At 71.5% G+C, this 57671-nt stretch carries 54 protein-coding genes (1 of these 54 running past the window's edge); 44 read left to right on the forward strand and 10 right to left on the reverse strand.

All coding sequences use genetic code 11. From position 1 onward, the window contains the following. Positions 1-46 precede the first annotated feature (46 nt). From coaD to smc, 9 genes are all read left to right on the forward strand, one after another. Positions 47-529 carry a pantetheine-phosphate adenylyltransferase gene (gene coaD, locus SOM13_RS05140; RefSeq protein ID WP_192058352.1) on the forward strand — a complete coding sequence of 161 codons (483 nt, stop codon included), beginning with the start codon at positions 47-49 and terminating at the stop codon, positions 527-529. A gap of 107 nt (positions 530-636) precedes the next feature. Then, on the forward strand, positions 637-1650 hold the full coding sequence (locus tag SOM13_RS05145; protein WP_374231426.1) for an AAA family ATPase: 1014 nt from the start codon (positions 637-639) through the stop codon (positions 1648-1650). Positions 1651-1652: 2 nt separating this feature from the next. Further along, positions 1653-2996, forward strand: a complete 1344-nt coding sequence (locus SOM13_RS05150; RefSeq protein WP_320479042.1) for a DUF58 domain-containing protein — start codon at positions 1653-1655, stop codon at positions 2994-2996. Further along, on the forward strand, positions 2989-5244 hold the full coding sequence (locus SOM13_RS05155; protein ID WP_320479043.1) for a transglutaminaseTgpA domain-containing protein: 2256 nt from the start codon (positions 2989-2991) through the stop codon (positions 5242-5244). The genes SOM13_RS05150 and SOM13_RS05155 overlap by 8 nt, the downstream gene beginning before the upstream one ends. An 11-nt stretch (positions 5245-5255) precedes the next feature. Further along, complete coding sequence (locus tag SOM13_RS05160) at positions 5256-5816, forward strand: DUF177 domain-containing protein (protein WP_308196261.1); 561 nt, start codon at positions 5256-5258, stop codon at positions 5814-5816. A gap of 99 nt (positions 5817-5915) precedes the next feature. Continuing rightward, a complete protein-coding gene (rpmF, locus tag SOM13_RS05165) occupies positions 5916-6119 on the forward strand; it encodes a 50S ribosomal protein L32 (RefSeq protein WP_043593937.1) in 204 nt (67 codons plus the stop codon). Positions 6120-6159: 40 nt separating this feature from the next. Continuing rightward, on the forward strand, positions 6160-6888 hold the full coding sequence (rnc, locus tag SOM13_RS05170) for a ribonuclease III (protein ID WP_192058346.1): 729 nt from the start codon (positions 6160-6162) through the stop codon (positions 6886-6888). A 3-nt stretch (positions 6889-6891) separates the two neighbouring features. Then, the gene (locus SOM13_RS05175; RefSeq protein WP_320479044.1) at positions 6892-7881 is read left to right on the forward strand and encodes an Fpg/Nei family DNA glycosylase; all 990 of its coding nucleotides are present in this window, start codon (positions 6892-6894) and stop codon (positions 7879-7881) included. Positions 7882-7944: 63 nt separating this feature from the next. Continuing rightward, positions 7945-11505, forward strand: a complete 3561-nt coding sequence (smc, locus tag SOM13_RS05180; RefSeq protein WP_320479045.1) for a chromosome segregation protein SMC — start codon at positions 7945-7947, stop codon at positions 11503-11505. Positions 11506-11610: 105 nt separating this feature from the next. On the opposite strand, the gene SOM13_RS05185 is transcribed toward smc, so the two are convergent. Both SOM13_RS05185 and SOM13_RS05190 read right to left on the reverse strand, forming a co-directional pair. Then, on the reverse strand, positions 11611-12843 hold the full coding sequence (locus SOM13_RS05185; protein ID WP_320479046.1) for an acyl-CoA dehydrogenase family protein: 1233 nt from the start codon (positions 12841-12843) through the stop codon (positions 11611-11613). Continuing rightward, positions 12840-14174: an acyl-CoA dehydrogenase family protein gene (locus SOM13_RS05190; RefSeq protein WP_243214631.1), complete on the reverse strand. Its 1335-nt coding sequence runs from the start codon at positions 14172-14174 to the stop codon at positions 12840-12842. The genes SOM13_RS05185 and SOM13_RS05190 overlap by 4 nt, the downstream gene beginning before the upstream one ends. A 222-nt stretch (positions 14175-14396) precedes the next feature. Between SOM13_RS05190 and SOM13_RS05195 the strand changes: the two genes are divergently transcribed. From SOM13_RS05195 to SOM13_RS05210, 4 genes are read left to right on the forward strand one after another with little or no spacing between them, the layout of a single operon-like run. Beyond that, on the forward strand, positions 14397-15431 hold the full coding sequence (locus SOM13_RS05195; RefSeq protein WP_320479047.1) for a substrate-binding domain-containing protein: 1035 nt from the start codon (positions 14397-14399) through the stop codon (positions 15429-15431). Next, positions 15428-17062 (forward strand): sugar ABC transporter ATP-binding protein, encoded by a 1635-nt coding sequence (locus SOM13_RS05200; RefSeq protein ID WP_320479048.1) that lies wholly within the window; start codon positions 15428-15430, stop codon positions 17060-17062. The genes SOM13_RS05195 and SOM13_RS05200 overlap by 4 nt, the downstream gene beginning before the upstream one ends. After that, positions 17059-18057, forward strand: a complete 999-nt coding sequence (locus SOM13_RS05205) for an ABC transporter permease (RefSeq protein WP_320479049.1) — start codon at positions 17059-17061, stop codon at positions 18055-18057. Before SOM13_RS05200 ends, SOM13_RS05205 begins: the two co-directional genes overlap by 4 nt. Beyond that, complete coding sequence (locus tag SOM13_RS05210; RefSeq protein WP_320479050.1) at positions 18054-19163, forward strand: ABC transporter permease; 1110 nt, start codon at positions 18054-18056, stop codon at positions 19161-19163. The genes SOM13_RS05205 and SOM13_RS05210 overlap by 4 nt, the downstream gene beginning before the upstream one ends. 114 nt (positions 19164-19277) lie before the next feature. Here SOM13_RS05210 and SOM13_RS05215 read toward each other — a convergent pair whose 3' ends face one another. Together SOM13_RS05215 and SOM13_RS05220 are read right to left on the reverse strand one after the other, a co-directional pair. Continuing rightward, complete coding sequence (locus tag SOM13_RS05215) at positions 19278-19859, reverse strand: histidine phosphatase family protein (protein ID WP_192058340.1); 582 nt, start codon at positions 19857-19859, stop codon at positions 19278-19280. A 66-nt stretch (positions 19860-19925) separates the two neighbouring features. After that, positions 19926-20954, reverse strand: a complete 1029-nt coding sequence (locus tag SOM13_RS05220) for a TerC family protein (RefSeq protein ID WP_320479051.1) — start codon at positions 20952-20954, stop codon at positions 19926-19928. A 208-nt stretch (positions 20955-21162) separates the two neighbouring features. Here SOM13_RS05220 and ftsY point away from each other — a divergent pair, with 208 nt between their 5' ends. Together ftsY and ffh are read left to right on the forward strand one after the other, a co-directional pair. Further along, entirely contained in the window at positions 21163-22032 is an 870-nt protein-coding gene (gene ftsY, locus SOM13_RS05225; protein ID WP_055796393.1) for a signal recognition particle-docking protein FtsY, read from the forward strand. A 71-nt stretch (positions 22033-22103) separates the two neighbouring features. Beyond that, complete coding sequence (gene ffh / locus SOM13_RS05230; protein WP_192058336.1) at positions 22104-23666, forward strand: signal recognition particle protein; 1563 nt, start codon at positions 22104-22106, stop codon at positions 23664-23666. A gap of 157 nt (positions 23667-23823) precedes the next feature. On the opposite strand, the gene SOM13_RS05235 is transcribed toward ffh, so the two are convergent. After that, on the reverse strand, positions 23824-24969 hold the full coding sequence (locus SOM13_RS05235; RefSeq protein ID WP_243214622.1) for a glutamate--cysteine ligase: 1146 nt from the start codon (positions 24967-24969) through the stop codon (positions 23824-23826). Positions 24970-25270: 301 nt separating this feature from the next. Here SOM13_RS05235 and rpsP point away from each other — a divergent pair, with 301 nt between their 5' ends. The 13 genes from rpsP (at position 25271) to SOM13_RS05300 (ending at position 34485) form a co-directional block, all read left to right on the forward strand. Further along, entirely contained in the window at positions 25271-25687 is a 417-nt protein-coding gene (rpsP, locus tag SOM13_RS05240) for a 30S ribosomal protein S16 (RefSeq protein WP_192058332.1), read from the forward strand. A gap of 3 nt (positions 25688-25690) precedes the next feature. Continuing rightward, positions 25691-25927: an RNA-binding protein gene (locus SOM13_RS05245; protein ID WP_192058329.1), complete on the forward strand. Its 237-nt coding sequence runs from the start codon at positions 25691-25693 to the stop codon at positions 25925-25927. A gap of 3 nt (positions 25928-25930) precedes the next feature. After that, positions 25931-26509: a ribosome maturation factor RimM gene (gene rimM, locus SOM13_RS05250; RefSeq protein ID WP_192058327.1), complete on the forward strand. Its 579-nt coding sequence runs from the start codon at positions 25931-25933 to the stop codon at positions 26507-26509. A gap of 2 nt (positions 26510-26511) precedes the next feature. Then, the gene (gene trmD, locus SOM13_RS05255) at positions 26512-27204 is read left to right on the forward strand and encodes a tRNA (guanosine(37)-N1)-methyltransferase TrmD (protein WP_320479052.1); all 693 of its coding nucleotides are present in this window, start codon (positions 26512-26514) and stop codon (positions 27202-27204) included. An 80-nt stretch (positions 27205-27284) separates the two neighbouring features. Then, complete coding sequence (locus tag SOM13_RS05260; protein WP_320479053.1) at positions 27285-27908, forward strand: hypothetical protein; 624 nt, start codon at positions 27285-27287, stop codon at positions 27906-27908. A gap of 171 nt (positions 27909-28079) precedes the next feature. Continuing rightward, positions 28080-28427 carry a 50S ribosomal protein L19 gene (rplS, locus tag SOM13_RS05265; RefSeq protein ID WP_192058321.1) on the forward strand — a complete coding sequence of 116 codons (348 nt, stop codon included), beginning with the start codon at positions 28080-28082 and terminating at the stop codon, positions 28425-28427. A 63-nt stretch (positions 28428-28490) separates the two neighbouring features. Continuing rightward, entirely contained in the window at positions 28491-29252 is a 762-nt protein-coding gene (gene lepB, locus SOM13_RS05270; protein WP_192058318.1) for a signal peptidase I, read from the forward strand. Beyond that, complete coding sequence (locus SOM13_RS05275; protein ID WP_320478154.1) at positions 29252-29887, forward strand: ribonuclease HII; 636 nt, start codon at positions 29252-29254, stop codon at positions 29885-29887. Before lepB ends, SOM13_RS05275 begins: the two co-directional genes overlap by 1 nt. Positions 29888-29945: 58 nt before the next feature. Further along, positions 29946-30269, forward strand: a complete 324-nt coding sequence (locus tag SOM13_RS05280) for a DUF2469 family protein (RefSeq protein WP_055796429.1) — start codon at positions 29946-29948, stop codon at positions 30267-30269. Positions 30270-30384: 115 nt separating this feature from the next. Continuing rightward, the gene (locus SOM13_RS05285; RefSeq protein ID WP_192058314.1) at positions 30385-30747 is read left to right on the forward strand and encodes a YraN family protein; all 363 of its coding nucleotides are present in this window, start codon (positions 30385-30387) and stop codon (positions 30745-30747) included. Continuing rightward, positions 30744-32285, forward strand: coding sequence for a YifB family Mg chelatase-like AAA ATPase (locus SOM13_RS05290; protein ID WP_320479054.1), 1542 nt, complete (start codon positions 30744-30746; stop codon positions 32283-32285). The genes SOM13_RS05285 and SOM13_RS05290 overlap by 4 nt, the downstream gene beginning before the upstream one ends. Further along, positions 32282-33520, forward strand: a complete 1239-nt coding sequence (gene dprA / locus SOM13_RS05295) for a DNA-processing protein DprA (RefSeq protein WP_320479055.1) — start codon at positions 32282-32284, stop codon at positions 33518-33520. Before SOM13_RS05290 ends, dprA begins: the two co-directional genes overlap by 4 nt. A gap of 53 nt (positions 33521-33573) precedes the next feature. Beyond that, the gene (locus tag SOM13_RS05300; protein WP_243214614.1) at positions 33574-34485 is read left to right on the forward strand and encodes a tyrosine recombinase XerC; all 912 of its coding nucleotides are present in this window, start codon (positions 33574-33576) and stop codon (positions 34483-34485) included. A gap of 14 nt (positions 34486-34499) precedes the next feature. Here the strand turns inward: SOM13_RS05300 and SOM13_RS05305 are convergent, their stop codons facing one another. Beyond that, positions 34500-35126, reverse strand: coding sequence for a M23 family metallopeptidase (locus SOM13_RS05305; RefSeq protein ID WP_320478157.1), 627 nt, complete (start codon positions 35124-35126; stop codon positions 34500-34502). Positions 35127-35254: 128 nt separating this feature from the next. Between SOM13_RS05305 and SOM13_RS05310 the strand changes: the two genes are divergently transcribed. The 10 genes from SOM13_RS05310 (at position 35255) to SOM13_RS05355 (ending at position 44017) form a co-directional block, all read left to right on the forward strand. Next, entirely contained in the window at positions 35255-36715 is a 1461-nt protein-coding gene (locus tag SOM13_RS05310) for a sugar porter family MFS transporter (protein ID WP_192058308.1), read from the forward strand. A 308-nt stretch (positions 36716-37023) separates the two neighbouring features. After that, the gene (gene rpsB / locus SOM13_RS05315; RefSeq protein ID WP_192058306.1) at positions 37024-37971 is read left to right on the forward strand and encodes a 30S ribosomal protein S2; all 948 of its coding nucleotides are present in this window, start codon (positions 37024-37026) and stop codon (positions 37969-37971) included. A 39-nt stretch (positions 37972-38010) separates the two neighbouring features. Then, positions 38011-38838: a translation elongation factor Ts gene (tsf, locus tag SOM13_RS05320; RefSeq protein WP_192058304.1), complete on the forward strand. Its 828-nt coding sequence runs from the start codon at positions 38011-38013 to the stop codon at positions 38836-38838. A 137-nt stretch (positions 38839-38975) separates the two neighbouring features. Continuing rightward, positions 38976-39695, forward strand: a complete 720-nt coding sequence (pyrH, locus tag SOM13_RS05325) for a UMP kinase (RefSeq protein WP_192058301.1) — start codon at positions 38976-38978, stop codon at positions 39693-39695. Between the two features lie 72 nt (positions 39696-39767). Next, positions 39768-40286: a ribosome recycling factor gene (gene frr, locus SOM13_RS05330; protein ID WP_197981716.1), complete on the forward strand. Its 519-nt coding sequence runs from the start codon at positions 39768-39770 to the stop codon at positions 40284-40286. Then, on the forward strand, positions 40287-41285 hold the full coding sequence (locus tag SOM13_RS05335; RefSeq protein WP_320479056.1) for a phosphatidate cytidylyltransferase: 999 nt from the start codon (positions 40287-40289) through the stop codon (positions 41283-41285). 55 nt (positions 41286-41340) lie between these two features. Further along, a complete protein-coding gene (locus SOM13_RS05340) occupies positions 41341-41904 on the forward strand; it encodes a DivIVA domain-containing protein (RefSeq protein WP_243214611.1) in 564 nt (187 codons plus the stop codon). 255 nt (positions 41905-42159) lie between these two features. Continuing rightward, on the forward strand, positions 42160-42837 hold the full coding sequence (locus tag SOM13_RS05345; protein ID WP_320479057.1) for a lytic transglycosylase domain-containing protein: 678 nt from the start codon (positions 42160-42162) through the stop codon (positions 42835-42837). A gap of 125 nt (positions 42838-42962) precedes the next feature. After that, complete coding sequence (locus SOM13_RS05350; protein WP_192058295.1) at positions 42963-43265, forward strand: hypothetical protein; 303 nt, start codon at positions 42963-42965, stop codon at positions 43263-43265. A 44-nt stretch (positions 43266-43309) separates the two neighbouring features. Then, positions 43310-44017 (forward strand): alpha/beta hydrolase, encoded by a 708-nt coding sequence (locus SOM13_RS05355; protein WP_320479102.1) that lies wholly within the window; start codon positions 43310-43312, stop codon positions 44015-44017. Positions 44018-44117: 100 nt separating this feature from the next. Here the strand turns inward: SOM13_RS05355 and SOM13_RS05360 are convergent, their stop codons facing one another. After that, positions 44118-45176 carry an AI-2E family transporter gene (locus SOM13_RS05360; protein WP_243214606.1) on the reverse strand — a complete coding sequence of 353 codons (1059 nt, stop codon included), beginning with the start codon at positions 45174-45176 and terminating at the stop codon, positions 44118-44120. A gap of 54 nt (positions 45177-45230) precedes the next feature. Continuing rightward, a complete protein-coding gene (locus tag SOM13_RS05365; RefSeq protein ID WP_320479058.1) occupies positions 45231-47081 on the reverse strand; it encodes a DivIVA domain-containing protein in 1851 nt (616 codons plus the stop codon). A gap of 256 nt (positions 47082-47337) precedes the next feature. Here SOM13_RS05365 and SOM13_RS05370 point away from each other — a divergent pair, with 256 nt between their 5' ends. Together SOM13_RS05370 and SOM13_RS05375 are read left to right on the forward strand one after the other, a co-directional pair. Next, the gene (locus tag SOM13_RS05370) at positions 47338-49113 is read left to right on the forward strand and encodes a hypothetical protein (protein ID WP_320479059.1); all 1776 of its coding nucleotides are present in this window, start codon (positions 47338-47340) and stop codon (positions 49111-49113) included. Beyond that, positions 49110-50099 carry a tetratricopeptide repeat protein gene (locus SOM13_RS05375; protein ID WP_320479060.1) on the forward strand — a complete coding sequence of 330 codons (990 nt, stop codon included), beginning with the start codon at positions 49110-49112 and terminating at the stop codon, positions 50097-50099. The genes SOM13_RS05370 and SOM13_RS05375 overlap by 4 nt, the downstream gene beginning before the upstream one ends. A 151-nt stretch (positions 50100-50250) precedes the next feature. Here the strand turns inward: SOM13_RS05375 and glgB are convergent, their stop codons facing one another. Continuing rightward, positions 50251-52554 carry a 1,4-alpha-glucan branching protein GlgB gene (glgB, locus tag SOM13_RS05380; RefSeq protein ID WP_320479061.1) on the reverse strand — a complete coding sequence of 768 codons (2304 nt, stop codon included), beginning with the start codon at positions 52552-52554 and terminating at the stop codon, positions 50251-50253. Positions 52555-52565: 11 nt separating this feature from the next. Next, positions 52566-54566: an alpha-1,4-glucan--maltose-1-phosphate maltosyltransferase gene (locus SOM13_RS05385; RefSeq protein WP_320479062.1), complete on the reverse strand. Its 2001-nt coding sequence runs from the start codon at positions 54564-54566 to the stop codon at positions 52566-52568. Between the two features lie 378 nt (positions 54567-54944). On the opposite strand from SOM13_RS05385, the gene SOM13_RS05390 reads away from it, so the two are divergent. The 4 genes in view from SOM13_RS05390 to SOM13_RS05405 are tightly spaced (at most 41 nt apart) and all read left to right on the forward strand, a layout consistent with a single transcriptional unit that may run on beyond the window. Continuing rightward, the gene (locus SOM13_RS05390) at positions 54945-55520 is read left to right on the forward strand and encodes an alternate-type signal peptide domain-containing protein (RefSeq protein ID WP_192058280.1); all 576 of its coding nucleotides are present in this window, start codon (positions 54945-54947) and stop codon (positions 55518-55520) included. Between the two features lie 41 nt (positions 55521-55561). Next, entirely contained in the window at positions 55562-56167 is a 606-nt protein-coding gene (locus SOM13_RS05395) for a TasA family protein (protein ID WP_192058278.1), read from the forward strand. Next, on the forward strand, positions 56164-57099 hold the full coding sequence (locus tag SOM13_RS05400) for a hypothetical protein (RefSeq protein ID WP_192058276.1): 936 nt from the start codon (positions 56164-56166) through the stop codon (positions 57097-57099). Before SOM13_RS05395 ends, SOM13_RS05400 begins: the two co-directional genes overlap by 4 nt. Continuing rightward, positions 57090-57671, forward strand: the start of a protein-coding gene (locus SOM13_RS05405; protein ID WP_320479063.1) for a hypothetical protein. 594 nt of this gene lie beyond the right edge of the window; 582 of the gene's 1176 nt are visible here — the first part of the coding sequence; it begins with the start codon at positions 57090-57092; the stop codon falls past the right edge of the window. Before SOM13_RS05400 ends, SOM13_RS05405 begins: the two co-directional genes overlap by 10 nt.

Below are 57671 nucleotides of genomic sequence, written 5' to 3' on the forward strand. Positions count from 1 at the left end.
GTGGATGCTCGGCCAACCTCCCGGGCCGGGCCGCTACTGTGTCCGCATGAGCAGGATCGCCGTCGTCCCCGGGTCGTTCGACCCCGTCACCCTCGGCCACATCGACGTGATCGCCCGGGCCGCCAACATCTTCGACCAGGTGCACGTGCTGGTGGTGCACAACCCCGACAAGTCGGCTCTGCTCCCGCTCACCCAGCGGGTCTCGCTGCTCACCGCCGCTCTGCGCGAGGCCGGGCTGCCCGAGACCGTCAGCGTGCACAGCTGGAGCATGGGTCTGCTCGTCGACTACTGCACCGACGTCGGCGCCAGCGTTCTGGTGAAGGGCATCCGCTCGCAGGTCGACGTCGCCTACGAGACCCCGATGGCGATCATGAACCGCAGCCTCGCCGGCGTCGAGACCGTCTTCCTCCTGCCCGACCCCGCCCACGCGCACGTCTCGAGCTCGCTCGTCCGGCAGGTCGCGGGGCTCGGCGGCGACGTGTCGCCGTACGTGCCGAGGGTCGTCGCGGAGTACCTCGAGACCACCTGAGACGCACCGGGTGATCGCGACGACCGCCTCCTCGAGGGGGTCCGTTCCGAACACCGCGTGATGCTCCTCCCGCCGATCCGCTCGATCACTCCTCAGAAAGCGATCCGATGACAACGACCAGCCGTCCCGCCGACCGGCCGAGCGCCTCCGCCGACGAGGGCCTCATGCCGTTGGCCGAGGTGCAGCGACGGGCGCGGGGGATCCTCGAGGCCATCGGCACCGTCATCGACGGGAAGGACGGCGCCATCGGCACGGCCCTGACCGTGCTGCTCGCCGAGGGGCACCTCCTGATCGAGGACGTCCCCGGGGTCGGTAAGACCCAGTTGGCGCGTGCGCTCGCCAAGGCCGTCGACGCCACCGTCACGCGCATCCAGTTCACCCCCGACCTGCTGCCGAGCGACATCACCGGCGTATCGGTCTTCGACCGGCCCTCCGGGGGGTTCGAGTTCAAGCCCGGCCCGGTCTTCGCCAACGTCGTCATCGGCGACGAGATCAACCGCGCGTCCCCGAAGACGCAGTCCGCCCTGCTCGAGAGCCTCGAGGAGCGCCAGGTGACGGTCGACGGCATCACGCACCCCCTGCCCGATCCGTTCCTCGTCGTCGCGACGCAGAACCCGGTCGAGATGGAGGGCACGTACTCGCTTCCCGAGGCGCAGCGCGACCGGTTCATGGCGCGCATCTCGCTCGGCTACCCCGACGCCGAGAGCGAGCTCCGCATGGTGCAGCAGCGTGAACGGGTCAGCCCGCTCGATGTCCTGAAGCCCCTCGTGTCGCTGACCGACCTCCGCCGCATGATCGCCGCCGTCCGCGCCGTCTACACGGCCGAGGCCGTCGAGCGCTACGCCGTCGCCGTCGTCCAGGCCACGCGCGTGCACCCCGACGTCCGACTCGGCGCGAGCCCGCGGGCAACCCTGCAGCTGATGCGCGCGTCGAAGTCGTGGGCGGCGCTCAACGGTCGCGAGTTCGTCGTGCCCGACGACATCGACGCCATGAGCGGGCCGGTGCTCGGTCACCGCATCATCCTCGCCGGGCGAGCCGGTGCCGGGGCGGTCTCGGCCGCCTACGACGTCGTGGCGGACGTCGTCGCGGCGACTCCCGTCCCCCTCGGCGACGCGCGCTGACCGTGACCGATCGGGTCGCGGCGCCGCCGACGCCGCACGGCGACGTGCCGGCGCGGCCGGGCGTGCGTGCGCAGACGGTCATCACCCGCGGGGGAGCGCCCCGGCCGACCCTGCGCGGCGGCGCGGTCGTCGGCGTCGGCGTCGCCCTCGTCGCGACGGGGGCCGTCGTCCCGTCTCCGGCGCTCGTCTTCGCCGGCACGACCCTGGTCGTCCTGGTGGTGGCCGTGCTCGTCTCGCTGCTGTTCCGACGCCCCCTGATCACGGTCGCCCGGCGCTTCTCGCCCGATCGCGGCATGGCCGGCTGGTCCGTCGACGAGACCGTGACCCTGACCGCCCCCGGCGGCGCGGCGGGCCGCATCGGCATCCGCGACGACGTCGGCTGGCGCCGCACCAGGGCATCCGAGGCGGTGGGGGTCACGCTCGTGCCGGGCCGCGCCTCCTCGGCCGTGTTCCGTCACGGGGGCCTGCCGCGCGGGCGACACCGCGTCGGGCCTCTGCACGTCGATCTGATCGAGTCGTTCGGCGTCGCCCGGCGTCGGGTCGTCGCCCCCGGCAGTACCGAGCTGCTCGTCGTGCCCGAGGTCCACGACCTGGGGCTCGGTGCCGAGTCCCGCGCCCTCGGGGACGGCGCCCGCCGTCAGCGGGAGCACAGCCTGGCCGGTGGAGACGACGACCCCGTCACCCGCGAGTACCGACGCGGAGATCCCATGCGGCGCGTCCACTGGAAGGCCTCGGCCCGTCATGACGAGCTCATGGTGCGGCAGGAGGAGCAGCACGGCCTGCCGAGCGCCCGCCTCGTGCTCTCGACGGGGGTCGACGGCTGGTCCGACGCCCGGACGGGCTCCGACGGTTCGCCCGTCAGTGACGCCTTCGAGTGGGCCGTCTCGGTCGTCGCGACCCTGGGTGTCGAGTTCGGGCGCAGCGGCTCCGTGGCCCAGGCGACGACTCCCGAGGGCGACGTCGTCGCCCGCAACGACCCCGACTCGACCGCCGCGTACCTCGAGTCGCTCGCGGACCTCCGGCTGGGCGACGCCGGCCACCGCTCGGCGGCGCCCACCGCACCGCGCGAGCCCGTCGTCGCCGTCGTGTCGGGTCTCCGGCCTCGAGAGCTCGAGTCGCTCGGGCGCTCGCGGGGTGTCGGCTCGTCCGCCGTCGCACTCGTCGTCTCGCCGCCCCTCGGCTTCAGCGAGACGACCGCATCGCGGGGCGGCGTCACCGGTGCGGAGACCCTCGGCCCCGATCGGGTGGCGGCCGCCCTCCGCGACGCCGGCTGGCGCGTGGTGGAGGTCTCGTCCGGCGATCCGGTCGCCGACGTCGTGCTCCAGGCGAGGCCGCTCGATGACTGACGCTCCGCTCCGGCGCCCGGTGGTGCGCGTCGCCGCCGCCTCGTGGCTGCCCACCCTCTTCGCCTGGCTCGTGTTCGTCGCGTCGCTGGCGAGCCTCCATCCGCTGTTCGTCGGGACGGGCTGGTGGTTCGCCGCCGCATTCGTCTCCGCCGTGGTGCTCGGCGTCTCGCTGGCCGTCCGGGGCCTCCGGGCGCCGGCCTGGGTCGGCTGGATCGTGGGCGCCGTCGCGGGCTCGGCCGTGACCTGCGCCTTCGTCTCGGGCGGCACGGCCGTCCTCGGCGTCATCCCCACGTCGGCGACGCTCCAGCGGATGCGCGACCTCGCCGATCAGGCCGAGGCGGCCATCGTCGGCGAGGCGGCGCCCCTCGACGTCACCGACGGCGTGCTCGCGACGGTGCTCGTGTCGGTCCTGGCGGCGGCCGTGCTGATCGACCTCGTCTCGTCCGTCGGGCAGCTGCCCGCGTTCACGGGGGTGGTGCCGGTCGTCGTCCTCGCCGTGCCGGCGTTCGTGCCAGGGGTCGAGACGAGCTGGCCGTTCGTCGTAGCGACCGTGCTGCTCTTCCTCGTGCTCCTGGCGCTGGCCACCGGCCGGCACCCCACGCGCGGCGGTCTCGTCGGGGGTCTGGCCGCGCTCGGCGTCGCCGGGCTGCTGACGGCCACCGTGCCCCTCGGCGGCCTCGCGCCCCTCGGCGGCACGGGCGGCTCCGGTCTCGGGCTGGCCACCGGCGTCAATCCGATCATCGACCTGGGCGACGACCTGCGTCGTGGCGCCCCGGTCACGGTGCTGACATACCGGTCGTCCGACGCCGACGGCGAGTACCTGAAGCTCGTCGACCTCGTCGACTTCTCGGGTCGCTCGTGGAGTCCCGCCGAGGGCGAGTCCGACCCGGAGGCGACCCTCGACCGGCTCCCGGCCGCTCCCGGCGTCGCCGAGGCCACCGACCGCCGGGCCGTGACCACCGAGATCGACGTCGGCTCGCTCCGCAGCCCCTACCTGCCGGTGCCGGTGCCGGCCACCCGGATCGAGGGCCTCGGCGACGAGTGGGAGGTCGTGGACGAGTCGGGGGTGACCGTCCGCAGCGGCACGACCGGTACGCAGGGTCTCGACTACACGGTCGAGAGCGCCCCGGTCGACCCCACCCGCGACCAGGTCGTCGCATCGTCGGCCGGCGACGACAGCGCGATGGCCGACTACCTCTCGATCGACGGGGTGCCCCAGAGCGTGATCGCGCTGGCCTCCGAGGTGACGGCCGACGCCCCCAACGACTTCGACGCCGCCGTGGCCCTCCAGGACTTCTTCCGAGACGGCGATTTCACGTACTCCGAGGAGACCCCCGTCGATCAGGGCTACGACGGCAGCGGTCTCGAGGCCGTGCAGACCTTCCTCGAGGTCCGCAGCGGATACTGCGTGCACTTCGCCTCGTCGATGGCCGTCATGGCGCGGACGCTCGGCATCCCCTCGAGGGTCGCGGTCGGGTTCCTGCCCGGCGAGTCCACGGGCTTCGGGGCTGAGGCCGAGCGTCGCGTGAGCAGCGACGACCTGCACACCTGGCCCGAGCTGTACTTCGAGGGGCTCGGCTGGGTGCCCTTCGAGCCGACCGTCGGTCTGGGCAGCCCGCAGGCGTACCTCCAGCCCACGGGTGTCGAGCCGAGCGCCGCGCCGACGGCCGACGACGCCGCGACGCCCACGCCCTCCGCCGACGACGCGCCGGCCCAGACCCCCTCCGCGACGCCGTCCGCCGACGCGTCCGATCCGACCGCCGCGGGCTCCGCCTCGGGCACGGGCGGCCCCGGCCTCGGGTCGGCCGGTCTGATCGCCCTCGTGCTGCTCGCGGTCGTGCTGATCGTGCCCTCGGCGCTCCGGGCCGGGCGCCGCCGACGTCGATGGGCCACCCCGCCGCCCGACGTCGCGCTCGCCGTCTGGCACGAGGTCGTCGACACGGCGGCCGATCTGGGCCTGCACGCTCCGTCGGGGGCGACGCCGACCGCGGTCGCTGAGCTCCTCCGCACGAGACTCTCGTCACGACCGGAGACCGAGGAGGCGCGGGTCGCCCTCGACCGCCTGGTCGCCGCCCTGCAGAGCGAGCGGTACGGCGGGGTCGCCGCCCCCGACGGCACGAGGGCGGACGCCCGGCTCGTGGTCGACGGCCTCCGTTCGGCGTCGAGTGCGCGTGACCGCCTCGCCGCACGGTTCGCTCCGCGATCGCTGTTCGCGACCTCCCCTGCGAAGACCGGGTCGACGGCGTAAACTCGTCTCCCGTGCCTCATTTCAACCTGACCCCCTACACGCTCCCGGTGTACGACCTCATGCACCGCCCGGGCGAGATGCGCGAGCGCACGCTCGACGTCGTGGTCCCCGAGCGGCTCGGCGAGGGCCAGATCTCGGTCGCGGCGGGCGATCCGCTCCGCCTCGACGTGCGGCTCGAGGGTCTGCACGACGGCATCCTGGTCTCGACGCACGTGTCGGGCACGGCGACCGGCGAGTGCAGCCGATGCCTGAAACCGCTCTCCGAGCCGGTGGAAGTCGATTTCGCCGAGCTTTTCGCGTACGCTGTCGACGAAGCTTTTGACTATCAGGTTCACGACGACCACGTGGATCTTGAACCTGTGGTCAGAGACGCAGTGGTTCTGTCACTGCCCTTCCAGCCGGTCTGTCGGCCGGATTGTCCTGGACTCGACCCCGCCACGGGTGAACGGATCGAAGACATCCACGACTACCAGCCCGAAGAGGACATCGACCCCCGCTGGTCGGCACTCACCGGGTTCCAGGCTGAATCGGCACCTGCCGAGGGCTCGCCCGACACCGACTCGCGTCGGTAGGGGTGGCCGGCGGCCTCCCCGGGCCGCATCACACCACCGCGTCACCCACCAGTCAGACCAGGCCCCCTGCGGGGGAGCCGCAAGAGAGAAGAGATGCTCATGGCCGTTCCGAAGCGGAAGCAGTCACGCTCGAACACGCACGCCCGTCGCTCGCAGTGGAAGGCGACGCCGGTCCAGCTCGTCAAGACCATCGAGAACGGCAAGGTCACCTACAGCCTCCCGCACCGCGCGAAGGTCGTCGAGGACAGCGCCGGCACCGCCCTGTACATGGAGTACAAGGGCCGCAAGGTCGCCGACGTCTGAGCACTCCCGTCGTGATCACGTCTCCCTCGGCGGTGTCGAGATGACGTCGACTTCTGATCAGCCCGAGTCGCGCCTCCGCGCCGACCGGGCTGATCTGCTGTCACGCCTCGACATCGACATCCGACCCGAACTGCTCGATCTCGCGCTGACCCACCGCTCGTACGCATACGAGAACGGCGGCATCGCCAACAACGAGCGTCTCGAGTTCCTCGGTGACTCCATCCTCGGGCAGGCCGTCACGGTCATGCTCTTCACGGCGAACCCCGATCTCGACGAGGGCGACCTGGCCAAGCGACGCGCCAGTCTCGTCAGCACGGTGGCGCTGGCCGAGGCCGCCCGTGTCATCGGTCTCGGCGACCACCTCCGACTCGGTCGGGGCGAAGAGCTGACCGGCGGGCGCGACAAGCCCTCGATCCTCGCCGACACGGTCGAGGCGATCATCGGCGCGACCTATCTCGACGCCGGCGGAGACACGGCGACCGCTCTCGTCCTCCGCTTGATCGCACCTCTGCTCGACGATCCCGACCGCTTCGGCGCCGCGATGGATCCGAAGACGAGTCTGCAAGAGCTCGCGGCCTCGCTCGGGCGCGGCATGCCGACCTATCACGTCAGCGACAGCGGCCCGGATCACGACAAGAGGTTCCACGCCAGCGTCCGCCTGGGCGGCGACGACGTCGCGACCGGCATCGGCAGCAGCAAGAAGCAGGCCGAGATGTCCGCGGCCCTCGAGGCGTGGACGCGACTCAGCACACCGGTCGACGGTCTCTGAGCGGTGCCCGAGCTCCCCGAGGTCGAGGTCGTCCGCGCCGGGCTGCAGCCCGTCGTCGCGGGCGCCGTCGTGACCGGTGTCGACGTGCTCGACCACCGGTCGCTCAAGCGTCATCGCGGTCCGTCCGACGACTTCGTCGACCGGCTCGTGGGCGGCACGATCGACGCGGCGGTCCGTCGCGGCAAGTTCCTCTGGTTCCCCTTCGAGCCCGCGGCGCCGCACGAGCAGCCCCTCGCCCTCGTCGCCCACCTCGGCATGAGCGGTCAGGTGCTGCTCCGCAGTCGCGACGCCGAGCCCGACCGCCTGATGCGCATCCGGCTCGACGTCGAGAGCCCCGCGCACGGGCCGGTCCGGCTCGCCTTCGTCGACCAGCGCATCTTCGGCTCGATGGCTCTCGACGACACGGTGCCCACCCTCGACGGGCGACCTGCGGGGTTCTCCGGAGCGCGCCTCCTCGGCTCTCCGGCCCCCGCAGGCGGCGCCACCTCCGACGTCGAGTCCGCAGCCGACGAGAACGCCGCAGCCTGGGTCCGCCGGGTGCCGCAGCAGGTCTCGCACATCGCCCGAGACCCTCTCGACCCGGCGTTCGACGAGAACCGGGTGCTGACGCGGCTGCTCGCGCGGCGCACCGGCGTCAAGCGGGCGCTGCTCGATCAGGGGCTGCTCAGCGGCGTCGGCAACATCTACGCCGACGAGAGCCTCTGGGCTGCTCGGGTGCACCCCGATCAGCCCACCGAGTCGTTCTCGCGGGCCCGCGCACGGGTGCTGCTCGCCGAGGTCCGCGTCGTGCTGCTCAAGGCGCTCGGCGAGGGCGGCACGAGCTTCGACGCCCAGTACGTCAACGTGAACGGCCAGTCCGGCTACTTCAGTCACAGCCTGAACGCGTACGGGCAGCAGGGCAGGCCGTGCCCCCGGTGCGGAGCCGAGATCGTGCGCGAGGCCTTCATGAACCGCTCGTCGCACTTCTGCCCGAGGTGCCAGCGCGTCCGCTGACCCATCCGCACCTATTCTTGAGCGACGGTCACCCCGCAGACAGGACCCGAGGAGGCGCGGCGCATGTACCTGAAGAGCCTCACCCTCAAGGGCTTCAAGTCGTTCGCCTCGCCCACGACGTTCGCGTTCGAGCCGGGGGTCACCTGCGTGGTCGGCCCGAACGGATCGGGCAAGAGCAACGTCGTCGACGCTCTCGCCTGGGTGATGGGCGAGCAGGGCGTCAAGAACCTCCGCGGCGGCAAGATGGAGGACGTCATCTTCGCGGGTACGTCGACCCGGGGCCCCCTCGGCCGGGCGCAGGTCGTGCTGACGATCGACAACAGCGACGGCGCGCTGCCGATCGACTACACCGAGGTGACGATCAGTCGCACGCTGTTCCGCAACGGCGGCAGCGAGTACGCGATCAACGGCGAGGGCTGCCGGCTGCTCGACGTGCAAGAGCTGCTGAGCGACTCCGGCCTGGGGCGCGAGATGCATGTCATCGTCGGTCAGGGGCAGCTCGACGCGGTGCTGCGGGCGACTCCGGAGGAGCGGCGCGGCTTCATCGAAGAGGCGGCGGGCATCCTGAAGCACCGCCGCCGCAAGGAGAAGACCCTCCGCAAGCTCGACGCCATGCAGGCGAACCTGACGCGGTTGAGCGACCTGGCCGGCGAGATCAGGCGGCAGCTGAAGCCGCTCGGGCGCCAGGCCGAGATCGCCCGCGAGGCGCAGACGATCGCCGCCGTGGTGCGCGACGCCCGGGCGCGGCTCCTCGCCGACGAGGTCGTCGGGCTGAAGCGGTCCCTCGACGACAGGTCGCGCAGCGAGGCCGAGCAGAGGTCCGAGCGCGAGCTTCTCACCGGCCGTCTCGGCGAGATCGCCGCCGACGAGCAGCGCCTCGAGCAGTCGATGGCGGGCGACGACGTCGACCGGGCGCGACGGGTCGCGTTCGAGCTCGAGTCCGTGCACGAGCGCCTCCGCAGCCTGTCGAGCCTCGCCCGCCAGCGCCTGCAGCTGCTCGCCCAGCAGGCCGAGCAGCCCGTCGCCGTGACCACGGTGTCGGCGGGCATGGTCGCCGACGCCCGAGACGAGGCCGAGCGCCTGCAGGGCGACGTCGCGGCGGCCGCCGAGGCCGTCGAGGAGGCCCGCGGCGGGCTGGCCTCCGCCCGTGGGGCGCTCGACGCCCTCGACGACGAGATCTCCGCCCAGAGCGCTCTCGTCTCGAAGCACGATCTCGAGGCCGGGCGCCTCCGCTCGGCGCTCGACCTGGCCCGGTCGCGACTCGCTGCGGTGCGGGGGGAGCGCCTCCGGCACGAGACGGCCCTGCAGTCCGCCGAGACCCGCCGTGACGCCGCGCACGCCGAGCTGGAGGCCCTCGACCACGAGGCGCCCGAGGGCGACGGGGTCGACCACGTCGCGGCCCAGGCGGCGGCCGAGAGCGATGCCGCGGCCCTGGGCGAGCGCGTCGACGAGCTCCGCGACCGCCTGCACGCGGCCGAGCGCGAGCGCGACGCCCTGGCCGCCCGGCGCGGGGCCCTGTCGTTGGCGCTCGACCGCGCCGACGGGTCGAGCGCGCTCCTGGCGGCCGAGCGACCGGGCGTGCGTGGCCGGGTGGCCGATCACGTGCAGGTGCGCCCCGGGTTCGAGGCGGCCGTCGCCGCGGCCCTCGGCAGCATCGTCGACTCCGTCCTGGCCGACGACTCGGCGTCGGCCTTCGACGCCATCGAGCACGCGACCGTCGACGAGCTCGGCCGGGTCGAGGTCGTCGTCGCCGAGCCCGAACGCCGTCTGACCACGCTCGACGTGGCCCTGCCGCCCGGGGCCGTGAGCGCCGTCTCGGTCGTCACCGCGCCTCCTGGTGTCCTCGGTCTGCTGGCGAGCACCGTCGTCGCCGACGACCTCGACGTCGCCCGGGCGACTCGAGCGGCCCTCGCCGCGCACCCCGTGCCGGTGACCGTCATCACGCGGTCGGGCGAGGTGCTCACCGACTACGTGCTGCGGGGCGGTTCGGGCGCCGAGCGCTCCCGGCTCGAACTGGTCGCCGAGCGCGACGCCGCGGCCGAGCGGCTCACCGCCGTCGAGGCGACGCTCGCCGACCTCGCGCCCGAGCACGACGAGGCGAGGCGCCGACTCGTCGAGGCGCGCGCGCTGGCCACCGCCTCGGCTGCGCAGGCGAAGGCGCAGGAGGCGCGGGTCGTCGACCACGAGCAGCGTCTCGGTCGTCTGCGCGCCCGGGTCGACGCCGCCGGGGCCGAGGTCGAGCGCCTGCGCGCGGCCCTGGTCGTCGCGAGCAGGTCCGCCGACGAGGCCGCGGTGGTCGTCGACGAGGCCACCGCCGCCGATGAGGTGCACCGCGCGAGGCCCCGACCGCTGCTCGACGTCTCGGCCCGCCAGGGTCTTCTCGACGAGGTCGAGGCCGCCCGTGCCGCCGAGCTCGAACGACGCGTCGTGCTCGAGACGGTGCGCGAGCGCGTGCGGGCCGAGGCCGCCCGCGCGGTCACGCTGCAGCGGCAGCTCGACGAGCAGCGCGAGGCGGCCGAACGGCAGGCGCGCCGCACGGTGATCCGTCAGCGTCAGATGGCGTCGACCTCGTCGGTGCTCACCGCGCTGCCGCCGACCGTCGACGCCGTGGCCCGGTCGCTCGACGAGGCGCGTCGCGAGCTGGCCGAGGCCGAACGCGCCCGCGCCGGCCGCAATGACGAGCTCGCCGCCCTGCGCCGCGACGCCCGGTCGGTCCGAGAGCGGCTCGACGCCGTCACCGAGAGCGTGCACGGCCTCGAGATGGAGCTGCACGAGAAGCGCCTGCATCTGTCGGGGCTGCTCGACCGGGCCGCCTCGGGGCTCGGCCTCGTCGAGGACGTCCTGATCGCCGAGTACGGCCCCGACGTGCCCGTGCCCGCCGAGGCGGCGCCCTCGGACGCGGCGCCCTCGGAGGGCGGCGTCGACGACGGGCCCGGGTCCGAGGGCAGCCCGTTCGACCGTGCCGAGCAGGAGGCGCGGCTGGCGAAGGCCGAGAAGAAGCTCGCCCGACTCGGTCGCGTCAACCCCCTCGCCCTCGAGGAGTTCGCGGCGCTCGAGCAGCGGCACGCGTTCCTGTCCGAGCAGCTGACCGATCTCACCCGCACCCGCGCCGATCTGCTCACGATCATCGACGACATCGACTCGACGATGCAGACGATCTTCGGCAGCGCCTTCGCCGACACGCAGGCGGCCTTCGACCGGGTGTTCCCCATCCTGTTCCCGGGAGGCACGGGGTCGCTGCAGCTCACCGACCCCGACGACCTCCTCGCGACGGGCATCGAGGTGACGGTGCGACCCGCCGGCAAGAAGATCGAGCGTCTGTCGCTGCTCTCGGGCGGCGAGCGGTCGCTGGCCGCGGTCGCCCTGCTGATCGCCATCTTCAAGGCCCGACCGAGCCCGTTCTACATCATGGACGAGGTCGAGGCGGCCCTCGACGACGCGAACCTCGGCCGTCTGCTCGCCATCTTCGAGGACCTCCGCGAGAACAGCCAGCTCATCGTCATCACGCACCAGAAGCGCACGATGGAGATCGCGGACGCCCTCTACGGCGTCTCGATGCGGCAGGACGGCGTCAGCGCCGTCGTCGGTCAGCGCGTCGTGGCGGAGCGCTCGGCCGGCTCGTGACGGTCCGGTGGCTGCCCGCATCGACATGACGCATCCGGTGCACCTCGGGCCGCGGACGGCCCCTGACGGGTCGCATCGACGAGCCGAGGAGGTGCGGGTCACCGATCAGGAGGCGCCCGGCACCACCCCGATCGCCCATGCCGTCGGCGGGGGAGTGCCGTTCAGCACCCACTCGCCCACGATGCGTCGCTTGAAGACCTGCGGGTTGTGCGAGGCGACGGTGCGCGCGTTCCGCCAGTGCCGGTCGAGCGCGGCGTCCACCGACACCCCGGAGGCGCCGAGGGCGTCGAAGAGATGCGAGGCGGCGGCGGGCACGCTGTCGCTCAGCACGGTCTGCGCACGGTAGACGTCGGCTCCGGCGCGGGCGACCAGGTCGCCGAGGTCGTCCGGTCGGGCGCCGTCGAGGGTGGCGAGGGCGACCCGCTCGACCGACTCGGCGCCGCGGCGGAGCAGGGCCTCCGCGGTGAACGCGGTCGCCGAGAGCTCGCCGACGACGGCCTGCAGCTGCGGGTCGTCGCGGGTGGTGTCGGCGTTGCCGTGGCTGTAGACGCGACTGCGGCCGGTGACCTTCGCCACCGCGTCCCGCACGACGGCGCGGGCGATGCCGGTGAGCACCGCGTTCAGCACGAGCTGGAAGTACGGCGTCTGGTGCGGCGCCCTCTCGATGCCGTCGAAGACGTGCTCCGGTCGCACCACGGCCGCGTCGAAGACGACCGTCCCCGTGCCGGTGTGGCGTTGACCGAAGCCGTCCCAGTCGTCGAGCACGGTGACCCCGGGCTGATCGACGCGGACGGCCACCGCCGTGTCGGGCAGCCCGTCGCGGCCGATCGTCACGTCGGTCCAGTCGGCGTAGAGGGTGCCCGTCGTGTAGTACTTCGTCCCGTGCACGGTCAGGGTGCCGTCGGGCGCCTCGACCAGCCGGGTCGCGGTCGTCCCCACCGCCGCCGAGCCGCGTTCGCTCCACGCGTTGCCGATCAGCTCGCCGTCCGCGACCCGACGCAGCCACTCGTCGCGGGCGGGCGACGGGGCGAACGACTTCTGGTCCTCCACGAACTCGAGATGCCCGCGCAGGGCGTGCGCCACGTTCGAGTCGGCCTCCGCCAGCTCGCTCAGGAGGTCGACGGCGTCGGCGAGACCGAGACCGAGACCGCCGTGCGAGACGGGGACGGTGAGGGCGCCGAACCGCGCCTCCTGAAGCTCACGGAGGGCCTGCCTCGGCAGCTCGCGCCGCTGTTCGCGGTCGACGGCGCCGTCGGCGATCCGCGCGAAGAGCCCGCCGAAGCGGGCCCTGGCCGACTCGAGGGTGAGCGGCGCCGCGCTCACGTCTGCGGCGCTCACGTGTAGAGCGACAGCGGCTGGAGGACGCCGGTCAGGTAGTGGGCGCCGACCTCGAGCCGCTTGTAGTCGACGGGGTCGTGCAGGCTGTGCGTCCGGGCGTTCCGCCAGTAGAGGTCGAGGCCGACCGAGCTGCGGGTCGAGCTCGAGCCGGTCGCCTCGAAGACCCGCGAGGTGGCGTCCGTGGCGAGGTCGCTCGAGACCACCTTCACCTTCGCGATCTCGATGGCGAGCGCACCCCGCGACTCGGCGGTCACCTCGTCGCCCTTCGCCGTCTCGGCGTCGAACAGGGCGCCGACGCGATCGGCCAGGGCCTCGACGGCCGCGGCCTGCGAGACCAGCTCGCCGTACAGCCGCCGGACGAACGGATCCTCCGCGTAGCGGTCGGCGTCGCTGAGGAACCAGGCGTTCGGCCGGGCCAGCGTGATGTCCCGGGCCGCGGCCAGCGCCCCCTCGGCGAGACCGAGGTACAGGTTGCCGAAGCCGAGCTGGATGGCCGCGGTGATCAACGTCGAGAACGGCTCGCCGTCGAGGGTGCCCAGCACGTCGTCGGGCTCGACACGGACACCCGTGAAGCGCACGCTGCCCGAGGCGCTCTGCCGCTGACCGAGGGCGTCCCAGTCGCCGAGGTGCTCCACCCCGTCGGCCCGCGCGTCGATCACGAACGCGATCACGTCGCCCTCGCGCTCGCCGCCGACGACCACCGCGTTCACCAGGGCCCGGTCTCCCGACGAGACGCCGGTCGAGAAGCGCTTGAACCCGTCGAGGCGGTACCCGTCGCCGTCCGGGGTCAGACGGAGGTCGGGGTCGACCGGGTTCACCGAGTCGCCCCACAGCCAGCGACCCTCGATGGTCCGCCGGTAGAAGCGCTCGCGCTCGCCGGCCGGAGCGCTCGTCGCGATGTTGGCGACGTTGACGTAGTGGTAGAGCAGCAGCTGGGCCAGCGATCCGTCGGCGCGGGCGAGCACCCGCACGACACGGAAGGCCGTCTGCCAGTGCGCCCCGCCGCCGCCGAACTCGGCGGGGTCGAGGAGGTTCACGAGGCCGCTGGTGCGGAGCGGCTCGAGCTCGGCGGTGGGGTCGTCGCCGCGACGGTCGCGCTCGAGCACGTCGCGGGCCAGGACGGCGGCGACCTCGGCGGCGACGGCCGTCCAGTGCGCCAGCTCGGCGGCGTCGGCGGTGCCGGTCCAATGGCTGCGCGGCTCGGTCGACGAGGCGGGGCGCGGCTCGGTCGACGAGGAGCCATCGGGCGCGGCCGGGGGAGCCGGGGCGGGCGTCGGCGGGTTCAGCAGATCGGTCATCCGTGGCCTCCAGTCGTGGGTGTAGTCGGTCACGCTAGGGCCGCCCCGGGGCGCGGCGGGCCCACCGTTACGCTCCGTGACCCTCTGTGACAGCGCGTGGCGGCGGGTCTTCCGCGCGGCCTCCCGAACCCTCCAGGATGTGGCCACCGCGGCCGTCCGCCGCGTCGACCGCACCGCACCGCACCGCACCGGCCCGGCCCACCAGCCGCCCCGTCGCCCCGTCGCCCCGTCGACCCTTCCCACCCCGAGGACACCATGACCGTCACCCGCCCCGCCCGACTCGCCTCCGTGGTCGCCGCCGCTCTCGGCGTCGTCCTCGTGCTCACCTCGTGCTCGCTGAAGACCTCGACGGCCGACGCCGACGACGTCCCCGCTCCCGCCGCCCCGTCGGCCGCGGCGGACGTCCCGAGTCTCGAGGGCAAGACCGTCGGCGTCGCCGCGAAGGACGTCGTCCACGACTTCAGCCGCATCGTCTACGAGAACGTCCAGGACCGCGTCGAGGCCCTCGGCGGGACGGTCGTCGCCACGCAGGCCGAGGCGAAGGACGACAAGCACGTCAGCGACATCGACGCCCTCGTCTCGCGCGACGTCGACGCGATCGTCGTCATCCTCGGCGACGCGACCACCCTCGCCCCCGAGCTCGAGAAGGTGCACGAGGCGGGCATCCCGCTCTTCACCATCGACAACGTCAGCGAGTACAGCGAGAACAACGTCACGAGCGACAACTGGCAGATCGGCTCGACCCTCGCGCGCACCATCGCGGAGGACATCGGCGGCACCGGCAAGGTGCTCGTCTTCAACGGCTTCCCGGGGGTGGCCCCGTGCCGCATTCGCTACGAAGAGCTGTCGCTCGTGCTGAAGGACTACCCGGGCATCGAGCTCATCACCCCCGAGCTGCAGGACAAGTACGTGGGCACGATCGAAGACGCCAAGCAGCAGGTCACCGACGCCCTGAAGCGCTACCCCGCGGGCGAGATCTCGGCCATCTGGTCGTGCTGGGACACCCCGCAGATCGGGGCGGCGCAGGCCGTCGACGCCGCCGGGCGCGATGAGATCAAGATCTACGGCGTCGACGCCGACCAGGGCGCCCTCGATCTGATCGCCGACCCCGACTCGTCGTACACCGCCACGGTGGCTCAGCAGAACTCGGCGATCGGCACGACGTCGGTCGACAACGTCGCGAGGTTCCTCGGCGGCGACGAGGCGGACGTCCCGGTCACCAGCTATCTGCCCCCGGTGCTCATCACCAAGGAGAACATCGCCGAGACCCGAGTCGAGCTGGGGCTGTGATCGCAAAGTCCGAGAGCCGAGGAGGCGCGGTGCCGGAGTCCGCATCGCCGCCGCCCCCGCAGGGCGCGGCCCTCGCGCTCCGCTCCATCGTCAAGTCGTTCGCCGGTGTCGAGGTGCTGCACGGCGTCGACCTCGACGTCGCACCCGGGGAGGTCGTCGCGCTGGTCGGCGAGAACGGCGCCGGCAAGTCCACCCTCATCAAGGTCCTGACGGGGTTCCACCCCGCCGACTCGGGCACCGTCTCGCTCGGCGGCGTCCCCGTCGAGATCGCGAGCGCCGCCGACGCCGAACGGCTCGGCATCCGGGTCGTCCATCAGGACCGCCACCAGGCGGGCCGGCTGACCGTCGCCGAGCAGCTCTACCTGGGCCGGTCCGAGGGTCGGCGCGGCTGGGTCTCGCCGCGGGCGCTCCGTCGTCGGGCCGAGGCCGACCTCCGCGCCTCCGTCGGGCTCGAGATCCGAGCCGATCTGCTGATCGACGATCTCACCGTCGCCGAGCGCCAGCTGGTGCAGATCGCGCGGGCCGTGCTGTCGGAGCCGCGGGTGCTGGTGCTCGACGAGCCCACGGCGCCCCTCGCGGCGCACGACGTGGCGCGGCTGATCGAGACCGTCGCGCGCCTCCGGAGCCGGGGCGTCCCCATCGTCTACATCTCGCACTACCTGCAGGAGGTGCACGACATCGCCGATCGCGTCGTCGTCCTCCGCAACGGCTCGGTCGTGGGCGAGGTCGATCTCCGGGCCGACCCGACCGCCGACGAGCAGGATCGTCTCGAGCGGGTCGTCGAGCTGATGGTCGGTCGCCGGGTCGACGAGTACGGCGGTCGCCGCCGCACCCCCGCTCCCGCCGGCGCCGAGCCCGCGCTCGTGGTCGAGGGACTGACCGTGGCGGGGCTCCTCGACGGGATCGACCTCGCGGTTCGCCCCGGCGAGATCGTCGGCGTCACGGGTCTCGTCGGCTCGGGCGTCGAGGTGGTGGCCGAGGTCGTGACGGGTCTCCGACGCCGAGGAGGCGCGGTGCGGGTCGGTGCCCGCAGCATCCGCAGCCCGGCCGGCTTCGTCCGCGCCGGGGGCGCCCACGTGCCGAGCGATCGGCGACGCGACGGCGTGATCCTGCGGCACACCGTCCGCGAGAACATCGCGCTGGCCAGCCCACGCGCCACCTCGCGGCTCGGCGGGTGGGTGGATCGCGGGCGGGAGCGCGCCCTGGCCCGAGAGCAGATCGAGCACGTCGACGTCCGGCCGGCCGACGGCGAGGCCGTGGCCGGGCGGCTGTCGGGCGGCAACCAGCAGAAGGTCGTGCTCGGTCGCTGGCTCGCCGCCGGCTCGACCGTCTTCTTGCTCGATCAGCCCACGGCCGGCGTCGACGTCGGCAGCAGGCAGGCCGTCTACGACCGGGTCGAAGGGCAGCTCGCGCACGGTGCCGCCGTGCTGCTGGTGTCCGTCGACCTCGAGGAGCTCGTCGGTCTCGCCGACCGCATCGTGGTGCTCTACCGAGGCCGGGTGCGAGCGGTGATCGAGCACGCCGACGCGAGCGTCGACCGCGTGCTGGCCGTCGCGTCGGGTGCCGATGCGTCCGTCGCCGGTGCCGGTGCCGGTGCCTCCGACGCCTCGATCGCCGAGGCCGTCGCATGACCGCGCTGAGCATCGTGCGGTCACGCCTGACCGCCAGGCGCCGTGGTGCGCCGAGATGGGTGTCGCTGCTCGGCTGGTCGGTCGTCGTCGTCGAGTTCATCGTCCTCGCCGCGGCGTCGCCGTCGTTCGCGACGACGGGCAACGCCGCGACCATCCTGTCGCAGGCCGCCGTCTACGCGATCGCCGGCTTCGGCCTGGCCGTGGTGGTCATCACCGGCGGCGACGACGTCGTGCGCGGCGGCATCGATCTGTCGAGCGGAGCCGTCGTGGCGGTCTCCGGGGTCGTCGCGGCCCTCGTCGCCGCCAGCGGCGCAGGCGCACTGTGGGCGATCGGCGCGGCGCTCGCGGTGTCGGCGGGGTTCGGCGCCGTCAACGGCACGGTCGTCGTGCTCGGCGTCAGTCCGCTGCTCGTCACGCTGGCGTCCGGCGGCATCATCACGAGCGTCGTGTACCTGGCCACCGGCAACGTCAAGGTGCCGCTCGACGACACGGTCTTCCGCTGGCTGCGCGACGGCGACCTGCTCGGCGTCCCGGCACCGGTCGTCGTCCTCGCGGGCGTCGCCGTCGTCGTCGGTCTCGCCGTGGGGCGCACCCCCTGGGGCGTCCGCAGCTACGCGGTGGGGGAGAACCCGACCGCGGCGTCGGTCACGGGCATCGCCGTCTGGCGCTACGTCGCCTCGAGCTACGTCCTGTCCGCCCTGCTCGCCGGGGTCGCGGGCATCGTGCTCGCCTCGCGTCTCGCGGCGGCCGTCCCCGACGTGGGCGAGCAGATCCTGCTCGACATCGTGCTCACGGCCTACATGTCGGTGGTGTTCTCCCGTCGGCTCGTCGTCACGATCGGCGGCACGCTCGTGGCCGCCGTCTTCGTCGCCGCGCTGGGCAACGGCTTCACGCTGCTCGGCATCGGCAGTCAGTGGGTCGGCGTCGTCAAGGGGGCGCTCATCCTGGCGGTCCTCGCCCTGGCCGCCGTCCGAGAGAGAGGGCTCGTCCGATGAGCACCGTCGTCGACCGATCATCCGCCGACCCGTCGTCCGGCGTGCCCCCACTCGGCGGGCCGAGCACGCCGGCGCCCGGCGCGCGGCACGCTCCCGGGTCCGCCGAGCCCGACCGCCTGCGTCGCCGGGCGACCCGCCTCCTCGCTCCGGGCGTGCTCGCCCTGATCGTGCTGGTCTTCGCGATCCTCACCCCGACGTTCGCGACCGGCGGCAACGCCGTGTCCGTCCTGTCGGCGGCGTCGCTGGTGGCCATCGCGGCGTGCGCCATGACGGTCGTCGTCCGGGGCGGGGGCATCGACCTCTCGATCGGCGTGGCCGTCGACCTGGCGGCCCTCGGCGCGACGGCGCTGATCGCCGACGGGTACGTGACCTGGTTCGCCGTGGTGGTGGGCGTCGCCTTCGGCACCCTCGCCGGGGTGGTCAACGCGCTGCTCGTGACGGTGCTGCGGATCCGTGCGTTCCTGGCGACCCTCAGCGTCTGGTTCGTCGGCACGAGCGTCCAGCAGCTGCTCACCGACGGCGGCGCGCCGATCTACCTGCGGCGCCCGACGACCCCCGACTCGTTCGCCGCCCTCGGCAACGCGACCGTGGCGGGGGTGCCGCTGCCGGTCGTCGTCGCGGCGGGGGTCGCGGTCGTCACCTGGCTCCTCCTCGACCGCACGCGCTGGGGGAGGGTCGTGACCGCCGCCGGAGAGCAGCGGACGGCGACGACGATCGCGGGCCGGGCCACCAGGCCGGCCCTCGGCGCCGCGTTCGTCGTCGCGGCGGCGATCGCCTCCGTCGCGGGCGTGCTGCTCGACTCACGGAGCTACGGCTTCGTCGGGGGCAGCGGCCAGGCGTACGTGCTCGACGCGATCGGCGCCGTGTTCATCGGGGCCACGCTCAGTCGCTACGGCCGACCGAACGTGCTCGGCACGCTCGTCGGGGTGCTGGTCTTCACCATCCTGTCGAACGGGCTGGCGCTGCTCGGGGTGAGCTACTACTACGACGGCCTCGTGCGGGGCGTCGTGCTCGTCGCCCTGCTCGTGACCGCGTCGGTGCTCGCACGGGGCACCCTGGGCCCGTCGATCCGAGGTCTGCGCCGACGGCGGCCCGCATCGACATGACGCGTCCGGGGCACCTCGGGCCCCGGACGGCCCCTGACGGGTCGCATAGACGAGCCGAGGAGGCGCGACCGACCTGATCGCGCCTCCTCGGCTCGTGCTCTCGTCTCAGCCTCGTCAGTCGATGTCGGTGTCGACGACCCCGCCGTTGATGCTCAGCACGTGCCAGGCGGTGCCGTCCCACTCGACCGTGTTCGCAGCTGCGTTCTCGATGTGCCCGACCTCGCGGCCGAGGATCTCGGACAGCACGAAGCGGATGATCGTCCCGTGGCAGACGACCACGATGTGGGCGTCGTCGCCGTCGAGCGGGAGGCGCGTGTCGCGGATCGTCTCGAGGGCGCCGATGCCGCGGCGGGCGACCGACTCGCGGGGCTCGATGTCGGGGTAGTCGGCGTTGGGCTCGTCGGGGATGGGCGACTCGGGGGTGCGACCCTCGTGAGACGCGTAGTCGCGTTCGATCAGCTCGTCGTACGCGTCGCCGAGCTCGATGCCCAGCTCGGAGGCGATGATGCGGGCGGTCTCTCGAGCACGACCGAGCGGCGACGACACGATGGCGCTCCACTCGACGCCGGCGAGCAGCCGCGCCGCCTCGTGCGCCTGCCCTCGTCCGGTCTCGTTCAGCGGGATGTCCGACGAACCCTGCAGCTTGTCGTTGAGGTTCCAGTCGGTCTGACCGTGGCGGATGAGTTCGAGGCGCATGGGGGAGTTCCGTTCCTGTGGATCCGTGCCGTGCGGTCGCGGGGCGCGACCGCACGACGGGTGGGGCTAGTGGTCGTCGTCGGTGCTGCTGGCGACGCCGGGGCGGTCGGCCGAGGCCGTCGCCGAGCGGGCGTCACGTCGGGTCTTCGCGAGGCTCAGCACGGTCGCGACGGCGATCGTCAGCAGGATGAACCCGAGCGAGAACCAGATCGGGATCTCGGGGATCCAGTCGATCGGCTCGCCGCCGTTGATGAACGGCACCTCGTTGACGTGCAGGGCGTGGAACAGCAGCTTGACGCCGATGAACGCGAGGATGACCGCGAGCCCCTGCGCCAGGTAGACGAGGCGCTCGAGCAGACCCGAGATCAGGAAGTACAGCTGACGGAGGCCCAGCAGCGAGAAGGCGTTCGCCGTGAAGACGATGTACGCCTCTTGAGTCAGACCGAAGATGGCCGGGATGGAGTCGAGTGCGAAGAGCACGTCGGTCAGGCCGATGGCGACCATCACCAGGAAGAGCGGGGTGAAGAGGCGCTTGCCGTCGACCTTCGTGGTCAGCTTCTGACCGTCGTAGTCCTTCGAGGTGGGGATGATGCGGCGGAGCGTGCGGATCAGCTTGCTGTCGGCCTCGTCCTTGTCGTCGTGACCGCCGCGCACCTGGCTGTAGGCGAGCCAGAAGAGCAGCAGGCCGAAGAGGTAGAAGACCCACGAGAAGTTCTCGATGATGACGACGCCGGCGGCGATGAAGAGACCTCGCGAGAGCAGGGCGATCGCGATGCCGACGAGCAGGACCTTCTGCTGGTAGATCCGCGGCACCGCGAAGCTCGTCATGATGATCAGGAAGACGAAGAGGTTGTCGACCGAGAGGGCCTTCTCGGTGACGTAGCCGGCGAAGTACTCGCCGCCGAAGGTCCAGTTCGAGAAGACGCCGACGCCGACGCCGAACAGGATCGCGATGCCGATGTAGACACCCGACCAGATGGCCGACTCCTTGATGGTCGGCTCGTGGGGGGTCCGCACGTGACTGAAGAAGTCGAAGAAGAGCAGGCCGATGATGCCGGCGATGGTGATCGCCCAGGTGATGAAATGGACGTCCATGTTCGTACCTCCAGTACGCAGCGGGTACCGAAGGTCTCCTCCACTCGCGGGGCGTCCTCTCGAACGCTTGCGAACCGGTGCACCGGGTCGAGATCGGTCTCTTCCGTATTGACGACGCCACCGCGCGGGAGTACTCCCCTTCAACTCGCCGAGCTTACAGCCTCTGCACGGTCTGCACGTCCGCCGATGGCCGAATAAGCTGGCGCACATGGCTTCCCCCTGGTCCCTCTCCGGTGCACTCCGTGGCATGTTCGCGAAGAAGACGATCGACGAGACCACCTGGGACGACCTCGAGGAGGCCCTGATCGGGGCCGACTTCGGCCCCGACGTCACCGAGCAGGTCGTCGACGACCTCCGCGCGAAGGTGCAGCGCTACAGCACGACCGATCCGGCCGACCTGAAGCGCATGCTCCGCGAGGTGCTCGAAGAGCGTCTGTCGAAGCTCGACTCCACCCTCAAGCTGAGCAACCGACCGGCGGTCGTGCTGATGGTCGGGGTGAACGGGGTCGGCAAGACGACGACGATCGGCAAGTTCGCGAAGTTCCTCCGCAACTACGACCGGTCGGTGGTCGTCGGGGCGGCCGACACCTTCCGTGCGGCGGCCGTCGAGCAGGTCGCGACCTGGGCCGACCGGGCCGGGGCGCGCATCGTGCGCCCGCAGCAGCCCGGCCAGGACCCTGCCTCGGTGGCCTACCAGACGGTCGAGCTGGCCATGCGCGAGGGCATCGAGATCGTGCTGATCGACACCGCGGGGCGACTGCAGACGAAGTCCGGCCTGATGGACGAGCTCGGCAAGATCAAGCGCGTGGTCGAGAAGCAGACCGAGATCGCCGAGGTGCTGCTCGTGCTCGACGCGACGACCGGCCAGAACGGTCTCGCGCAGGCTCAGGCGTTCATCGAGCACGCGGGGGTGACCGGTCTCGTGCTGACGAAGCTCGACGGCTCGGCCCGCGGCGGGTTCGTCCTGGCCGTGCAAGAGCAGACCGGCATCCCCATCAAGCTGGTCGGTCAGGGCGAGGGCATCGGCGATCTGACCGGCTTCACCCCGCACGTCTTCGTCCAGAACCTCATCGCGTAGTCGCGGCCCGCCCCGCCCGGGCGGGGCGACTCGATCGCAGGAGGCGCGGCGTCGGTTAAGCTGTCGTCACCATGGCCACATTTGGAACGCTCTCCGACCGCCTCGCGGACACCTTCAAGAACCTCCGCAACAAGGGCAAGCTCAGCCCTGCCGACGTCGACAGCACCGTCCGGGAGATCCGGCGCGCACTGCTCGACGCCGACGTCGCCTTCGAGGTCGTCAAGGCGTTCACGACGACGGTGCGCGAGCGCGCCCTGGGCGACGAGGTCAGCAAGGCGCTGAACCCCGCCCAGCAGGTCGTGCAGATCGTCAACGAAGAGCTGGTCGAGATCCTCGGCGGCAAGCAGCGTCGTCTCGAGTTCGCGAAGAACCCGCCCACCGTGATCATGCTCGCCGGTCTCCAGGGTGCGGGCAAGACGACCCTCGCCGGCAAGCTGGCGAAGTGGCTCGCCAAAGACGGTCACACGCCGCTGCTGGTCGCGGCCGACCTCCAGCGACCCAACGCGGTGCAGCAGCTGCAGGTGGTCGGCGAGCAGGCCGGCGCCGCCGTCTTCGCCCCCGAGCCGGGCAACGGCGTGGGCGACCCCGTGAAGGTCGCCAAGCAGGCCATCAAGTTCGCGCGCGACAAGGTCTACGACACGGTCATCGTCGACACCGCCGGTCGACTCGGCGTCGACGCCGACATGATGAAGCAGGCCGCGAACATCCGGAAGGCCGTCGACCCCGACGAGGTGCTCTTCGTCATCGACGCGATGATCGGTCAAGACGCCGTGGCGACGGCGAAGGCCTTCCAGGAGGGGGTCGACTTCACCGGCGTCGTGCTGTCGAAGCTCGACGGCGACGCGCGCGGCGGTGCGGCGCTGAGCGTCGCGTCCGTCACCGGTCGGCCCATCATGTTCGCCTCGACCGGCGAGTCGCTCGACGACTTCGAGCCGTTCCACCCCGATCGCATGGCCAGCCGCATCCTCGACCTCGGCGACATCCTCTCGCTCATCGAGCAGGCTCAGCAGGCGTTCGACGAAGACGAGGCGATGGCGGTCGCGCAGAAGATCGCGACCGACTCGTTCACCCTCGACGACTTCCTCAAGCAGATGCAGCAGCTGCGCAAGATGGGGTCGATCAAGGGCATGCTCGGCATGCTGCCGGGTGCCAAGGGCATGCGCGAGCAGCTCGAGAACTTCGACGAGCGCGAGATCGTCCGCACCGAGGCGATCATCCAGTCGATGACCCCTCAAGAGCGGCAGCTCCCGAAGCTGCTGAACGGTTCGCGTCGTCTGCGCATCGCCAAGGGCTGCGGCATGACCGTGACCGACGTCAACCAGCTCGTGCAGCGCTTCGAGCAGGCGTCGAAGATGATGAAGACCGTGGCCAAGGGCGGCGTGCCCCAGGTCCCCGGCATGGGGCCGATCCCCGGCGCCTCGTACGCCGGCAAGCGGCCGGCGGCGAAGAAGAAGGGCTCGAAGGCGGGCAACCCGGCCAAGCGCGCCGCTCAGAACGCCGCTCTGGCCACCGGCAAGCCCGCGGCCTCGCCCGGTGCGGCCGGCTCGGGCTTCGGGCTCGGCGGCGGCAAGGGCGACAAGGCGCCGACCCCCGAAGAGCTCGCGTCGCTGCAGAAGATGCTCGGCCGCAGCTAGCCCGGCTGCAGCCAGCCCGATCGCAGCCGGCTCGGTCGCAGCCGGCTCGGTCGCAGCCGGCTCGGTCGCAGCCGGCTCGGTCGACCGTGTGCGATCGCACCGGGGGAGTCGCGTGCTGGAGCGACGTCCTCGGCGACCGGCACCGCGCCTCCTCGGCTCAGACCCGCGGGGTGACGCCCTCACGGAGCTCGCGCACCAACGACGACACGACCGGGCGGAGGTCGCCGCCGTGGCGGGCCGACACCGACAGCTGGCGCTGGTAGCTCGCACCGTGCTCGACGATCGTGTCGAGCGACCGCAGCTCGGCCAGGCAGCCGAGCCGTTCGGCCGTGGGCTCGAGCCGCACGACGAGGTCGCGGAGGTCGTCGGTGACGAGCCGCTCGTCGCCGTCCGAGTTCTGGATGACGATGGCGTCCATCCCGTACCGGGCCGCCCGCCACTTGTTCTCACGGACGAACCACGGCTGCATCTGCGGCGGTTCGTCGCCGTCGTCGAGCGACTGCGACATGTCGTCGACGAGGCACTGGACGAGCGCCGCGACCGCGCCGACCTCCTCGAAGGTGGCGATGCCGTCGAAGACCCGCGTCTCGAGGGTGCCCCACTTCGGTGACGGCCGGATGTCCCAGCGGAGCTCGCTGTGGTGGTCGATGACGCCGGTGTGCGTCATGTCGGCGACCATTTCCTCGTAGTTCGCCCAGGCGCCGAACTGCGGGGGCAGCCCGGCGGTCGGCAGCTGCTGGAACATGAGGGCGCGGTTCGAGGCGTACCCGGTCTCCTCGCCGACCCAGAACGGGCTCGACGCCGTCAGCGCCTGGAAGTGCGGGAGATACGTCAGGAGGCCGTTCAGGATCGGCAGGGCCTTGTCGCGGGAGTCGATGCCGACGTGGACGTGCACCCCCCAGATCATCATCTGGCGTCCCCACCAGCGGGTCCGGTCGATGAGGGTGGCGTAGCGCTCGTTGCCGGGCGTGACCTCCTGGTCGGAGTAGCGGCCGAAGGGGTGCGTCCCGGCGCACAGCAGGTCGGCGCCCAGGGTCTCGGCGGGGCGGTGGACGGCGTCGATGGTGGACCGGAGGTCGTCGACCGCGTCGGGCACCCGGTGGTGGACCCCGCTCACGACCTCGACGGTGTTGGTCAGCAGCTCGTGGGTCAGTCGCACGGGGCCGCCGTCGTTCAGGTGCTCGAGGTCGGCGAGGATCGCGGGCGCGTGCGGGGCCAGATCGCCGGTCTCGCGGTCGACGAGGGCGAGCTCCCATTCGATGCCGAGCGTCGACCGCTCCGAGGTCGTGAAGTCGATCCGCATGCTCGAGGCCCTCCGTCGGTCCGCCGCGGGCGTCCGGTGTCGCGCGCGGCGTCCATCCTGCCAGCCGAGCCGGTCGGGAGACCGCAGGAGGCGCTCCGCCGTCACGCAGGGACGCGCCGTGAAACCCGATCACCGAGAATTGGTGGATCGCGTCGTTCTTCTGCAACAATGGTGGGTCGAGTCTCCGTCCGCCCGACCCTCTAATCAGGCGGCCGATCAGACCCCATCAGAGCTTTCGAGCCGAGTGTGCCCCCACGCTCACGGCTAGCAACTCGCCCACATCACATCACACAGGAGAATTGTGGCTGTCAAGATCCGTCTCAAGCGTATGGGCAAGATCCGTGCCCCCTACTACCGCATCGTCGTCGCCGACTCGCGCACCAAGCGCGACGGTCGCGTGATCGAGGAGATCGGCAAGTACCACCCCACCGAAGAGCCCTCGTTCATCGAGGTCGAGTCGGACCGCGCGCAGTACTGGCTCGGTGTCGGCGCACAGCCGACCGAGCAGGTCGCCGCGCTGCTGAAGCTCACGGGCGACTGGGGCAAGTTCCAGGGCGACGCCGACGCCGTCAGCACCGTCAAGACCAAGGCTCCGAAAGAGGCCTTCGTCGCCGACGAGAAGAAGAAGCCGGTCCTCGTCCCCAAGTCGGAGAAGCCCGCCAAGGCCGAGGCTCCGGCCGAGGCCCCTGCCGACGACGCCGAGACCACCGAGGCGTAGTCAGTGCTCGCACCTGCACTCGAACACCTCGTCCGGGGGATCGTCGATCACCCGGGCGAGGTGCAGGTCGTGGCCTCGACCTCGCCTCGCGGCGAGGTGCTCGAGGTGCACGTGCATCCCGACGACCTCGGTCGCGTGATCGGTCGCGCCGGTCGAACCGCGAAGGCTCTGCGCACGCTCGTCACGGCTCTGGCCGACGGCAAGCGCGTCCGGGTGGACGTCGTCGATGGTGACGTCTGAGCCGTGAGCACCGAAGAGACCACCCAGCTGAGGGTCGGGCGACTGACCAAGCCGCACGGCTTGAAGGGCGCCCTCAAGCTCGAGCTGTTCACCGACACCCCTGAGACGCGATTCGTGCCGGGTGCCGAGTTCACCCTCCAGGTCCCCGAGACCAGCGAATGGCACGGCAAGACCCTGACCCTCGCCGAACTGCGCTGGTACAACGGCCACCCCGTCGGGTTCTTCGAGGGTGTCGCCGACCGCACCGGCGCCGAGTCGCTGGTCAAGGCCATCCTCTGGGTCGACCAGGATCTCGCCCAGCTCCCCGAAGAAGACGACGCCTGGTACCACCACCAGCTGATCGGTCTCCGGGTCGAGCGCGACGGCGTCCAGGTCGGCACCGTGGCCCGCATCGACCACCTCCCCGCCCAAGACCTCCTGGCCGTCGCCACCCCGACGGGCGAGGTGCTCGTGCCGTTCGTCTCCGCTCTGGTGCCGTCGGTCGACATCGACGCCGGGGTGGTCGTCGTGACGCCTCCTGCGGGGCTCTTCGAAGAACTCGTCGACACCGACGGCGACACGCAGCCGACCGACGAGGTCTGACCGTGCGCATCGACATCGTGTCGATCTTCCCCGAGTTCTTCGGGGTGCTCGACATCTCGTTGCTCGGCAAGGCCCGTCAGCAGAAGCTGCTCGACGTGTCGGTGCACGATCTGCGCGATTTCGCGCACGATCGGCACCGCACCGTCGACGACACCCCGTACGGCGGGGGCGCCGGGATGGTCATGCGTCCCGAGCCCTGGGGCGAGGCGCTCGACCACGTCTTCAGCGACGACTCCACTCCCGAGACGACGACCATGATCGTCCCCTCCCCGGCGGGCACCCCGTTCACGCAGGCGGTGGCGAGAGAGCTGGCGCTCGAGCAGCACCTCGTCTTCACGTGCGGTCGCTACGAGGGCATCGACCAGCGGGTCGTCGACCACGCGGCGACCCGCGTCACCGTCCGCGAGATCAGTCTCGGCGACTACGTGCTGAACGGCGGCGAGGTCGCCGTCGTCGCGATGATCGAGGCCATCGGCCGTCTCGTCCCGGGCATGGTCGGCAACCCCGCCAGCCTGACGGAGGAGAGCCACGAGAACGGACTCCTCGAGTACCCCAGCTACACGAAGCCATCGTCGTGGCGGGGTCTCGACGTGCCTCCGGTGCTCCTCAGCGGCAACCACGGGGCGATCGCCTCCTGGCGGCATGAGCAGCAGATCGAGCGGACCCGACGGGTCCGCCCCGATCTGATCGACTGACGCACGTCGGAGCGACTCGCGGGCGTCCGTCCGCCGACGCGATGCAGGAGTTCCCCACCCTGCTTCCGTACTCTGTCTGCATGACGGCACGCCGCGTCCTCTTCCGCCTCCTCTGGCCTCTGGTGTTCGCCCTGCCCCTCTGGGTCATGTTCGGTCGCGCCTTCTTCGGCGTGCCTCTCGGGCTCCAGTTCGTCGGCCAGGTCTTCCTGGTGCCCCTGCTCTTCGTGGGTCAGGTGGTCGCCGCTGGTCTCGTCGTGGCCCGGCGCAGCGTGCGGACCGGCCGTGCCGTCTCGTGGCTCGACGCCGGTCTGCTCGGCACCGCCTGGGTCGCACAGCTCGCGCTGGGGTTCTTCCTGGTCGACAGCTCGGCAGGGTCGCGGGCCGCGTCGGCGTTCACCGCTGTGGCGGGCGGCGGTCTCGATCTGTCGACCGCGCTCTTCGCTCTCTCGGCCGTCGTCACGATCGCGTCGGTGATCGCTCTCATCGCCTCCGGGGTCTGGCAGCTGCTGCGCGAGACCGGTGAGCGGGTGGCCGCGTCGATGGCCGACCTCGACCGCGTCGCCGGTCTCGGGGTCGCGCAGGCCGGGGCGGCCGGTGGTCGCCCGTCGGACGCCGGCGGGATGCGCGGTCCGGCCCGCGGCGACGGCCCGGTGATCCGCATCGAACCCCGGGGCGAGGGCGACGCTAGCCGCTCCGACGCATGACCCGGCGGTAGCGGCTGGGCTCCGGCCTGTGGCACACTTGTTGTTTGTGCCTGCGCACGACTCTGCCACAGGGGAGTCTGCCATCTCAGCGCACATCCTCTTCATCACGAATCGGTGGTCTCCCACCACGAACGGCAGTCGACCTGTGGCGGTTGCAGAGAGCGAACGACTATGCACATCCTCGACGCGGTTGACTCCGCCAGCCTCCGTACGGACGTCCCCGACTTCCGTGCCGGCGACACCGTCAAGGTGCACGTGAACATCATCGAAGGCACGCGCTCGCGTGTCCAGGTCTTCCAGGGTGTCGTCATCGGCAAGCAGAACGAGGGCGTCCGCGAGACCTTCACGGTCCGCAAGGTCAGCTTCCAGGTCGGTGTCGAGCGCACGTTCCCCGTCCACTCGCCGGTCATCGACCACATCGAGATCGTCAGCCGTGGCGACGTCCGCCGCGCCAAGCTCTACTACCTGCGCGAGCTGCGCGGCAAGAAGGCCAAGATCAAGGAGAAGCGCGACCGCTGATCGCCTCCTAGATCCCGCCCGAGCTCCCCGCCGTATACGATGGCGGGGAGCTCGGGCGGTTAAATGACAAACAAGACATCTTCACATCGGCACCGTCTGCGACCCACGCGAGACGACGACCGCCCTCGGGGCTTCGGCGTGTTCCTCCGCGACATCCTCGTGATCTTCCTCGCGGCGCTGCTGATCTCGTTCCTGGTCAAGACGTTCCTGATCCGCTCGTTCTACATCCCCTCCGGGTCGATGGAGAACACGCTGCAGATCGACGATCGCATCATCGTCAACGAGCTCGTCCCCGACGTCGTCGACGTCCAGCGCGGCGACGTCGTGGTGTTCACCGATCCGGGTGGCTGGCTCGACGGCACCGCCCCGGTCACGACGGGTTCGGGCAATCCGGTCGCCGACGGTCTCGCGTGGTTCCTCACCCAGGTCGGTCTGGGCACGCGAGACAGCAACGACCACCTCATCAAGCGCGTCATCGGGCTGCCAGGCGACACCGTCGCCTGCTGCAACGACTTCGGCCAGATGACCGTCAACGGCGTCCCGCTCACCGAGCCGTACGTCCTCCTCCCGCCCGGCGAGACGCGGGTATCGGGCGACGACTTCTCGGTGACGGTGCCGGCCGACTCGCTCTGGGTGATGGGCGACAACCGCTACAACTCGAAAGACAGCCGCTACAACGGCTCGACGCCGAGCGAGGGCTTCGTCCCGATGAGCGACGTCGTGGGGCGGGCCTTCGTCGTCAGCTGGCCGTACACCCGCTGGCAGTGGCTCGACGACCACCCCGAGGTGTTCCGCGGCATCGAGCGCGAGGGCGAGGGCGACTGATGGTCGTCGTCGATCCGACCCTCGACGTCGAGCGCGAGCTGCACGCCGCCGGCGCGGAGTGGGTCATCGGCTGCGACGAGGTGGGTCGGGGCGCGATCGCGGGGCCGGTGGCCGTCGGCCTGGGCGCCGTGCCCGTCGGGTGCATCGAGATGCCGACCGGCCTCCGCGACTCGAAGCTGCTCTCCGAGAAGCGCCGCGAAGCGCTCTACCCCGTGGCGACGGCCTGGGTGTCGCATCACGCGGTCGGGTTCGCCGAGGCCCACGAGGTCGACGAGATCGGCATCGTCGCCGCACTCGGCCTGGCGGGCCGGCGTGCCCTCACGGCCCTGCATCACCAGGGGGTGGGCATCATGCGCTCCGTGGTCGTCCTCGACGGCAACCACGACTACCTCTCGCCGCAGCTGGCGACCCCGCCGCGCATCACCACGCGCATCAAGGCCGATCGGGACTGCGCTTCCGTGGCCGCCGCGTCGGTCATCGCGAAGGTCGAACGCGACCGCCTGATGATCGAGGCCGACGTCCAGCACCCCGGTTACGGCTGGTCGGGCAACAAGGGGTACGGGTCGTCTTCGCACTTCGGCGCGCTGGCCGAGCTGGGGCCGTCGCCCCTGCATCGCCTGACCTGGCTGCACTGACGCTCGGGCGTCCGTCGTGCCCGACACCCTCTCGCGCTCCGCGTAGGATGTCTTCTCGATGGACGAAGACGAGTTCGAAGACTACGACCGCGAGGTCGAGCTCGCGCTGTACCGCGAGTACCGCGACGTGGTGTCGCAGTTCCGCTACGTCGTCGAGACGGAGCGACGGTTCTACCTGGCGAACGAGGTCGAACTCGTCCGCCGCGACACCGAGCACGACTTCTACTTCGAGCTGAGCATGACCGACGTCTGGGTATGGGACGTCTACCGGTCCGATCGCTTCGTGAAGTCGGTGCGTGTGCTGACCTTCAAAGACGTCAACGTCGAAGAGCTGACGGCCCGCGATCTCGAGCTGCCGAAAGAGCTCGCGCTCGACGAGTGAGACCCGTCAGCTGATCCCTCCCCGGTCGGTCGGGGCGCGCATCGCTCCACACTCCGCTCCGCACGGCGCCTGAGCCGAGCCGGTCTCCGCGACGCTTCTCGTCGAGGAGGCCGACATGGCGAAGAAGGATGATCTGGGGCGGCGCGGCGAAGACGTGGCCGCCGAGTGGGTCGAGGCGCAGGGCATGCGCGTCGTCGACAAGAACTGGCGGTGCCGCGAGGGCGAGATCGATCTCGTGGCCCTCGACGGCGACGACGTGGTGGTGATCGAGGTGAAGACCCGGTCGGGCACGGGCTACGGCCACGCCCTCGAGTCGGTCACGGCGTCGAAGCTGGCACGGCTCCGGCGGTTGGCCGCGGCGTGGACGCGAGCGAATCCCGGGCGGGGCCGCGGCCTGCGGATCGACGTCGTCGGCATCACGATCGAGAGGTGCCAGGGCCACGAGCGCATCGACCACGTGCGTGGGGCGGGCGCATGAGCATCGGTCGCACGCGGGCGGTCTCGCTGCTGGGGCTCGAGGGCGCTCTGGTCGAGGTCGAGGCAGACATGGGGCAGGGGCTGCCGGCCTTCATGATCATCGGGTTGCCCGACACGTCGCTCGGCGAGGCGCGCGACCGGGTGCGGGCCGCCGCCACGAACACGGGCTGCGCTCTGCCGACCCGCAAGCTGACGGTCAACCTCTCGCCGGCGTCGCTGCCCAAACAGGGCTCATCGTTCGATCTGGCGATCGCGATGGCGGCCCTCGCTGCGGCCGACCTCGTCTCGGCGGTGTCGGTCGGGCGCATCGTCCATCTCGGTGAGCTCGGTCTCGACGGCAGACTCCGACCCGTCGACGGCGTCCTGCCGGCGGTGCTGGCGGCGCGTCGGGCAGGGGCCGAGACGGTCATGGTGCCGAGCGACAACGCCGCCGAGGCCGGGCTCGTCCCGGGGATCCGCATCGTCCCGGCGGCGAGTCTCCGCGAGGCGGCCATCTGGCACGGCGCCGATCTGACCCCCGAGCCGGTGGAGGCGATCTTGCGACCGCGTCCGATCGGACTCGCGTCGGCCGTCGACGGCCCGCGACCCGACCTCGCCGACGTCGTCGGCAACTCCGACGCGGTGCAGGCGCTGATCGTGGCGGCGGCCGGTGGGCACCACCTCCTGATGGTGGGTCCGCCGGGGGCGGGCAAGACGATGCTGGCGGCGCGGCTGCCCGGCATCCTGCCCGATCTCGACCTCGACGCCGCGCTCGAGGTCGGCAGTGTGCGGTCGCTGGCCGGACGGCCCGTCGACGGCGCGCTCGACCGTCGTCCGCCCTTCGAGAGCCCGCACCACACCTGCAGCGCGGCGTCCCTCATCGGGGGCGGCAGCGGCATCATCCGCCCAGGCGCCGCCTCCCGTGCGACACGGGGCGTGCTGTTCCTCGACGAGGCACCCGAATTCTCGCGGACGGTGCTCGACTGCCTGCGTCAACCGCTCGAGTCCGGCGAGGCGGTGATCCACCGTGCTCGAGCCGTCGCGCGGTTCCCCGCGCGGTTCCAGCTGGTCGCGGCGGCCAATCCCTGCCCGTGCGGGCAGTACGGAGCACGAGACGGCCGCTGCGAGTGCTCGCCGCATCACCGTCGCAGGTATCTGGCGAAGCTGTCCGGTCCTCTCGTGGATCGCATCGATCTCCAGCTGAGGGTCGCCCGGATCGGCTCGGCGGCCTTCCGACTGTCCGAGCAGTCCGTCCGACCGTCGACGGCCGACGCGAGGCGACGAGTCGAGGAGGCGCGGGCGCGGACGGCCGACCGTCTCGCGTCGACCCCGTGGCGGCTGAACTCCGAGGTGCCCGGCGTCTGGCTGCGCGAGCGCGACAACCGCCTGCCGGTCGCCGTGAGTCTGCCCGCCGACCACGCCCTCGAGACCGGGGCGCTCACCATGCGCGGCTACGACCGGGTGCTCCGCGTGTCGTGGACCCTCGCCGACCTCGACGGCGTCGACCGGCCCGAGCGGTCGCACGTGCTGGGCGCCCTCGCGCTCCGGAGATCGTCGTGAACGAGCTGCTGACGGCCTCGAGCTCGGATCTCGCCGCCGTCGTGGGGCCTCTCCGCCGTGACGGCGCACGGGCGGTCGAGGCCTTCGCCCTCGGCGCATGGTCGGCAGTCGTCGAGCCGGGCGATGCCGTGGGAGGTCTCGCTCGGCGCGTCCTCGGGGCGGCCGTCGCCCTGCGTGTCGTCCTCGAGTCGGTCGACCGACGCGTCTCCGAAGGCGATCCGTCCTTGCTCGGGCAGGCGCTTCGGCAGGCCGGAGTCGACCCGGAGGAGATCTCCGATCGGCGGATCGCCCGGGCGCTGTCGCGATGGGAACCGCGCACCGACGACGTCCGCATCCGGTCGTCGTTCCGGGCGGCGACGGCCATCGGGCTTCGACTCGTCGTCCCCGGCGACGACGAATGGCCCGTGGTGCTCGACGATCTGGGCGACCATGCGCCGGCCGCGCTCTGGCTCCGAGGCTCGGCCGACCTGCCGACCGTGGCGTCGACGATCGCCGTCGTGGGGTGTCGGGCGTCGACCGCCTACGGCGAGCAGGTCGCGGCCGATCTCAGCAGCGCGCTCTGCGACCGGGGCTTCACGATCGTCTCCGGTGGCGCGTACGGCATCGACGGGATGGCGCACCGCGCGGCGCTGGTGTCGGAGGGGCCCACCGTCGCCGTCATGGCCGGGGGAGTGGACCGCTTCTATCCGAGCGGCCACGACACGCTGCTGAGGTCGGTGGTCGAGAAGGGGCTCCTCGTCTCCGAGTCGCCCTGCGGCAGCACGCCGAGCAAATGGCGGTTCCTGCAGCGCAACAGGCTGATCGCGACGCTGTCGGCCGTGTCCGTCGTGGTCGAGGCCGGTCGGCGGTCTGGTGCGCTGAACACCGCCGCACATGCCCAGGCCATCGGACGGCCGGTGGGGGCCGTGCCCGGTCCCATCACCTCGCCGTCGTCGGTGGGGTGCCACGCGCTGATCCGCTCGGGGCTCGGCGCCTGCATCACCTCCGTCGACGACGTCCTCGAGCTCGTGCCCGGGCGCGCCGTTCCGACGGGTGCCGCCCCCGATCCACGCGAGCACCCCGAGCGACTCCGCGTCCGTGACGCCTTGAGCACCCGCGTCGATCGCGGCACCGACGAGGTCGCGGTCGCGAGCGGCTTGTCGACGGATCGCGCACGCGAGGTCCTCGCCGAGCTCGAGCTCGACGGTCTCGTGGAGCGTGAGGCGGGAGGGTGGCGGCGACGGCGCCCGGGGTGAGCGAGGGCTGGGCGCGGGGCCGCCGCTGGCGACCGGGTGACTACTCTGGCGTGATGATCGACGTCGAGGCCTTCGTGGAGCACCTGCGGCACGGCCGCGGGCTCAGCGAGCACACGATCAGGTCGTATCGCTCCGATCTCGCCGACCTCGTGTCATTCGCCGCCGTCCACCTCGGTCGCGACCCGCGCGTCGCCGATCTCGACCTCGATCTGCTCCGGGAGTGGCTCTATCGGGCGACCCGCTCCGGTCTGGCACGGGCGACGCTCGCCCGTCGATCGGCCAGCGCCCGCGCCTTCACCCGCTGGTTGGAGGAGACCGGCCGCACGGCCGTCGACGTGGGGGTCCGGCTCCGGGCGCCTAAGGCCGAGAGCCGCCTGCCTCGGGTGCTCACCGAGCCCCAGATCGACGGCGTCCTGCGCTCGCTCGAGCTCCGCGCCGACACCGACGACCCCGGTGCCCGCCGCGACCTCGCGGTCGTCGAGCTGCTCTACGGGTCGGGTCTCCGGGTCTCCGAGCTCGTCGGCGCCGACCTCGCCGACGTCGACCTCGGTCGGCTCATGGTGCGGGTGACGGGCAAGGGGGCGAAGCAGCGCGTGGTGCCCTTCGGGGTGCCAGCGGCCGAGGCGCTCGGTCGGTACCTCGATCGGGCACGGCCCTCGCTCGTCGCGGCCGGCGGCGAGCCGGGCACGACCGCGTTCTTCGTCGGAGCGGAGGGGGGCCGACTCGGCACGCGAGCCGTCCACCGACTGGTCGCGCGCCTCCTCGGCGACATCCCGGGTGCCGGCCCCGCCGGTCCGCACGCGCTGCGGCACACGGCGGCGACGCATCTGCTCGACGGGGGCGCCGACCTCCGGGCCGTGCAGGAGCTGCTCGGCCACGCCAGTCTCGGCACGACCCAGATCTACACGCACGTCTCGACGGAACGGCTCCGCGAGAGCTACCGCTCGGCGCACCCCCGGGCCTGACCGACGGGCGCGCCTCACCCCACGGGGCGGGTCGGCAGCAGCACCGACGGGCGTCCGCCGCCGAGCAGCAGCAGCGGGGAGACGTACTCGCCGTCGCGACGGGCGCCGAGGTGCACGGCGTCGACGTCGGGGGAGTGGCCGGCGACGACGAGACCGACGACGTCGCCGCGGGTGACGGCGTCGCCGGCGGTCAGCTCCGTCGTGACCGGCTCGAAGCTGCTCAGCAGACCGTCGGAGTGCGTGATGGAGAGGACCGGCCGGTCGACCACCGTGCCCGCGAAGCGCACGACGCCGTCGTCGGGTGCCAGCACGGGTTCGCCGACGGCGGCCCCGATGTCGATGCCGCGGTGACCGGGTGACCACGCGTGCTCGGGTGCGACGAACGGGCGGACGACCGGGTGCGGTGGCGCCACCGGCCACGACCAGAGCACCGACCCGACGGTCACGACGGGTGCGCCGCCCACCGGGTCGCCCGCCGCGCCCGCCGTCCCGTCCGCACCCCCGGCCATCACGACGAGCAGCACCAGCAGCGACGCGCCCCCGAGCCTCGGACGCCACCCGACGACCAGGGACCCGACCCCGGCCCCCATCGAGGAGGCGCGGGCACGGTGGCGAGACGAGGCACGGTCGACGAGGCGCATCCGGAAATTCTGCCGAGCGTGCACCTCGCTCCGCCGAGGCGTATCGTTCATCGGTGCACGGACACCCGGTGCACGACGTTGTGGAGGAGTCGAGGCGCGCCCTCCTCCTCCGAGCAAGAAGGAGAACCGTGTCGAACTCGGCAGCAGATCCAGCGGAAGCCAAGAAGCTGAACAGGCGGGTGACGGCGCTCGCGGTGGCCGCGGCCGTCGGAGGCTTCCTCTTCGGATTCGACTCGTCCGTCATCAACGGCGCGGTGTCGTCGATCACCGACGAGTTCGGTCTGACCGAGTTCGCGTCAGGCTTCGCCGTCGCCTCGGCCCTGATCGGCTGCGCGATCGGCGCCTACGTCGCCGGTCGTCTCGCCGACAAGATGGGCCGCATCAAGGTCATGCTGATCGGCGCCGCGCTGTTCCTCGTCAGCTCGATCGGCGCGGCTGCGGCCTTCGCCGTCTGGGACCTCGTTCTCTGGCGCGTCATCGGCGGACTCGGCATCGGCATCGCCTCCGTCATCGCACCGGCCTACATCAGCGAGGTATCGCCCAAGGCCATCCGCGGGCGACTCGCGTCGTTCCAGCAGCTGGCCATCACGCTGGGCATCTTCGTCGCCCTCCTCTCCGACCAGCTGTTCGCGGTCACCGCGGGCGGCGCGTCCGAGCCGTCGCTCTTCGGTCTCGCCGCCTGGCGCTGGATGTTCCTCGTCGGCGTCGTGCCGTCGGTCGTCTACGGCGTGCTGGCATGGCGTCTGCCCGAGTCGCCCCGTTACCTCGCGGGCGAAGGCCGGGAGGGCGAGGCCCGCAAGGTGCTCGAGAGCATCGTCCCGACCGAGACGGTCGACACGAGCCTGAAGGAGATCACCGACTCGATCAAGACCGAGGCGGACCTCGACACGAAGTCGTCCATCCGGGGCAAGCGCTTCGGCCTCCAGCCGATCGTCTGGGTCGGCATCATCCTCGCCGTCCTGCAGCAGTTCGTCGGCATCAACGTGATCTTCTACTACTCGACCACCCTCTGGCAGGCCGTCGGATTCCAGGAGGAGGACTCCTTCCTCATCTCCACGATCACCGCCGTCGTCAACGTGGCCGTGACCTTCGTGGCCATCGGCCTGGTCGACAAGGTCGGTCGTCGCCCGCTGCTGCTCACCGGCTCCGTCGGGATGTTCCTGAGCCTCGCCGTCACCGCGCTCGCATTCAGCCAGGCGACGACCACCGCCTCCGGCGACCCGTCGCTGCCGGGTGCCTGGGGCCCGGTCGCGCTCGTCGCGGCGAACCTCTTCGTGGTCTCGTTCGGTGCGACCTGGGGTCCGCTGATGTGGGTCCTCCTCGGCGAGATGTTCCCCAACAGCATCCGTGCCACGGCGCTCGGCGTCGGCAGCATGGCGAACTGGATCGCCAACTTCATCGTCACGGTGTCGTTCCCGAGCCTCGCCGCCCTCAGCCTCACGCTGTCGTACGGCATCTTCGCCTTCTTCGCCCTCGTCTCGTTCTTCTTCGTCTTCGCGAAGATCCCCGAGACCAAGGGTCGTTCCCTGGAGGAGATGGGCGTCTCGGCGCTCGACGGATCCATCGACGCCAAGCGCTCCAGGGCCTGACGTCCGACACGCCCCAGAACGCCCTGACCGGCTGCCGGTCGGGGCGTTCTCGCGTGGTGCTAGCATGATCGATGCAGCCTGCTCAGCAGGCTGACTTCGCGTGCCCAGTGCGTCTTCGGACGCACCGATCGCGAGCCGGTCCGTCCGGTTCCGTTCGTCACCGGCCTCCATCTCCATTCGGTCCGACCGCATCCCAGGGTGCGAGCGGCGGAGGTGCGCCCGGGCACCAGGCAGCGACGACCGACCGGTCGTCCGACAACCGACAATCCGGTGCACCAGCGTGTGCGCCCAGAAACAGGAGAACGACCATGGCCGTCGTCACCATCCGCCAGCTGCTCGACAGCGGCGTCCACTTCGGACACCAGACCCGCCGCTGGAACCCGAAGGTGAAGCGATTCATCCTCGCCGAGCGCTCCGGCATCCACATCATCGACCTGCAGCAGTCGCTCGGCTACATCGACAGCGCGTACGACTTCGTCAAGGAGACCGTCGCCCACGGCGGCACCATCCTCTTCGTCGGCACCAAGAAGCAGGCTCAGGGCTCCATCGCCGAGCAGGCCAACCGTGTCGGCCAGCCCTTCGTGAACCAGCGCTGGCTGGGTGGTCTGCTGACCAACTTCCAGACCGTGTCGAAGCGCCTCGCCCGCATGAAGGAGCTCGAGGACATCGACTTCGACGACACCACCCAGGGCTTCACCAAGAAAGAGCTCCTGATCAAGAAGCGCGAGCTCGACAAGCTGCACAAGACGCTCGGTGGTATCCGCAACCTCACCAAGACGCCGTCGGCGCTCTGGATCGTCGACACCAAGAAAGAGCACCTCGCGATCGACGAGGCCAAGAAGCTCGGCATCCCGGTCATCGGCATCCTCGACACCAACTGCGACCCCGACGAGATCAACTTCCCGATCCCCGGCAACGACGACGCGATCCGCTCCGTCGGTCTGCTGACGCGCATCGTCGCCGACGCCGCCGCCGAGGGCCTCGTCCAGCGTCACCAGAAGCCCGAAGACGCCGACCAGCCCGTCGAGCCCCTCGCCGAGTGGGAGGCCGAGCTGCTCGCCCAGGGCGAGGCCAAGGCCGCCGACGCCGCGACCGAGGCGCCCGCCGCCGAGCCGCTCCCCACGGAGGAGAACGACGCCGACGCTCAGGTCGCCGCGAAGCCCCTGGGCGAGCCGGTCGCCGAGCCCGTCGCCGAGGCGACCGTCGAGACCGCTGCGGAGCCGGCCGACGCCGACGCCGCCGCCGACTCGAAGTAACGCACCTCTTCACTCCGACTCCACGAAAGGAAGTCAGACATGGCAAACTTCACCGCCGCTGACGTCAAGACCCTCCGTGACCGCCTCGGTGCGGGCATGATGGACAGCAAGAACGCTCTCGTCGAGGCCGACGGCGACATCGAGAAGGCCGTCGAGATCCTTCGCGTCAAGGGACTGAAGGGCGTCGCCAAGCGCGAGGGCCGTCAGACCACCGCGGGCCTCGTGGCCGCCAAGGCCTCCGCCGGCTACGCCACGATCATCGAGCTCGCCAGCGAGACCGACTTCGTCGCCAAGAACGAGAAGTTCATCGCCCTGGCCGACTCCGTGCTCGAGGCCGTCTCGGCCGCGGGTGCGGCGACCGCCGCCGAGGGCAACGCGGCCGCCATCGGCGGCCAGACCGTCGAGGCGTTCGTCAACGACGAGGCGGCTCTCATGGGCGAGAAGGTCGAGCTCCGCTCGGTCGCTCGCGTCGAGGGCTCCGAGTTCGCGATCTACCTGCACAAGACCTCCAAGGACCTGCCCCCGCAGGTCGGCGTGGTCGTGGGCTACACCGGTTCGGATGCTGAGACCGCCCGCTCGATCGCCCAGCACGTCGCCTTCGCTGCGCCGACGTACCTGTCGCGCGACGAGGTCCCCGCCGACGACGTCGCGAAAGAGCGCGCCATCGTCGAAGAGACCGCGAAGAACGAGGGCAAGCCCGAGGCAGCCCTGCCGAAGATCATCGAGGGTCGCCTGACCGGCTTCTTCAAGGAGATCGCACTGCTCGACCAGGCCTACGCGAAGGACAGCAAGCTGTCGGTCGCCAAGGTCGTCGAGCAGGCCGGCATCGAGATCCAGGGCTTCTCCCGGATCAAGGTCGGCGCCTAGCCACATACGCGATGGGGTCTGAGACGGTCATACGTCTCAGGCCCCATTTCCGTGTCCGCCGCCGATCCCGGTCGGGCGGACAGCGTCCAGCGCCGAGTCGCTAACCTGGCTACGGCCATGAACGAAGGAGACCCCACATGACATCAGACATCACCGGACGCCGACGGGTCCTCCTCAAACTCTCCGGCGAGGCCTTCGGCGGCGGCCAGCTGGGCGTCAACCCCGACGTGGTGGGCGCCATCGCCCGAGAGATCGCCGACGCCGCCCAGGACGTCGAGATCGCCGTGGTGGTCGGCGGCGGCAACTTCTTCCGTGGCGCCGAGCTGAGTCAGCGGGGCATGGACCGCGGCCGGGCCGACTACATGGGCATGCTGGGCACCGTGATGAACGCCCTCGCCCTGCAGGACTTCCTCGAGCAGGCGGGCGCGGCGACGCGCGTGCAGTCCGCCATCTCGATGACCCAGGTAGCCGAGCCGTACATCCCGCGTCGCGCCGAGCGCCACCTCGAGAAGGGCCGGGTCGTCATCTTCGGCGCCGGTGCGGGGCTGCCCTACTTCTCGACCGACACCGTCTCCGCCCAACGCGCCCTCGAGATCGGCGCCGACGAGGTGCTCGTCGCCAAGAACGGGGTCGACGGCGTGTACTCGGCCGACCCCCGCCACGACCCCTCGGCGGTCAAGCTCGAGACGCTGACCTACCAGGAGGCGCTGGTCAAGGGGCTCAAGGTCGTCGACTCGACCGCCTTCAGCCTCTGCATGGACAACGGCATGCCCATGCACGTGTTCGGCATGGAGGGCGGCGGCAACATCGCCCGGGCCATCCGTGGCGAGCGCATCGGAACCCTCGTCAGCAACTGACGACTAAGCTCGACAACGAATCAAGGGAGCATTGTGGCGATCAACGACGTACAGAACGAGACGCGCGAGAAGATGGAGCGGGCACTCGAGTCCGCCAAGACCGACTTCGGTCAGGTCCGCACCGGGCGCATCAACCCGGCGCTCTTCCAGAAGATCCCCGTCGACTACTACGGCACCCCGACCCCTCTGGCGCAGCTGGCATCCCTCCAGGTGCCGGAGGCGCGGACGATGATCGTGACCCCGTACGACAAGACGGCGCTCAAGGAGATCGAGAAGGCCATCGCGACCTTCCCGAACCTCGGTGCGAGCCCGACCAACGACGGCACGCTCGTCCGTGTCACGATCCCGGAGCTGACGCAGGAGCGCCGCAAGGAGTTCGTCAAGATCGTGCGCAGCAAGGGCGAGGACGCCAAGGTGCAGATCCGCAACATCCGACGCAAGTCGAAGGACGACCTCGACGCCCTCAAGTCCGAGGTCGGCGACGACGAGGTCGCTCGTGCCGAGAAAGACCTCGAGGCTCTGACCAAGGGGTACATCGACTCGATCGACGAGGCGTTGAAGAAGAAGGAAGCCGAGCTGCTCGAGGTCTAGATGAGCGACGCTCCTGACGGCCCTCGTCCTGACGATTCGGGGCCGACCCCCAAGACCACCCTCGGTAGCCGTCGGGCCGACTTCGATGCCAGGGCGCAGGCCGCTCGTCACGACCTCGAGAACCAGCTCCGCACGCGCCGCGCCGCGCTCGGTGCCCGCAACGAGAAGCTGACCGCCCGCACAGGGCGCAATCTCCCCGCGGCCATCGGCGTCGGCGTCGGTCTCGGCGGCGCCGTGCTCGTCAGCCTGATCTTCGAGCCGGCGTTCTTCATGATCGTGGCGGCGGCCCTCATCGGCTCGCTGTGCTTCGAGCTCGCGAGCGCACTCCGCTTCGCGGGTCGCGACGTACCGCGACTGCCGAGCGTCCTCGCCGGTGTCGCCATCGTCCCCGCCGCCTTCTACTTCGGTGCACAGGGGCAGTGGCTGGCTCTGGTGGGCGGCATCCTCGTGGTGTCGGCGTGGCGGCTCGTCGAACTGGTGCGTCCTTCACACCGGACCAGCGCCTCCTCGGTGGCCCGCGACATCGGCGCCGGCGCGTTCGTGCAGATCTACTGCGCGTTCCTGGGCAGCTTCATGGCGCTGATGGCCGCTCAGCCGAACGGCGCCAACTGGACTCTTGCAGCACTGATCATCGTGATCGCCGTCGACACGGGGGCCTACGCGACGGGCCTGTCGTTCGGCAAGCACCCGATGGCTCCGCGGATCAGCCCGAAGAAGACCTGGGAGGGCTTCGCCGGGTCGGTCGCTGCGAGTCTCATCGCGGCGGTCCTGCTGTCGTGGCTGATGCTCGACGAGGCCTGGTGGTTCGGTCTCATCCTCGGTGGCGTGATCATCGTGACGGCGACCATCGGCGATCTCTCCGAGTCGCTCATCAAGCGCGACCTGGGGATCAAGGACATCTCGACCTGGCTGCCGGGCCACGGCGGATTCCTCGACAGGCTCGACAGCACGCTGCCCTCGGCGGCCGCGGCTTACGCCCTGTACCTCATCGTCACCTGACGCACGGGGCATCCGCTCAGGCGGCCCCAGGGCGTCGGTGCGGCATGATGGTCTGGTGAAGACGACATTCCCGATGGCTCAGCACGGTCGACTCGGCTACGACGTGACCGAGGTCGAGTCGTTCCTGGAGAAGGCCCGCGCGGCGTACTCGGGCGCGGCGCCCACGCGCGCCACGCGGTCCACGTCGATCGACTCCGAGCAGATCCGTCGCACGGCCTTCACGATGGCCAAGGGCGGCTACTCCACGTCGCACGTCGATGCGGCCCTCGAGCGCCTGGAAGACGCCTTCGCGAGTCGCGAGCGCGAACGGTCGCTCGCCGGCGAGGGCGACGCCGCCTGGTTCGCGGGTGCGCGTTCGGCGGCGGAGGAGATCGTGGCGCGTCTCGATCGGCCGACGGGCCACCGGTTCGACCGGGTCGGCATCGTCACGCAGGGCTACCACCCCGCCGACGTCGACCGCTTCGTCCGCAGACTGAAGGGGTACTTCGGCGACGGCGAGGCCCTGAGCATCGACGACGTCCGCGCCGTGGTCTTCCGTGCGAAGCGGGGCGGGTACCGAGAGGTCCAGGTCGACGTGCTGCTCGACGCCGTCGTCGACGTGATGCTCGCCGTCCGCTGAATCGGCCCGTCGAACCTCCCTGCGCGCAGGCCTGCGCACGACGATCCGTCTTCCCCGTGGCCGCCGAGGCGATCGCCTCCCGCTGAGACACGCACGACGTCGTCCTGGCCAGTTCCCGGGACTTCGGTTATTCTTAGTCCACTTATGGGTAGGCACGCTGCAACTCCGACGTCCGGCATCACTCCTCGAGAGCACCCGGCGCTCGTCGCGAGACCCATCGCGGCACGCCGTATGGTCCCCGCGTCGAGTCTGGTCGTGGCCGCTCCGGCCCCTGCGCCTCGGCGCCGTCGGGGGCGGTACATCCTCCCGGCATGCGGCTTCGTCGCGTCGTTCGCATTCGTCTCGGCTTCACTCGTGAACCCGATCTCCGGTGCCGAGGCGACCACCCGCGTCGTCGGCGGCGCCAGCGTGCTGGTCGCGCCCGGGCAGTCGTACTCCGTCATCGGCGCGTCGGCCTCCACGGCCGATCGAGACGGCTACGACGTCACCCTGCCGCCCCCTCCGCCCCCGCCCGAGCCCGAGCCGGTCGTGACCGAAGAGGCTGACGACTCCGTCGCCGCCGACGCCTCCACCGCGTCGACGTCGAAGTCCGCGAGTCCGGCTCCGGCCCCCGCTGCCGGTACCCCCGATCCCGGCAGCGCGAAGGCCATCGCCGCCGGCATGGTGTCCGCCCGTGGTTGGGGCACCGGCGAGTACGACTGCCTCGTCTCGTTGTGGAACAAGGAGTCGGGCTGGAACGTCTACGCCTCCAACGGCTCCAGCGGCGCCTACGGCATCCCGCAGTCGCTGCCCGGCAGCAAGATGGCGACGGCCGGCGCCGACTGGCAGACGAACCCCGCGACGCAGATCACCTGGGGTCTCAACTACATCTCGGGCGTCTACGGATCGCCGTGCGGCGCCTGGTCGCACTCGCAGGCCGTCAACTGGTACTGATCCCGTCCACGTGCACCGGACGGGTCGTCCGGGGCACCAGGGCGGCACCGGCAGCGGCTCAGCCGCTGGAACCCGCAGCCGGACTCTGACGATGCCGACCGCCCCGCCGCGATACGGTGGTGGTCATGCCCCGAAGCAATCGACCGCGACGCCCTCGCGACACACGTCGACCTGACGAGCCCGCGAACGACATCACCAGGGCGATCCGGGGCGGCGCGGTGGTCGAGACCCGACACGGCAGGTCGTTCACCGTCCAGTCCATCGGTGCGTCGTCGTCCGTCAAAGAGTACGTCTGCCCCGGCTGCTCGCTGATCGTCGCCCCCGGCACGGCGCACGTCGTCGTGTGGCGCGCCGACGGGCTCTTCGGTGACGCCGACGACCTGGCGTCCCGTCGTCATTGGCACACCCACTGCTGGAGGATCTCGTGACCGACCCGACCCGTTCGACCGACGCGACCGACCCGACCGGGTCCATCGAGGTGCGGGGCGGCGTCCTGCTTCCCGCGCGCCGTCGCGACGTCGAACTCCGCACCGACGACGGTCTCCGCCTCGTCGGCGAGCTGTCCGTTCCCACCGACCGCGCACCGGTCGGCACGCTGGTCGCCCTGCATCCGCTCCCGACGGCGGGCGGATTCATGGACTCTCACGTGATCCGCAAGGCCGCCGCGCGCCTCCCCGCCCTGGCCGACCTCGCGGTGCTGCGCTTCAACTTCCGTGGCGTGTCATCACCGAGGGGGCGGTCCGAGGGCGAGTTCGGCGAGGGGATCGCCGAGGCCGCCGATCTCGCGGCCGCAGTCGCGTTCGTGCACGACGAGGGTCTGCCCACGCCGTGGCTGGTCGGCTGGTCGTTCGGCACCGAGGTCGCCCTGAAGCACGGGCGCGGCGTCGAGACGGCGGGTCTGCTGCTGCTGTCACCGCCCCTCCATCGCACCACCGACGCCGAGCTCGCCGCCTGGAACGACGTCGCGACCCCGATCGTCGCCGTCGTGCCCGAGTTCGACGACTACCTCCGACCCGAGGAGGCGCGGCGCCGCTTCGCCGTCGTGCCCCGCGCCGAGGTCGTCGCCGTCGAGGGCGGCAAGCACCTCTGGGTCGGCGAGAAGCAGACCACACGCGTGCTGTCGGAGATCGTGCAACGGGTCGCCCCGCAGGCGCTGCCGCTGCCCGCCACCTGGCCCTGAGCCGCTGCCCGAGCGGACGTGACCGCAGAGCGCGTGCGACCGCACGGCGCCTGGAGCGGCAGCGGCAGCGGCAGTGGCAGCGGCAGCGGCTTCGCCAGGGTCAGAGCGTGTTCTGCCGGGGGACGAGCACCTCGCGGATGATGAGCAGCACCGACGCGGCGAAGGGGATCGCGATCAGTGCCCCGAGGACTCCGAGCAGCGTGCCGCCGACGAGCGCCGCGATGACCACGATCACCCCGGGCACCCTGACCGCACGGCGCATGATGCGCGGGCTGAGGAGGTACGCCTCGATCTGCATGTAGACGAGGTAGTAGACGGCGGCGGTGATCCACGTCGAGGGCGAATCGGGCAGCAGGGCGACCTGGGCCAGCACGATGATCGCCGAGCCGCTGATGGTGCCGACCAGGGGGATGACCGACCCCACGAAGGCGATGGCCGCGAAGACCGCGGGCTGCTCGGCGCCGATGATGCTCAGGAAGATGAAGCTCAAGATGCCGTTGATCGCGGCGAGGGTGAACTGGCCGATCACGTAGCGACCGACGGAGTCGCCGATCTGCTCGGCGATGACGATGAACTTCGGGCGCTTCGAAGCCGGCACGAGCTGGTAGACCGCGCGCTTGACGCTGTTGATCGACGACGTGAAGTACAGCGTGAGGATCAGCACGACGATGGTCGCGAAGAGCCCGTTGCCGATCGCGACGCCGACCGCCAGGACCCCGCCGCCGATCGTGACCACGTTGTCGGGGTCGCCGAGGAACGCCACGACCGAGTCGAGGCCCTGCTGCACGTCGAAGACGTTCTGGGGCACCAGCTCTTGCAGGTTGTCGACGAACTGCTGCGTCGTGACGCTCTGCAGGTAGGTCACGAGGTTCGTGATCAGCGCCGTGGCCTGACTGACGATCACCGGGACGATGGCGAAGACGACGCCGACGACGGCGCCCAGCAGGGCGACCATGACGAGGGTGATCGCGAGGGTCCGAGGGACGCGCCGCTTCTCGAGCCACGACACGATCGGGTCGAGACCGAGGGCGATGAACAGCGCGGCGCCCACGTACGTGATGATCGTGGACAGCTCGCTGACGGCACCGCCGATCACCAGGGCGACGAGCACGCCGAGCCCGGCCAGGAGGCCCAGCCGGAACGGATTGTGGATCTTCACGCGGGCTTACTCCTCTTGGGCGGCGGAGTCGTTCAGCACGGGACCGCCGCGTGACTACTCTGGCGCAACCTTCGCGGCTTCGCTCAACATGGCGCGGAGGTTCTCGAGGTACGAGGCGACCGCGTCGCGCTCCTCCCGCAACTCCGAGAGTCGGCGCTCGGCGTCGGAGACGAGGTCGCGCGCCCTGTTCTCGGCCTCCGTCACGATGTCGCGACTGCGCACCTCGGCGTTGGTCAGCACCTCGTGCGCGGTCGAGTCGGCCTCGCCGCGCACCGTCTTCGCGTGGTCGTGAGACGAGCGCTCGAGCTCGTCGGCCTCGCGGCGCACGTCGACGGCGCGCTGCCGGGCCTCGTCGAGCTGCGCGTGAGCGTCGTCCAGGTAGTTCTGCGTCTCGGCGACGGCCGCCTGGTGTCGGGCGACGAGGTCGCGCTCGAGCTCGTCGAGTCGGGTCGTCCGTTCGAGCGCGAGAGCCGTCCGGGCCTCGTCCGTCTCGCGGGCGACGAGCGCCTCGGCGCGGTCGCGTTCGGCGGCGAGCCGGGCGCGGGTCGTCTCCGCCTCGTTCTCGAGTCGTGCGCGCTGCGCCTCCTCGTCGTCGAACAGCCGCGCCTGGCTCTCGGCCACCTCGGCGTCGAGGTCGGCACGGGCGTTCGCCGTCTCGGCCTCGACCTGCGCCCGGTGCTCGGCGGCGTCGCGCTCGAGGCGTTCGGCCTGCTGCTGGACGTCGCGGGCCAGGCGCTCACGGGTCTCGACGGTGGTGCGCTCGATCTCGTCGCGGGTCGTGGTGCGGTCGAGCTCGATCTCGTCGCGGGCGGCTCGGGCCTCGCGCTCGAGCTCCGCACGGGCGGTCTCGATCTCGAGCTGGAGCCCGGCTCGCATCTCGAGGGCCTCGGTCGCCAAGGAGGCGCGGGTCGTCTCGACCTCGCGGCTCAGGTCGTCGCGGCCGGCGTCCACCTCGCGCTCGAGCGCCGCGCGCGTCTCGGAGACGTGGCGGGCCAGCTCGGCGCGCTGCTCGGCGATGTCCCGGTCGAGGTCGGCGCGACGGTTCGCGACGTCGTCGTCGAGGTCGGCTCGAGCGCCGGTGATCTCGCGCTCGAGATCGGCGCGACGGGTGGTCACCTCGACCTCGAGCTCGGCGCGGGTGGTCTCGTCGAGGCGGGCCAGCTCGGCACGGAGCGTGTCGCCCTCGCGGTCGAGGTCGGCGCGCTGGCGTTCGCTGTCGCTGATGAAGAGGGCGCGGGTCTCGGCCGTGGTGCGGGCCAGCTCGGCGGCGTCGGCACGGGCCTCGGCGACCTCGCGGCCGACGATGTCGCGCTGCTCGGCGACGTCCCGTTCGGCGTCGGCGCGGAGCGCGGCGGCCTCGTGGCGGGCGGTCGACACGTTCTCGGCGGCCTCGGTCGCCGCGGCGCCGCGCATGGCGGACGAGTCGCGCTGCGCCTCCTGGAGGAGCGAGCGGGCCTCGTTGCGGGCTCGGGCGACCATGCGGTCGGCGTCGGCACGGGACTCGTCGATCTGGGCGGCGGCGCGACCCCTGGCGTCGCCCAGCACGGCGTCGGCGCGCTCGGTGGCGTCGGCGACGAGTCGCTCGGCCTCGGTGGTCGACGAGCGTCGCAGCTCTTCGGCGTCGATGTCGGCCTGGCTGACGAGTCGGGTGGCCTGCTGCTCGGCGAGGCGGAGGGTCTGCTCGAGCTTGCTGCCGAGACCGGCGTAGGTCGGGGTGCCGGCCTCGTCGAGCTCGGACTGCAGCTCGTCGAGGCGACTCTGCAGACGCTTGAGGTCGTCGACCGTCTCGGCGCGGTCGGTGTTCGACTTGATCAGCTCGCGCCGCAGGTCGCCCAACGCGCGGTCGACCTCTTCTTTGCGGTACCCGCGGAGTTCCGTCCCGAATTCCGATTCGTCAGCGGCCACGGTGTCTCCTCTTGCTCGGCGGCGGGAACGAGATCGCTCGGCCCGGACCCGACGATTTTAGCGGGCGAGGGAGTGGTCGCCACCCGGCCTGAGAGGACTTCTCGTCGGTCACGCGCCTCCCAGGTCTTTTCGGATACGCTGAGCCGTCTTAAAATCTGCTGCCGCGCCCGGCCATCCGGCCAGGCCCGCGCCGGCGTGGCCGTCCCGAGCGGTTCGTCGCGACCCGACCGGGATGGTGGCACGGAGGGAGAGAAACGTGCGTTTCATCGTCGCAGTGTTCGTCGTCGTCCTGGCGGCGCTCATGGTGGCCCTGGGCTTCGCTCAGCGGACCGTCTTCGCGCCACCTCCCAGCGTCTCGTCGACGGTCTCGACCTCCGACTCCGAGGCCCGCATCACCGTCGTGCCCTCCGAGGCGCTGCACGGTCACGACGGCCGCCAGACGGTGAGCATCTCGGGTGCCGACACGTCCTTCGCCGCCACGGGCCGCACCTCCGACGTCCTCGGCTGGGTCGGCGACTCGGCCTACAACGAGGTGTCGTTCGACGAGACGAGCGGCGAACTCGTCAGCACGGTGGTCGACGGCGACACCGCCGACGTCCCGAGCCCCGCCGACTCCGACCTCTGGAACGCCGAGTACGCCGGGGCCGACCCGACCTTCTCCCTCGACGCCCCCGACGACGTCTCCCTCGTCGTCGTGTCCGACGGCGCCGCGCCGGCACCCGACACGATCCGGGTGACCTGGCCGCTCTCGACGGCGACGCCCATGGCCGGTCCGCTGATCGCCGGTGGTCTCCTCGTGCTGCTGATCGGCGTGCTGCTCTACATCTGGGCGATCGCCCACCACCGCCGCAACCGCGGTCCGCGCCGGCGCTCCGGTCAAGGCAAGCCCCTCCGTCCGACCCGTCGGACGCGGCGCGAACCGTCGAGCATCGGCGACGGCGGTGCGGGCGACCGTCGAGCGATCCGTCGTTCCGTGGCGATCGTGCCGGTCGTGCTGGTGGGGGCCCTGGCGCTCTCCGGCTGCACCCCCGACTACTGGCCGAGCGCCGTCGGGGGCACCGGGTCGGGTCCGTCCGCGACGCCCACCCCGACGAGCACCGGGGCCGCGTCCGACGACGAGCAGGACGACCTGCAGCCCCCGGTCGTCAGCGTGGCGCAGGCCGAGCGCATCGTGCAGCGCATCTCCGCCGTGGCCTCGCAGGCCGACGGGACCCTCGACGCCGAGCTCGCCGCCACCCGCTTCACCGGGCCGGCCCTGGCCCAGCGCGAGGCCAACTACGCCCTGCGCGACAAAGACGCGGCCGCCGCCGAGCCCATCGCCATCCCCGAGGGCGACGTCACCCTGACCCTGCCCCAGCAGGCCGACACCTGGCCCCGCAGCGTCTTCGCCATCGTCCAGTCCGACGACACGGCCGTGGCGCCCATCGCGCTCACCCTCGTGCAAGAGGAGGCGCGGGCCAACTACCAGGTCGAGTACCTGACCAGCCTCGAGGCCGGGGCCACGCCTCCCACGGTCGCGCCCGCCAGCACCGGCGCCGCCCGGCTCTCGCCCGACGTCAAGCTCCTGACCCTGCAGCCGGACCAGCTCGCCACCGCCTACGGCGACATCCTCGCCAACGGCGACGAGAGCGAGTACGCGCCGCTCTTCGAGCCGGAGGGCGACACCCTGCGCGAGAAGATCGGCAAGCCCTACAAAGACGCCAAGCGTGAGGCCCTGCCCGAGACCGCGTCGATCGACTTCGCCTCGAACCCCGACGACGACCCGGCCGTCGCGTTCGCGACGAACGACGCCGGTGCCATCGTGTCCGTCGCCCTGAACGAGGTCGAGACCGTCAAGCCCACAGCCGAAGGGGCCGAGGTCAACCCGGCCGGTGCGGTCAAGACCCTCACCGGCATCGAGAAGACGACGAAGGGCATCGAGGCGACCTACGGCGTCGAGCTGCTCTTCTCGGTGCCCGCCGTGGGCAGCGACCAGAAGATCGTCCTCCTCGGATTCAGCCAGGCCCTCATCAGCGCTAAGGAGCTGCCATGACCAACGTCCCCCCTCTGCCCGCCGGTCTCCGCGGAGCCGTCGACCTGTCGTCGCTCGTCGAGCGGCCCTCCGCGGGCGGTGCCGGCCGACCGGCGCCCGCGACCGGGGGAGCACCCGGCGCCCCCGACGGCGGGGCCGCTGCCACCGTGGGCGTCCCGTCGCTCGTGATCGACGCGACCGACGAGACCTTCGCGCAGTTCCTCGAGCTGAGCAACACGGTGCCCGTCATCGTCGACCTCTGGGCCGAGTGGTGCGGGCCGTGCAAGCAGCTCTCGCCGGTGCTCGACAAGCTGGTGACCGAGTACGCCGGTCGTCTCGTGCTCGCCAAGGTCGACGTCGATGCGAACCCCCAGCTGACCCAGGCGTTCCAGGCGCAGTCCATCCCCGCGGTCGCCGCGGTGGTCGGCGGTCGACCCGTGCAGCTGTTCGTCGGGGCCCTCCCCGAGGCGCAGGTGCGCGACGCGTTCGAGCAGGTGCTCGAGCTCGCCGCTCAGAACGGCGTGACCGGCCGGGCGGTCGTCGACGGCGCCCCCGACGTGGAGGGCGAGGCGCCCGAGCCCGAGCCCGAGCCGCTGCCCCCGCACCACCAGGACGCCTACGACGCCATCGATCGCGGCGACTACGACGCGGCGATCGCGGCCTACAGGACGGCCATCGCGCAAGACCCCCGCGACCAGCTGGCCGTCGCCGGTCTCGCGCAGGTGTCGCTGATCGCCCGTCTGCAGGGGGTCACTCTGGCCGAGGTCCGCGAGGCGGCGGCGGCCGACCCGGCGGATCTCGACGCGCAGCTCGCCGTGGCCGACCTCGACGTGAGCGGCGGACATGTCGACGACGCGTTCGACCGGGTGCTCACCGTGTTCCCGACGCAGGACGCCGCGGGGCGTGATCGGGCCCGCGCGCGCCTCCTCGAGTACTTCGAGATCATCGGGGCCGACGACCCCCGGGTCGTCGCCGCACGCCGCCGCCTGACGATGCTGCTCTACTGAGCCGACCCCAGACGCCGACCCCAGACGCCGACCAGGGCGCCGGTGCCGTGAGAACGATGAAGGCCCCCGTCCGAGAACCGGACGGGGGCCTTCCGCTGTCGCGAGCGGTTCCGAGGAGGCGCGGGTCGTCACGACCCCGCCGCCTCGGGACTCAGGGGCGGCGCTTGAGCCAGAGCACCCCGAGCGGCGGCAGCAGGACGTCCGCCGAGGCGGGTCGCCCGGCCCAGGGACTGTCCGTCGCGACGACCGAGCCGTAGTTGCCGACCCCCGAGCCGCCGAACTCGACGGCGTCGGTGTTGAGCACCTCGTGCCAGGTGCCCGCCTCGGGGAACCCGAAGCGCATCTGCACGGGCTGACCCGACCAGTTGGCGAGCACGGCCACGCTCTCGCCGTCGCCGGACTTCCGCATGAAAGCGACGACGCTCTGCTGCGCCGCGCCTCCGTCGATCCACTCGAAGCCCTCGGTGTCGAAGTCGTGCGCCCAGAGCGCCTTCTCGGCGCGGTACACGCTGTTCAGCTTCGAGACGAGGTCGAAGATCTGCTGGTGCTCGTGGCGGTCGAGCACCGACCAGTCGAGACCGGCCTCCTGGCTCCACTCGGTGGGCTGGCCGTACTCGGAGCCCATGAAGAGCAGCTGCTTGCCGGGGTGGCCCCACATGTAGGCGAGGTAGGCGCGCAGGTTCGCGCGCTTCTGCCAGTCGTCGCCGGGCATCTTCTCGATGAGCGAGCCCTTGCCGTAGACGACCTCGTCGTGCGAGATCGGCAGCATGAAGTTCTCGCTCCAGGCGTAGTGGAACGAGAAGGTGATCTCGCCGTGGTGATACGAGCGGTGGATCGGGTCCTTCTCGACGTAGTCGAGGGTGTCGTGCATCCAGCCCATGTTCCACTTCAGACCGAAGCCGAGGCCGCCCTCGCTGGTCGGACGCGAGACGCCGGGCCAGCTGGTGCTCTCCTCCGCGATCATCACGATGCCGGGGTGGCGCTTGTAGGCGGTGGCGTTCGCCTCCTGCAGGAACGAGATCGCCTCGGTGGCCTCGCGGCCGCCGTGCTCGTTGGGCAGCCACTCGCCGTCGTTGCGGCTGTAGTCGAGGTACAGCATCGAGGCGACGGCGTCGACGCGCAGTCCGTCGATGTGGAACTCCTCGAGCCAGTACAGGGCGTTCGCGACCAGGAAGTTGCGCACCTGCGAGTCGCCGAAGTTGAAGACGAGGGTGCCCCAGTCGGGCTGCTCGCCGCGACGCGGGTCGGAGTGCTCGTAGACGGCGCGCCCGTCGAAGTTGCCCAGGGCCCATTCGTCTTTCGGGAAGTGCCCGGGCACCCAGTCCATGATCACGCCGATGCCCGCCTGGTGCAGGCGGTCGATCAGGTAGCGCAGGTCGTCGGGCGAGCCGTAGGTGCTCTGCGCCGCGTAGTAGCCGGTCACCTGGTAGCCCCACGAGCCGCCGAACGGGTGCTGCGCGAGCGGCATGAACTCGACGTGCGTGAAGCCGAGGGCCGTGACGTAGTCGACCAGCGGGTCGGCCAGCTCGCGGTAGCCGAGCCCCGGACGCCACGAGCCGACGTGCATCTCGTAGACGCTCATCGGGCCGGCGTGCTGGTCGCTCGCGGCGCGCTTCTCGAGCCACGCGTCGTCCGACCAGGTGTGCTCCGAGCGGGTGATGAGGGAGGCGGTGGCCGGGGGGACCTCCGACCGGCGCGCCATCGGGTCGGCGCGTTCGACCCAGACGCCGTCGGGCGTGAGGATCTCGTACTTGTACGCGCCCTCGGTCACGCCGGGCACGAAGATCTCCCACACGCCGTTGCCGTCGAGGCGACGCAGGGCGTGCAGCGCGCCGTACCAGCCGTTGAGCTCGCCGATCACACGGACGGCGTGCGCGTGCGGGGCCCAGACGGCGAACGAGGTGCCGGTGACACCGTCGTGCTCGCGGACGTGCGAGCCGAGCACGTTCCAGAGCTGCTCGTGGCGGCCCTCGCCGAACAGGTAGAGGTCGAGCTCGGAGACCGTGGGGGAGAAGCGGTACGGATCGTCGGCGACCCAGGGCGCGCCTCCTTCGTAGCTCGCCTCGATCTCGTAGCCGCCGAGCGGCGCGTCGGCGACGCCCTGCCAGAGTCCGTGGCCCACGTGCTCGAGGGTCACGACCTCCGAGGAGGCGCCGGTCACCGTGACCGTGGCGGCCAGCGGTCGGACTACGCGGACGACGGTCACCCCGTCGCGGGTGTGCTCGCCGAGCAGCGCGTGCGGGTGGCCGTGACGACCCTCCGCGGCGGCCGCGACCTCGGCGTCGTCGAGGTCGGGTGCGGTCGGCGCGGACGCGGGCTGGGCGGCGGGCGTCTGCTCGGCGGGCGTCTGCCCGACCGGCGTCTGCTCGGCGGGTGTCTGCTCGACGGTCAGGTCGACCGGGACGTCGGCGGGCGTCGGGTCCTCCGCGGGCGCGGGGGTGAAGGGGGAGGTCATCTCGGGTGCTCCTACGGTGCGCGGTTGAGGTCGACGGTCAAGACGTGCACGGGCTCGACGAAGGCGTCGAGGCGGACGTAGTTGTCGTCGCCCCACGTCCACGACTGGCCCGTGATCAGGTCTCGGACCGTGTACGTGCCGCCGGGGGTCAGGCCGAACTTCGTCACGTCGAGGTGCACGGTGGTCTCGCGGGCCGAGTGCGGGTCGACGTTGGCGACGACGATCACGGCGTCGGCGCGACCGCTTCGGGTGTGGGCCCGCGACAGGTACTTCGAGAAGACGAGCACGGCGTCGTCGTCGCTCGAGTGGACCTCGAGGTTGCGCAGCTGACGCAGCGCGGGGTGCGATGCGCGGATGCGGTTCAGCTGGGTGAGGTACGGCGCGATCGAGGCGCCGGCCGCCTCGGCGGCGGCCCAGTCACGCGGCTTGAACTCGTACTTCTCGTTGTCGATGTTCTCTTCGCTGCCGGGGCGCGCGACGTCCTCGATCAGCTCGTAGCCCGAGTAGACGCCCCAGGTCGGCGACGCCGTCGCGGCGATCGCCGCACGGATCTTGTACGCCGACGGGCCGCCGTACTGCAGGTACGGGGTGAGGATGTCGTGGGTGTTGACGAAGAGGTTGGGTCGGAGCCAACCGCTCGTCTCCTTCGACAGCTCGGTGAGGTACTCCTCGAGCTCCCACTTCTCGTTGCGCCAGGTGAAGTACGTGTACGACTGGTGGAATCCGACCTGGGCGAGCGCCTGCATCATGGCGGGCTTGGTGAACGCCTCCGACAGGAACACAACCTCGGGGTTCGTGCCGCGGATCTCGTGCAGCAGCCACTCCCAGAAGCGGACCGGCTTCGTGTGCGGGTTGTCGACGCGGAAGATGGTCACGCCGAGGTCGATCCAGTAGCGGACGATGCGGAGCACCTCGCGGCTGAGACCGTCGTAGTCGTTGTCGAAGTTCAGGGGGTAGATGTCCTGGTACTTCTTCGGCGGGTTCTCGGCGTACGCGATCGTGCCGTCGGGCAGGGTCGTGAACCACTCGGGGTGCTCGGCGACCCAGGGGTGGTCGGGCGAGCACTGCAGCGCGAGGTCGAGGGCCAGCTCGAGGCCGCTGTTCTTCGCAGCCTCGACGAACCAGCGGAAATCGGCGACCGTGCCGAGCTCGGGGTGGATGGCGTCGTGCCCGCCGTCGGGCGAGCCGATGGCGTAGGGCGATCCCGGGTCGTCGGGCCCGGCCGTCAGGGTGTTGTTCGGCCCCTTGCGGAACGTGGTGCCGATGGGGTGCACGGGCGGGATGTACACGACGTCGAAGCCCATGCGGCTGATCGCGGGCAGGCGGCGGGCCGCCGTGCGGAACGTGCCGCTCTTCCAGCTGCCGTCCTCCTGCTTCTTCGCACCCTCGCTGCGGGGGAAGAACTCGTACCAGCTGCCGAGCCCGGCCCGGCTCCGCTCGACGCGCAGGGTCTCGGTGCCGCTGCGGGTGCGGAGGCTGGCGAGCGGCTTGCTCGCGAAGACGGCGGCCAGGCGCGGGTCGGTGGCGACCCGGAGGCGCGCGCCGGCCGAGAGGGAGGGGTTGCCGAGGGCCGTGGCCGCGTCGCGGACGAGGACCGTCTCGGGGTAGTCGTCGATCGCCGCGGTCAGCAGCTCGCTGCCCAGCGCGAAGGTGACGTCGACGTCGATCTCGGCGGGGATCTTGATCTCGGCCGTGTGCAGCCAGGTGGCCCAGTCGTCGGTGTAGGCCTCGACCTGCCAGGTCCAGTCGCCTTCGATCTCCAGCTGGACCTCGGTCGTCCAGCGATCGGTGCCGGGGATGCCCGCGGTGAGCGGGTGCCTCGTCGTCGCACCGTTCGGATCGACCAGGAGGAGGTCGGCACCGATCAGATCGTGGCCTTCGCGGAACACGGTGGCGCCGAACGGCACCACCTCGCCCGAGAAGGCCTTCGTCGGGAACACCCGGTCAGGGGTGGTCGGGGTCAGTGCCGTGACGGGGATCCGTCCGACCTTGGGCTCGTATGCAGTCGACACGCCAGCGACGCTACCCGGTCTGAGGCGGGGTCGGCCCTGGTGATGGGCGGCGTCCCCCGAGATCACCTGAAGAGGACCTTTCGGGGTACAGAATCATGTCCGCACCGGTGGGGACAGACCGCCGCGTTCGTTTTGCCCCCCGTTCTGGGTCAGTGCATATGCATAAATCGCCGTGTCCGCACTTTGGGGGACCGCTAGTGTCGTACGAGTCAGCACGGCCTGCCCGCCCGGTCATCCCACCGAGAGCCCGGCGCCGCCGACACAGACTCCGGTCGTCACCGACCGGTTCCCCCTCTCACCCGCCCCGCTGGGCGCGTCCTCCCGACGGACGCCGCCCGCGGTGCTCGTCGCGCCCTCCCGAGGGCTGATCGGATCGTCATGAACAAGCTCGTCAAAGGCTCCATCGCCGCTGCCGCCGGTATCGCCCTCCTCCTCGGCGGCGCGGGCACCTTCGCGCTGTGGAACGCCAACACCGAGGTCGCCGCGGCGAGCGTCACCTCGGGCACGCTGGCGCTGACGCCGAGCGGGACGGGCACCTGGACGGACATCACGAACGGCCGGAACGCCGCGATCTCCGACGTGTCGCAGTTCAAGATCGTCCCCGGCAACAAGCTCCGCTTCACGCAGACCATGAAGATCGACGCGTCGGGCAACGACCTCGTCGCCGACCTCACCTACTCGGCCGCCTCCATCACCGGTTCGCTCAAGAACGTCGCCGTGACCACCATGGGCGTCTCGAGCGCCGCCGGCTCGTCGGCCCTGCCCGCCGGCGTCACCGCCGACACCGCGACCGCCGGCAGCTTCGTCGTCCGCCCCGTCGCGGCCGGGAGCACCACCGCCGTCGTCACCTTCGTCGTCGAGCTGCCGCAGGCCACCGACGGCGCCGCGAGCATGAACGGCACCCTCGACCTCAGCAAGCTGACCTTCACGCTCAAGCAGCGCGCCATCGCCTGATCCCATACGATCACGACCACCACCGAGACGGGAGCCGCGCGATGAGCCGACACGGGACGACGCAGCGTCGTCACCGCGCCGAGCCCGTCCGCGGCGCCCGCGGCCTCGGTGGTCTCGTGCGTCCGCTGTGGTCCGCGACCGGGATCGTCGTGATCGGACTGCTGGCGATCGTCGCGACCGCCGGCGGCACCTACGCCCTCTTCGGCACCTCGGCCACCACGTCGGCGTCGGTCGTGACCTCCGGCTCGGCCGGGGTCGCGGTGACCAGCGTGTCGGCCCTCGACGTCGCGAAGCTCGGCCCCGGGCGCTCGGTCTCGGGCACCTTCATCGCCAGGAACACCGGCACCGTCCCCCTCGCCCTGCGTCTCACGGGCACCGCGCCGACGTCGACCGACGCCGCGGTGGTCGGCGAGCTGCGTGCCACCGCCGCCGTGCTGCGGAGCGGCACCGCGTGCACGAACACGACGGCCGGCACCACGGCCCGTGCGGCGAGCCTCGACACGGGCTCGTCCTGGACGACGCTGCCCGCCGGTCAGTCCCTCACGGGGTGCCTCGTCCTCACCCTCGACTCCGACGCTCCCGCCACCGTCCAGTCGAAGAGCGCCCCCGTCGGCTTCGTGCTGGCCGGTACGCAGGTCGCTCCGTGACCGGCCGTCGTGCTCAGCGCCGCCGTCGGCCCGTCGCGGCCGGTCGGCGTCTCGCGCTCGCCGTCGTGGCCGGCGTCGTCATCGGCTCGACCCTCGCCGCCGGGGGCGCCGCCGTCGCCCTCTGGACGACGAGCGCGCCGGTCTCCACGAAAGCGGCGACGGGGGCCGTGGCGCTCAGCACGACCGACCCGACCTCGCTGCAGCGCGACTACACGGCGTCGGTGCCGGCGATCACGGGAACCTGGTCGTTCACGAACACCGGCTCCGTCGACGCCGACTACTCGACCACGGGGTCGCTCGCCTCCGGCAGCTCCGCCGACCTCGCCGCCTCCGTCTCCGTCGTCGCCTGGCCCGTGCCTCGCGGCTCGACCGCGGGCGCCTCGTGCACGGCGTCCGCCGCGGTCGGGTCGGGGTCGGTCTCGGGGACCTGGTCCGCGCCTCCTCGTCTGACGGGCTCGCTCGCCGCCGGCGCCTCGGCCGCCTGGTGCATCCGCTCGTCCACGTCGACGACCTCGCCCCTCGGTCGCGTCACCCCGGTGCTGCGGGCGACCCTCGCCACCGGTTCGTGGACCGCCTCCCCGCAGCAGCGGAGCTTCGTGCAGAACAACACGGTCGCGCCCCGCAAGACGGCGACCTGCTCGACCACCGACATCTACTACGCCCGCCTGCACTTCGATCCGTCCGATCGCCCTCTCGAGACGACGTACGGCTCGTTCGTCGGCTCGACCCGGGTCGGCACGGCGACCGAGACCGGGCACTACCCCGAGTTCGGCTTCACCCGCGAGACCCTCCCGAAGGACCCGTACGGCGATGGGCCGATCACCGTCGACATCCGCGTCGTCGTGAACGGTGCGCCGGGGGCGATCGCGGCCACCGGCGTGGTCGTGGGCGGTTACGACCCGAACGGCCTGAGGAACATCCAGTGCCCGTGATCGGGCGGCGCGCTCTCCGCAGGGCGACGGTCGGGGCGGCCCTGCTGGTGTCGCTCGCCGTCGCCGGCGCCGTCGCGCTGCCGTCTCTCGCCGCGGCACGCGCCGCCGGGGCGGCATCCGCCTCGAGCACGGCCTCCGCGCCGCGGCTGATGGTGAGCGACGACGGGCGGCTCTGGCAGGCCCGTCTCGACTCCGGGCTGTTCGCCGACGGCCTGCCGCTCGTGCCCGGCGGCTCGACCTCGGGCACCTTCTGGGTCAAGAACACGACCTCGGAGCCGGCCATGCTCGGCGCCCGCATCGTCGGGATCACCTCGTCGACGACCGAGTTCGCCCGGGACGTGTCCGTGACGGCGTGGGCCTCGGGGCTCGACGACGGCGATGCGCTCGGCGGCCAGACGTTCGGCGGCGAGGCGGAGCCGGACGGCGTCGCGCTCGACGGCTCGCCGTCCGTGCTGCCGCTGGTCGAGGAGGCGCCCGTCGCCGATGCCGCGCCCGTCGCGCAGGCCGTGCCGCTCGTCACCCTCGACTCCCCGTCGTGCTCGGTGGTCATGCCCTCGACCCTGCTGCCGGCC

The sequence above is a fragment of the Frigoribacterium sp. CFBP9030 genome (assembly GCF_034045195.1).
Classification (GTDB): Bacteria; Actinomycetota; Actinomycetes; order Actinomycetales; family Microbacteriaceae; genus Frigoribacterium.

Bases quoted from the DNA above. Each gene is read 5' to 3' on its own strand.
- SOM13_RS05390 (WP_192058280.1), top strand. From the start codon at position 54,945: ATGAACAAGCTCGTCAAAGGCTCCATCGCCGCTGCCGCCGGTATCGCC.
- SOM13_RS05290 (WP_320479054.1), top strand. From the start codon at position 30,744: ATGAGCATCGGTCGCACGCGGGCGGTCTCGCTGCTGGGGCTCGAGGGC.
- pyrH (WP_192058301.1), top strand. From the start codon at position 38,976: ATGACATCAGACATCACCGGACGCCGACGGGTCCTCCTCAAACTCTCC.
- SOM13_RS05335 (WP_320479056.1), top strand. From the start codon at position 40,287: ATGAGCGACGCTCCTGACGGCCCTCGTCCTGACGATTCGGGGCCGACC.
- lepB (WP_192058318.1), top strand. From the start codon at position 28,491: ATGACAAACAAGACATCTTCACATCGGCACCGTCTGCGACCCACGCGA.
- rpsB (WP_192058306.1), top strand. From the start codon at position 37,024: ATGGCCGTCGTCACCATCCGCCAGCTGCTCGACAGCGGCGTCCACTTC.
- SOM13_RS05235 (WP_243214622.1), bottom strand. From the start codon at position 24,969: ATGCGGATCGACTTCACGACCTCGGAGCGGTCGACGCTCGGCATCGAA.
- SOM13_RS05285 (WP_192058314.1), top strand. From the start codon at position 30,385: ATGGCGAAGAAGGATGATCTGGGGCGGCGCGGCGAAGACGTGGCCGCC.
- SOM13_RS05350 (WP_192058295.1), top strand. From the start codon at position 42,963: ATGCCCCGAAGCAATCGACCGCGACGCCCTCGCGACACACGTCGACCT.
- SOM13_RS05395 (WP_192058278.1), top strand. From the start codon at position 55,562: ATGAGCCGACACGGGACGACGCAGCGTCGTCACCGCGCCGAGCCCGTC.
- frr (WP_197981716.1), top strand. From the start codon at position 39,768: ATGGAGCGGGCACTCGAGTCCGCCAAGACCGACTTCGGTCAGGTCCGC.
- SOM13_RS05215 (WP_192058340.1), bottom strand. From the start codon at position 19,859: ATGCGCCTCGAACTCATCCGCCACGGTCAGACCGACTGGAACCTCAAC.
- ffh (WP_192058336.1), top strand. From the start codon at position 22,104: ATGGCCACATTTGGAACGCTCTCCGACCGCCTCGCGGACACCTTCAAG.
- tsf (WP_192058304.1), top strand. From the start codon at position 38,011: ATGGCAAACTTCACCGCCGCTGACGTCAAGACCCTCCGTGACCGCCTC.
- rnc (WP_192058346.1), top strand. From the start codon at position 6,160: ATGACGTCGACTTCTGATCAGCCCGAGTCGCGCCTCCGCGCCGACCGG.
- SOM13_RS05145 (WP_374231426.1), top strand. From the start codon at position 637: ATGACAACGACCAGCCGTCCCGCCGACCGGCCGAGCGCCTCCGCCGAC.
- SOM13_RS05300 (WP_243214614.1), top strand. From the start codon at position 33,574: ATGATCGACGTCGAGGCCTTCGTGGAGCACCTGCGGCACGGCCGCGGG.
- SOM13_RS05280 (WP_055796429.1), top strand. From the start codon at position 29,946: ATGGACGAAGACGAGTTCGAAGACTACGACCGCGAGGTCGAGCTCGCG.
- SOM13_RS05305 (WP_320478157.1), bottom strand. From the start codon at position 35,126: ATGCGCCTCGTCGACCGTGCCTCGTCTCGCCACCGTGCCCGCGCCTCC.
- SOM13_RS05205 (WP_320479049.1), top strand. From the start codon at position 17,059: ATGACCGCGCTGAGCATCGTGCGGTCACGCCTGACCGCCAGGCGCCGT.
- glgB (WP_320479061.1), bottom strand. From the start codon at position 52,554: ATGACCTCCCCCTTCACCCCCGCGCCCGCGGAGGACCCGACGCCCGCC.
- coaD (WP_192058352.1), top strand. From the start codon at position 47: ATGAGCAGGATCGCCGTCGTCCCCGGGTCGTTCGACCCCGTCACCCTC.
- SOM13_RS05210 (WP_320479050.1), top strand. From the start codon at position 18,054: ATGAGCACCGTCGTCGACCGATCATCCGCCGACCCGTCGTCCGGCGTG.
- SOM13_RS05155 (WP_320479043.1), top strand. From the start codon at position 2,989: ATGACTGACGCTCCGCTCCGGCGCCCGGTGGTGCGCGTCGCCGCCGCC.
- SOM13_RS05195 (WP_320479047.1), top strand. From the start codon at position 14,397: ATGACCGTCACCCGCCCCGCCCGACTCGCCTCCGTGGTCGCCGCCGCT.
- SOM13_RS05375 (WP_320479060.1), top strand. From the start codon at position 49,110: ATGACCAACGTCCCCCCTCTGCCCGCCGGTCTCCGCGGAGCCGTCGAC.
- ftsY (WP_055796393.1), top strand. From the start codon at position 21,163: ATGGCTTCCCCCTGGTCCCTCTCCGGTGCACTCCGTGGCATGTTCGCG.
- smc (WP_320479045.1), top strand. From the start codon at position 7,945: ATGTACCTGAAGAGCCTCACCCTCAAGGGCTTCAAGTCGTTCGCCTCG.
- rplS (WP_192058321.1), top strand. From the start codon at position 28,080: ATGCACATCCTCGACGCGGTTGACTCCGCCAGCCTCCGTACGGACGTC.
- rpmF (WP_043593937.1), top strand. From the start codon at position 5,916: ATGGCCGTTCCGAAGCGGAAGCAGTCACGCTCGAACACGCACGCCCGT.
- SOM13_RS05260 (WP_320479053.1), top strand. From the start codon at position 27,285: ATGACGGCACGCCGCGTCCTCTTCCGCCTCCTCTGGCCTCTGGTGTTC.
- SOM13_RS05220 (WP_320479051.1), bottom strand. From the start codon at position 20,954: ATGGACGTCCATTTCATCACCTGGGCGATCACCATCGCCGGCATCATC.
- SOM13_RS05275 (WP_320478154.1), top strand. From the start codon at position 29,252: ATGGTCGTCGTCGATCCGACCCTCGACGTCGAGCGCGAGCTGCACGCC.